Origin of the sequence: Cellulophaga baltica, from assembly GCF_018861125.1 — a bacterium.
Classification (GTDB): domain Bacteria; phylum Bacteroidota; class Bacteroidia; order Flavobacteriales; family Flavobacteriaceae; genus Cellulophaga; species Cellulophaga baltica_A.
In genome coordinates this window covers 1-57,671 of the sequence record NZ_JAHKQN010000035.1, presented here as the reverse complement: position 1 = coordinate 57,671, position 57,671 = coordinate 1, and the positions used below count along the sequence as shown (strand labels likewise).

Here is a 57,671-nt window from a genome sequence, read left to right as displayed (position 1 = left end):
CTCATGATACAGAAACTACTGAGGCAGGGTACTATGCAGTAACTTTAGATGATTATAATGTTAAAACAGAATTAACTTCAGCACCAAGAGCTGGAATTATCAAGTTTACCTACCCTGAAAGTGATAGAGCTCGTATTCAAATTGATTTATCACGTAGAGTAGGTGGTACATCAACCGAACAGTATATAAAAATCGTTAATGAAAACACTATTGAAGGTTGGATGAAATGCCCGCCTGAAGGTGGTGGTTGGGGTGCTGGAGCTGGTAATGCTGATTATGTGGTGTATTTCTACTGTCAGTTTAGCAAGCCATTAAAAGATTACGGAATTTGGAAAGCCAATATTCCTGATGTGCCAAGAAAAATGCGTTATATCAGAAGGGATAATTATCAAGATGCTGTTAAAAATGCAGAAATATTTACTGACAAAACTGAAATGCAAGGTAAGCATCTAGGATTTTACACAAATTTTGACACTAAAGAAGGTGAAGAAGTTTTATTGAAAAGTGGAATTTCATTTGTTAGTGTTGCAGGTGCTAAAGAGAATTTAGAGCATGATATTGACCATTGGGATTTTGACCAAACAAGACAAGAAGCTCGTGATAGCTGGAGCAAAGCCATTGAAAATATAACTGTTGAGGGCGGTACAGATGATGAAAAAACTATTTTTTACACCTCATTATATCACACGTTAATAGATCCCCGCGCATTTTCTGATGTAAATGGAAATTACGTTGGAGCTGATAAAAAAATACATCAAACAGATGATTTTACGTATCGCACTATTTTTAGTGGTTGGGATGTTTTTAGATCCCAATTTCCTTTACAAACAATAATAAATCCAGAGTTGGTGAACGATGAAATAAATTCATTGTTACAAATGGCCGAATTGAGTGGTAGAGAGTATTTGCCACGATGGGAAATGTTAAACTCGTACTCGGGTGTTATGTTAGGTAATCCCGCGGTATCAGTTATTAATGATGCGTACCAAAAAGGAATTCGTAATTATGATGTTGAAAAGGCATTTCAATATTCTTTAAATACTGTAAATAATACAGGCAATGGTGAGTTAGGGTATTCACATAAGCATATTTCAAAAACTTTAGAATATGCGTATTCAGATTGGGCTTTGGCTACCATGGCTAAGTCTTTAGGCAAGAATACAATTGCAACTCAGTATTTTAAGAAAAGTAAAAATTATAAGAATATCTGGAACGACGAAGTACAGTGGTTTAGAGCTAAAGATAGTACTGGTACTTGGTTAGAATGGAAAGGGAAAACAGTACATGGTCAAGGGTGTATTGAAAGTAATCCGTATCAACAGGGTTGGTTTGTTCCACATGATATTGATGGTTTAAAAGAATTAATGGGTGGTGAGGAAGCTTTTAAAAATGAATTAATTTCTTTCTTTGATAAGACGCCTGAAGATTTTCTTTGGAACAATTATTACAACCACCCGAATGAGCCTGTACACCACGTACCTTTTATGTTAAATGAAGCAGGTGTGCCGCATTTAACTCAAAAATATACACGTACTATTTGTAGTGATGCTTACGGAACTGATGCCTATGGTTTGTGTGGTAATGAAGATGTCGGGCAAATGTCTGCTTGGTATGTATTAGCATCAATTGGAATTCACCCTATAAATCCTGGAGATAATAAATATCAAATTACGAGTCCAGTATTTAATGAGGTTGAAATAAAATTAGACAACAATTACTACTCAGGAAAAACCTTCAGAATTATAGCAAAAAACAATTCTAAAGAGAATATTTATATTCAATCCATGAAACTAAATGGTAAAACTTTAGATAGGTATTGGATTACGCACAAAGAAATTACACAAGGTGGTGTTTTGGAATTTGAAATGGGAGTTACTCCTAAAATTTAAGAAAAGGTATCAACTTATAACAGTATTAAAATAAATTAAATATGAAAAAAATAACTCTAATATTTTTGTTGAGTTTGTTTTTAATTTCTTGTACGCAATCAGAAAAAAAAGAAACAATTGTAACTATGACCTCTTTATTAGATGAAATGGTAGATCGTGATGCAATTTCGAGATTTCCAAAACAAAACTTTCGCTTAAAACAAGAAAGTAGTTACAGCAGAGCTTCAAAAACCCCAAATGATACAGTAGGTTGGTTTGTAAATCAGGATTTTAACAGAAAAAATAAAGAAGAAGACCAAAATTTTATTCGAACCGAAGAAATTAATGGACAAAAAGAATGGGTATTAATGGATCATCAAGGTGCTGGAGCTATAGTACGTACTTGGATGCCTTTTTTAAATGCAAAAAAACCAAATACAACTAGTATAATTAAAATATATTTAGATGGAGCAACAGAACCAACGTTGCAAGGAAATATGTTGGGACTTTTAAACGGAACTGGTTTGTTTCCGTTTCCCTTTGCACATAAATCGTTACGATCGGCGGTATCTTTTTTTCCTATTCCTTATGCTAAAAATTGTAAGATTACAGTAACCGAAAAACCATTTTTCTATCAATTTACATATCGTGAATATGATGAAGGTACAAAAATAAAAACGTTTACTTTAGAAGATTTTAAACAGGAAAATGCGTTAATTAAAGAAGTTGGTGAAGCCTTATTAACTCCGGAAAAGATAACAGAAGGTAAGCGATTTGCATTATCAGAATCTTTAAACGCAGGTGAAGAAAAATCTATTGAATTGGCTTCAGGAACAAAAGCTGTTCAAGGATTGTCATTAAAACTTGGAAATTATAAAGATTCAACGGTTACACGATCTGTAGTTTTAAAAATGGAGTTCGATGGGAAAGAAACGGTTTGGAGTCCTATTGGCGATTTTTTTGGTAGTGGTATAGGTTTAAATCCTTTTCAAGGTTGGTACAGAACTGTTGAGAATGATGGAACAATGTCTAGCAGATGGGTAATGCCATATCAAAAAATAGGAAAAATCTCTGTTATTAATCTTGGAGATAATCCTATAGAGATCAATTTAGAAGCTGAAGTTGGCGATTATACTTGGGATGAAAACAGCATGTATTTCAATGCGGCTTGGAGAGGAGAATATCCCGTTTCTACAAGACCATTCTCTGACTGGAATTATGTAACACTAAAAGGACGAGGTGTATATGTTGGTGATGCTTTAACGATATGGAATCCTGTTAAAAAATGGTGGGGTGAAGGCGATGAAAAAATTTGGGTAGATGGAGAAGATTTTCCTTCAATTTTTGGAACTGGAACAGAAGACTATTATGGCTATTCTTGGGGCGGGGTGAGTAACGATTTTTATGAGCATCCATTCCATGCACAACCCAATTCTAATAAATATAACAAAAATAATAGAAAAACGGAAGCAGAGTTTGGAGATAGAAATACCCAAAAATATAGTACAGAAACAAGAACTCGCGCTTTAGATGTCATGCCTTTTGGCACCTCACTTCAACTTGATATGGAAATTTGGAGCTGGACTAAATGCGATATGGAGTATAGTGTAGGCGTGTATTGGTATGGAGATGCCAAAACAACATCAAACAGAACACCAAATCCGGAAACTGTAAAACAACTTATAAATACAGAAAAAAAATTAATTAACTAAGCAGTCGTATGACAACCAAAAGTCTCTCAACCTTATTAATAGCATTATTTTCAACAGTAATTTTAATGGCTCAAGATACTATTCCTTTAACAAAGGGATTAATGGTCGGGTCTACAAACCAAGCTAGACGAACTATTATTTATACAGATCCAGTTTTTTATAGTTTTATTTCTGATGATAATTACAAGCCCATAGAAAATGATGTTATTGGAGTAGGTAGAGATGGTGAAGATGAAAAATGGGAAAAAGTTGAAGCAGATGAAAAAGGTGTTTTTAAAAGCAGAAAACTTAGAGGAGGTTATTTATATGTAACCTATAATTCACCAGTTGAAGAGCTTCGAATTTTAGAAATTTCAGGACATAATGAAGTCTATGTAAATGGTGTTCCTCGCGGAGGTGATGTTTACAACAAACATTTGACATTCCATCCTATAGAATTAAAAAAAGGTGAAAATACATTTTTGGTAAAAGGAGGTCGTGGACAGGTAAACATGCAATTATTACCTGTTGTAAAGCCTATTTCTTTATTAAAAAGAGATATGACTATTCCTGATTTTTTAACTACAGAAAGCGATACAAAAATTGGTTCAATAAGATTATTGAATGCTACTAAAAGTAATTTAAAAAATCTAAAATTAGTAACTGTTTCAAACGGTAAAAAAATAGAAACCAAAGTACCGAGTATTGTTCCACTAGCAATGCGAAAAGTGGCATATAATGTTCAAGATTCATTTTCTAAGAAAGATACAGTTCGAGTAAAAGTTCAATTATTTAATGGAAATGAGCTTCTTGATGAAGCTTCAATTCTATATCATGTAAAGACTCCTACAGACAGATATTCAAGAACATTTATTTCTAAGATAGATGGAAGTGTACAGTATTATTCAGTTAAAGAGGGCGATTTAAAAACGGATGAAAAACCAGCAATGTTTTTATCGGTTCATGGCGCGAGTGTAGAAGCAAGAAACCAAGCTGCTTCTTATAAAGCTAAAGATTGGGGCCATGTAATAGCACCGACAAACCGAAGAGATTATGGTTTTAATTGGGAAGACTGGGGCCGTTGGGATGCTATGGAAGTTCAAAAAATTGCAGAAGATAAGTATGGTACAGATCCAAAACGTACATATTTAACAGGGCATTCTATGGGTGGTCATGGAACTTGGCATTTAGGGGCAACATTTCCTAACAAATGGGCGGCTATTGCACCTATTTCGGGTTGGTATTCATTGTTTTCGTATGCAGGAAAAGAGAAGGAAGAAAATGAATTGGCTGTAGATCATATGTTTACACGTTCTAACCATGCCAGTCACACTTTAGAATTATCGAGAAATTATTTGCATCACGGGGTTTATATTCAACATGGTGATGCTGATGAAACTGTACCTGTAGAGCAAGCTCGTTTTATGCGAAAGCATTTGGCAGGGTTTCATCCTGATTTCGCATATTTAGAATATGAAGATAAGAAACACTGGTTTGGTATTGATTTTCATACCATTTTCGATTATTTCAAATGGCATACTATTCCTGAAAATGATGTTGTAAAAACATTTGAGTTTAGAACAGCAAATCCAGGAATTTCTTCTGAAAGTCGTTATGTAACGCTTTATCAGCAAGAAAAATTATTTGAATTTTCAGGAGTTAAAGCAACTCAAAATATACGTACAGAAAAACAAATTAAGAAAAATGAGTTTTTAAAAACTCGGAATATTTCTATTGAAACAGAAAATCTAAGAAAGTTTAAGGTCGATTTAAAACATACAAAAACATCTGATACTTTAAATATTACGATTGATGATTCAGAATTTGAAAATTTATCAGCTAAAAAAGGAAAAGAAGCTTGGTTTGAAAAAGTAAACGAGAAATGGATTTTAACCAATGCACCAACAAATACTTTTGAGAAAAACCCAAAACGTTACGGAAATTTTAAAGAAGCATTTAAAAATAATATGCTTTTTGTTTACGGAACAAAAGGGAATGTTACTGAAAATAAATGGGCTTTTAATAAAGCACGCTTTGATGCAGAAACTTTTTATTATCGTGGCAATGGTTCTATAGATATCATTTCTGATAAAGAATTTTCACTTAAAAAATATAAAGAACGTTCGGTTATTATTTATGGGAATGCTTCAACCAATAGTGCATGGAAGTTGTTGTTAAAAGATAGTCCGGTACAAGTAAAACGAAACGAAATTAAGGTAGGAGGTGAAATTTTAAAAGGTGATAATTATGGTGTCTACTTAACGTATCCAAGAAAAGATAGTGAAGTAGCATCGGTAGCAGTGGTTACAGGAACAGGGATTAGTGGGTTTAAAACTGTAATACCTAATAAATATTTTGGATCTGGTACTGATATTCCTGACGTGATGATTTTAAATACTTCAATTTATAAAAGTGGAATAAAAGGCATTGAGGCTGTTGGATATTATGGTAATGATTGGAGTTTAGAAAATGGAGATTTAGAATGGAAAAAATAACTAAAATAAACAATAATCTTTTTAATAAAAGTGTCGTAAAGTGTTTAAGCTTTACAGTACTTATGTTTAGTTTTTTCTCTTGTAAAGAAAAATCAACAACGGTAATAAATAAAGAAAAAATACAACCCAATTTTATTTTTATAATGGTTGATGATTTGGGTAAAGAGTGGTTTCCTAGTTATGGTGCAACAGAAGTTAATACACCTAATATTGATGCTTTAGTAAAGACAAGTATAAAATTTAATAATGTGTATTCAATGCCACAGTGTACACCTAGTCGTGTGGCTTTAATTACAGGTCAATACCCATACAATAATGGGTGGGTAAACCATTATGATGTACCACGTTGGGGACATGGAGCAAACTTTGACACAGCTAAAAATCCAAGTTTTGCAAAAGCACTACACCAAGAAGGTTACAAAACTTGTATTGCAGGTAAATGGCAAATAAACGATTTTAGAATAGAACCCAATGCAATGCAAAAAGCAGGTTTTGATGAATTCTGTATGTGGACAGGTTACGAATCAGGAGTTCCTGAAAGTGATAAGCGTTATTGGGATCCTTATATTATAACTGAAGAAGGTACTAAAACTTATGAAGGTAAATTTGGGCCGGATATTTTTTCAGATTTCGTGATTGATTTTATGAATACCAATAAAGAAAATCCATTCTGTATATACTACCCAATGGTACTTACGCATTCACCATTTGTACACACACCGCTTGAGCCAGAGGCTAAAACAAAGTATGAAAAGCATTTGGCGATGGTACGTTACACTGACTATATTATTGGTGAAATTCTTGATAACTTAGAAAAATCGGGCTTATCAGATAATACATATTTAGTGTTAACCACTGATAATGGTACTTCACCATCAATTATTGGTAAAAGAAATGGAAAGTTTATAAGGGGAGGTAAAGCTTATCTTACCGAAAATGGAATTAATTCACCATTTATAGTAAAAACACCAGATAATAAACATTTTGAAACAGATGTTTTAGTTGACTTTACAGATGTGCTCCCAACGTTTTTAGATTTAGCAGGTGCAGAAAAAGAGCCAGATTTTAAACTTGATGGACATTCATTTGCAAAGGTTTTAACTGAAAAAGAAACAGAGACTGGACGTGATTTTATTTTATCAATGGGTGGTTTACCGGGGCATATTAATGAAGAAGGTTGGTTAGAAAATGCCATTCAATTTAGAGATCGGGTATTGCGTGATAAAAAATACAAAGTTTATGTTGATACCTTACAGCAGATTAGTCGCCTATATGATTTAGAGAGTGACCCCTATGAAACTAATAATTTAATTAAGGATGTTGATTTACAAGAAGTTGTAAATGGTTTTAAAACTAAAGTAGATGCACTCCCAAAATTGGATGATAACCCGAAATACAAAAAAACTAAAGGTTTACCAACAGATGTAAATCCTGAATTTTTAGATAAAGCAGTAGAGCGCTTAAAACATCGTAAAAATAATATGATGGGCTTAGCAACCGAAGAACAATTTTTAAAATTAAGTACAAAAACGGACTAACACCAAAATAACACCTTAAAAAATGAAAAATTATTTAGCCTTATTAGTAATCACATTGTTTTTAGCTTCATGCTCTGAAAAGCCTAAGCCAACTTTTAAACAAGAAGATATTTCATTATTGCCAAAACCAGTAAGTTTTGAATTAAATGAAAGTTCTTTTCAAATTGAATCTGATACTAAAGTGATAATGCAAGACGAAAGTCAGCAGAAAGCAGTAAACTATCTTTTAGGTTTATTTAATACTGCAGCTGGTTATCATTTACAAATAAAAAATGAAAAAACAGAAAATGCTATTGTTTTTGAAAATGTAGAAGGCTTGAAAGATGGTGCTTATACTTTAGAAGTTACGCCAACTTCAATATTGGTAACAGCTACAGAAGAAAATGGTTTTTTTAATGCTGTTCAAACCATACGACAATTATTGCCAGTGGCTATTGAAAGTAAAGAAAAGGTTACTGCAGATTGGTATGTACCAAGTGTTAGTATTGAAGATGAACCTCGTTTTGAATGGCGTGGTATGCATATGGATTTTAGTCGTCACTTTTTTGAAATTGATGAAGTGAAAGACTTTTTAGATCACATGGCTTTATACAAAATGAACACTTACCACATGCACTTGACAGATGATCAAGGTTGGAGAATTGAAATAAAAGAATACCCGCTTTTAACTGAAAAAGGAGCTTGGAGAATACCAAATAATCAAGACACAATTTGTAATACAAGAGCTGTAGAAAATGAATTGTACACTATTGACCAATCTAAATTTAAAGAGATTGATGGTGAACGTAAGTACGGTGGTTTCTTTACGCAAGAACAAATAAAAGAAATTGTAGCTTATGCTGATGATAGATGTATTACCGTAATACCTGAAATTGATATGCCTGGTCACTTCAAAGCAGCAATAGATAATTATCCTTTTTTATCATGTAACGGACAATCAGGTTGGGATACTGTTTTTACACACCCTGCTTGTTTAGGGAAAGATACAACTTATGAATTTATGAAAAATGTGTTAAGTGAAGTTGTTGAGTTATTCCCTTCTGAATATGTACATATTGGTGGTGATGAGGTTAATGTAGATTCGTGGAAAGTTTGTCCATCTTGTCAAAAAGTAATTAAAGAAAATAACCTTAAAGATGAGCATGAATTACAATCTTTCTTCAATAGAGATATTGAGCAATTTTTAAAATCGAAAGGAAAGAAATTCATGGGTTGGGATGAAATCGTTGAAGGAGGTTTAACTAAAGAGGCTACAATTATGTGGTGGAGAGGTTGGAGACCAGAAGCACCTAAAAAAGCAGCAGAAAATGGAAACGATTTAGTAATTACACCTACTGATGCTTACTATTTTGATTATCTTAATGAAGGAAATACTTTAGAGAAAATTTATAATTACGAGCCAATTCCTGAGAATTTTACAGAAGCTGAAGCTAGCAATGTTTTAGGTATACAAGCAAACCTTTGGTCAGAATGGATTCCGAGTTATAAAAGATTACAATACCAGGCATTCCCAAGAATGTTAGCCGTTTCTGAAAATGGATGGGTTGCTCAAGAAAGAGATTTTGAAGCATTTAATGCAAGAGTTGAAAAGCAATATGATCGATTAGATGTTTTAGATGTGTATTATTACATACCAGCGGTCAAAGGTTTAGAAAGAGATATTGCTTGTGTAGACAGTACTTTAGTAAATTTAGAATTGGCTTACCCTTTAGATGATGTTGAAATTTATTATACTCTTGACGGAAGTACACCAACAAGAGAATCACTTAAATATGAAGCTCCGTTTTCAGTAAGTGCTCCAGAAGTAATTAACGACACGCTTGAAATTAAAGCAAGATCTTACCGTGGTGAAAAGTTCAATGATTTAAAAAAGGCTAAAGTAATTCATAAAGATTTTATCAAAGCTTCAGAAAGTACACCAAAAGAAAATGGCTTAAAAAGATTTGTTTCAAAAGGGAAATTTAAAACTGTAGAAGATATGAAAACCCCAACTACAGCTAATTTTAATAAGGTTGATAGTATTGTGTTAGGTGATTTCAAAGAAGAGAAAAACTTTTCAATATCATATTCAGGGTATTTCAATGCTGAAAAAGATGGTATCTATGAGTTTGAAACTCGCTCTGATGGAGGAAACTTATTATTTATTGGAGATCAGTTGATCGTTGATAATGGCGGTTACCACGGACCTAAAAAGAAATATGGAAAAGTAGCACTAAAAAAAGGGTGGCACCCAATTACAATTCAATACAAGCCTAGTACAAATCCTCGTATGATTGATGTTTCTTTTGCATTGCAAGGTGAAGAATTGCAACCAATTAGTAGCTCGGTTACTAAGTTTTAATTTATGATATAAATAAAATATGAAAACTATGTTTGTAAAGCCTTCGATCATAGCAATAATTTTTTCATTATTCTTTGTAATTTACTCAAATGCACAAAATCCGATCTTGAATAAGGAAGATAAAGGCTTTGTTTATGCTGCAGATCCTGCTGCAGAAGTTTTTAATGATACAGTATATGTGTATTGTTCTAGAGATGTAGAAGATGCAGTTTCATATAAAACTATGAAAGATTATGTTGTTCTAGAATCTGCAGATTTAAATACGTGGATTAATCATGGAGTAGTTCTAAAACCAAGAGAGTATAGTTGGGCAAACGGTCAAATGAATGCACCTGATGTAGCTTATAAAGGTGGTTGGTATTATTTTTATTTTCCATTTGATAAAACACATATTGGGGTGTCAAAAAGTAAAACACCAATTGGTCCTTGGGAAGAAGCGGTTACTGAAAAAATAACAACAATATTTGACCCTACTGTTTTTGTTGATGATGACGGTCAAGCCTATATTTATGGAAACGATCATAAAGTAAATATTGGAGAAAAAGGAACGCACATTATGGGAGCAAAATTAAAAGATAACATGACAGAACTTGATGGACCTTGGATTAGGCTAAGTGAAGAAACAGTAAGCGAAGCAGTTCATATTTTCAAAAGAAATGAGATCTACTATTTTAGCGCTAGAGTTGGTCCTGTTACTAAATATTGGATGGCTGATAATCCTCTGCCACAATACGCAGAGTTAAAAGGCGAATTAGCCCCAAATGCACCCAATGCTCCAAATCATACGTCAGCAATTGAATTTAAAGATGAATGGTATTTCTTTTATCACAGAGGTGATGTAAATGAAGGTTCTTTTCATAAAAGATCAGCTTGTTTTGATAAAATGTCATTCAATAAAGACGGTACAATTGTACCCATAAAATATACTTTGGGAGAAAAATAAAATAATTGAAAAACAAGTTTGCTTTATGTTCTATAGAGCAAACTTGTTTTTTATTCTTTTCGTAAACAAATATTTGCTTGTAATTCAATTAGCTTAAGAAGTTTTATTCGGTTAAAAACTCACTTTAAAAAGATTCTTTTATAAAAAGTCAAAGTCCTGTTGCAATAAAAAGAAGATTTTATATTTCCATAAATTTAGTAGTTGATTATCGAAGCGCAAAAGTTATTGGTCTAAATTATGATACAAAATTCGTAAGATAACATAAGTTTATATACTTATAACTTTTACAACTATTATGGGGATGACAACCAAAAAACGTTCATTACTATTATTTTTTTCATTTTTTTTCGCTTTTGCGTTAAGGTTATTGGCTCAAAATTCTGAACCATTAATCTTAGATATGGTACATCACAACCCAGGCGAAGCACCATATAAAACAAAATATAATGACCCAGCGGTGATAAAAGAAATGGGCTATAATGGCAAGGTTTATTTTCTTTTTGAATCACCAGCATTAGCTATTAATTGGGAGTCTGTAGATAAAGATATTTTACCCAAAGGGACGGAAGATCGTAAATGGGTAGATGAAAAAGCAGCGCAAATTAAAAAAATGCATGCGGCTTGTAAAGCTGAAGATATGGCTATTTACGCCATGTCAGATTTGGTTTTATTTCCAAAACGTTTAATCGAAAAATACAAGATTGAAGATACATTTGGTAACCCTAATGATGAACTAACTAAAAAATTAGTCAGGGCTCAAATTAATGAAATGTTTGAGCAATTTCCTGATCTAGACGGATTGGTAGTTCGTATAGGAGAAACATATTTACATGATGCACCATACCACAAAGGGGCAATAGATGATAAAACAAACCCAGAGAAAACAATAATTCCTTTAATAAATATTTTAAAAGAAGAGATTTGCGAAAAAAGAGATAAGCAACTTATTTTCCGTACCTGGGGTGCTTTTGATACAAATATGGACGATTATTTGGCGGTAAGTGAAGGTGTAGAACCACATAAAAATTTAATTATTAGTATTAAACATTGTGAAGGTGATTTTCATAGAGCTAATAATTTTAGTAAAGTAATTGGTAAAGGGCGTCATAAACAAATTATTGAAGTGCAATCTGCTCGTGAATATGAAGGTAAAGGTGCATACCCAAATTATATAGCTAATGGTGTTATTAATGGTTTTGAAGAACATGCAAGAATGCCGGAAGAACAAATTAATAGTATTCAAGAATTTGTTGATACAAAACCAGAATTGTATGCAGGTGTATGGACATGGTCTCGGGGAGGCGGATGGGAAGGTCCGTATATAAAAGATGAATTATGGTGTGATCTTAATTCATGGGTTATGGCACAGTGGGGTCAAAATACAGATAAGAGTGAAGAATTTATTTTTAATAGATATGCAACTGAACGCCTACATTTAAAAGATGACGATGTTACTAAATTTAGAAAACTATGTTTACTTTCTGCTGAAGCAGTAGTTAGAGGTAGAAATTCAACATATAGAGATATGAACCCATGGTGGACAAGAGACCAAGGTATTGCTTGGCCAATGGTGGTAAAAGGTGAATTAGAACAAAAGAGAAATTTAGTTCAAAAAGACGAGTCTATTGCAAAATGGAAACAAATAGTTAAGTTGGCTAAATCTATCGATTGGGACAGTGAGGAAACTAAAAATCATGCGATTGGTTCTGCAGAGTACGGTTTAAAACTATACAAAATATATAGAACACTTGTCTATATGAAATATGCTGATGATAATGGAAACACTAAAGATGTTAAAAAGTGGATCAAAGCATATGATAAAGCTTGGGCAGATTATAATAAATTAGCAGAAAAATATAGCACAATTGCAACGTTGTACACACAAGATTATAAGAGACATATTGCAAATAATGCAGATATAAAAGTTAATAAACTTAGATAGAATTAATGAAATATTTTAGCTATTTACTGGTACTAGTATTCTTGAGTATTGTTTCTTGTAATGAGGAGAAAAAACATCAAGAGAAAGTGATTTCAAATGAAAAACTAACCAACTACGTAAATACATTTACAGGTACTGATGGTCCTGGAAATACGTATCCAGGTGCAGTAGTCCCTTTTGGTATGGTGCAACTAAGTCCTGATAACGGATTGCCAGGTTGGGATAGAATTGCAGGGTATTTTTATCCAGATTCTACAATTGCGGGTTTTAGTCATACACACCTATCAGGTACTGGTGCGGGTGATATGTACGATTTATTGGTAATGCCTTTAAATAGTAAGTTTACAGAGAGTTTAACTCCTGAGGGTAGATACAGACCTTATTCTAAATTCTCACATGATAAAGAAAAAGCTAGTCCGGGTTATTATACAGTAGATTTATTAAGTTCAGGTATCAAGGCAGAATTAACTACGACTTCTCGTGTAGGTTTTCATCAATATACATTTCCTAAAGATGAAGAAAGTAAAATTATTTTAGATTTAGGATACAGTTTAAATTGGGATAAACCAATGGAAACGGAAATCACGATTGAAGATAACCAAACAATTTCTGGCTTCAGAAAATCTAAAGGATGGGCAAACGATCAACGCGTTTATTTTGTAATGAAGTTCTCAAAACCTTTTGATAAAGCTTCATTATATAAAAACGAAAAGGAAGTTATTGATGCGTTAACGGTTAATGGACAATTTACTAGAATTGTAGCTGATTATAAAACTGAAGATAATGACAAGATACAAGTAAAAGTAGCCATGTCTTCAGCAAGTACTGAAGGTGCTCGTATAAATTTAGAAAAAGAACTATCTCACTGGGATTTTAATAAAACAGTTGAAGAGGCATCAAATACTTGGGAATCTTATCTTTCTAAAATAAAAATTGAAGGTACTAAGGCGCAAAAAGAATTGTTTTATACCAATATGTACCATGTGTTCTTAACACCTTCATTACTTAGTGATGTAGATGGTGCTTATAAAGGAGCAGATGGTGAAGTACATACTGCAGAAGGATACAATAAATACGACACATTTTCACTTTGGGATACTTTTAGAGCAACACACCCATTATATACACTTATTGCGCCAAGTGAAACGGAAGATATGTTGAAGTCATTCTTATCACATTATGACGAAACAGGTTTGTTGCCAGTGTGGTCTTTAGCTGGGAATGAAACGAATATGATGATTGGTTACCACGCCGTTCCTGTGTTGGTTGATGCTTATTTTAAAGGCATTCCTTTAGACGCTAAAAAAGCATTAGAAGCTTGTGTAGCATCTGCAACTGAAAAAGGAAGACAGATTGATACGTATATGGAATTGGGCTATGTGCCAACTGGTGGCGATCATGAAAATTGGTCAGTTTCAAAAACTTTAGAATATGCGTATAACGATTGGTGTATAGCTACATTGGCTAAAGATTTAGGGGAAACAGAAATTGCAAATACTTTTTCAAAAAGAGCAAATAACTGGAAAAATTTATACGATACATCATCTACATTTTTTAGACCAAAAAGTGATAAAGGAGTATTTAGCAGTCCGTTTAATGCGAAAAATTATACGAAAGAGTTTTGTGAAAGTAACGGTTGGCAGTATTTCTGGTTTGTACCACATGATATTGATGGTTTGGTAGAGACTTTAGGTAAAGAACAATTTACGGTAAAACTAGATTCTATGTTTACATATTACCCAGCTAAAGATGATAAACTGCCTATTTTTAGTACAGGTATGATTGGGCAATATGCACATGGTAATGAACCTAGTCATCATGTTTCGTATTTATACAACACTATTGGGCAACCATGGAAAACCCAAGAAATGGTTCGTAAAATTATAAACACTCAATACACCACTAAACCAGATGGCTATTGTGGTAATGAAGATTGCGGTCAAATGTCTGCATGGTTGGTGCTATCATCAATAGGTATTTATCCAATTAATCCTGCTGATGGTGTATACAGTATCACATCACCATATGTTAGTGAAGCAACTGTTGAGTTAGGCGATGGAAAATTGTTTAAAATAACTACAGAAAACCAATCGAAAGACAATTTTTACATTCAGAGTATTATTTTAAATGGTGAAATTTATAATGTAGATACAATTACACACCAACAAATACTTGAAGGTGGTGAATTACATTTTGTATTAGGCAACACACCTAATAAAGAATTATTTAAAAACTAAACCAAACCATACATGATAAATTTATATAAAAGCAACGTAATTAAATTCCTGTTAGGTTTATGTAGTGTTTTTATATTGTTTTCGTGTACATCTGGTTTACAGACGAGTGAGGTAGATATAATTCCGATGCCAACAGAAGTAATTCCAGGGCATGGCTATTTCGATTTGAATAGAAAAACCATTATCTCGGTTGAAAATAATGAGCAATTAAAAATTGCTAATAACTTTTTTAGCAATTTTAAAAAAGCCTCAGGTTGGACGCCACGTATTGGTATAAAATCAAGTAAAGCAACTATTGAATTTAAAACAGAAAATACAATTGAAGACGAAGGTTATGAAATTATAGTAGGCAAAACTCATGTTGATGTTAAAGCTTCATCGGGTGCTGGTTTTTTCTATGCATTACAAAGTTTTGCTCAAGTGCTACCAATAGAATTTTATGCTCAAGAAATACAAAAGAATATTGAATGGCATATTCCTGTAATTAGTATAAAAGATGCTCCAGCTTTTAAATGGCGAGGGTATATGTTAGATGTCTCGCGTCATTTTTTTGATAAAGACCAAGTGAAGGAGGTTATCGATTTTATGGCAGAAGCTAAATTAAATCGTTTTCACTGGCATTTATCTGATGATAATGGGTGGAGGGTAGAAATTAAAAAATATCCTAAGCTTACTGAAATAGGAGCGTGGCGTTTAAACAGAAATGCGAAAGACGATACAACATCTAATTGGTGGGGAAGGCCAAAGCAAAAAGAAGGACAACAAGCTACCTACGGTGGTTTTTATACTCAAGAGGATATTAAAGAAATAGTTGCTTATGCAAAAGAGCGCTATATTGAAGTTATTCCTGAACTAGATATGCCAGGCCACTCTTTAGCGGCAATTGCTTCTTATCCGGAATTATCATGTGCTGAAGGTCCTTTTTATGTAGGTACTGGTGGTGTAAATAAAAACAATACTTATTGCCCTAGTAATGAAAAAACCTATGAGTTTATAGGTGATGTGCTAAATGAAGTTTCAAGCCTATTTCCTTTTGATTATATTCATTTAGGTGGTGATGAGTGTAATACATCATCTTGGGAAAAGGATCCTAAGTGTAAAAAAATGATAAAAGATAAAAATTTTGAAAGTAGTCATGATTTACAGGGGTATTTTACAAATAGAGTTGAGAAAATTGTCAATTCTCATGATAAGAAAATGATTGGTTGGGATGAAATTCTGGAGAGTGATATCGAGCCTAGTGCAACAGTAATGTCATGGCGAGGTGAAAAAGGAGGAATTAAAGCAGCGAAAACAGGTCATGATGTGATTATGTCACCAGCAAAATATTGCTATTTAGATTTAAAACAAGGTGATGACGATTTAGAACCTAATTTAGGATATGCGTATAGTTTTTTAAAAGATACTTACAATTACAAAGTAATTTCAGATAGCCTTACGACTGAAGAAGGCGAGCATATTTTAGGACTTCAAGGTAATTTATGGACAGAATCGATTACCAACTGGGATCAACTAACATACATGACTTTTCCAAGATTGTATGCCATTGCTGAAAACGGTTGGACACAGCCGAAATCTAAAAATTGGGATTGTTTTACTGACAGGCTAATTGTGCAAAATAAACGATTAGATAAAAAAGGAGTCAATTATGCGACTAGTGCTTTTAATGTAGTTATAGATCATGAAGGGTATAAAGAGGGTAATGTTGATGTTACCTTACATACTGAAGTTAACGATTTAGATATTTATTACACTACTGATGGTAGTATTCCAACACAGAAATCTAAGAAGTACACCAACCCTTTTATTTTAACAGAAACATCGATTTTAAAAGCAAGCTCGTTTAAAGAAAAAGAACAAGTAAGTAATGTGTCTGAAAAGTACTTTCCAATACATAAAGCAGCTGGTGCAATGGTTATTGATTATTCTACCAATGTAAAAGAAACTAATATGTCTGGCTTGGTTGATTTAAATTACGGAAAATTAAATAGAGGAGATAAAAATTGGAATAAATTTCACGGAGATTTAAATGTTGATATTATCTTCCCGGAAGAACAAGAAATTAGTAGTCTAGAGATTACCAGTCTTAGGTTTACCATAGGTGGTATCTATGTTCCTGAAAATTATGAGATTTGTAGTTCAGAGGATGGTGTTAATTTTGAGAAAATTAGTGACATTAAATTATTAGGTATTAGCCATACACAGGGTCGAAACAAGATAAAAACTGTTATAGATTTTGAACCTAGAAGAGCTAAAGCAATAAAATTGAAAGCTAAAAGTGTGAATCCAATTCCTGAAGAACACCATCAAGAAGGTAAAGCATCAAAAATATTTATAGATGAAGTTGTGGTGTTTTAATACCATTAAATTCAAAAATTAAAAAAATAATAGAGTTATAACATCGAGAAATAATAATAATTTTTAAATCAATTAAACCTTAGAAAAATGGAGAGCAATTTAAAACCCAAAAGTACATTAGTCCCAATTTTAATAATAGCAGGACTATTTTTTATTTTTGGTTTTGTGACGTGGATTAACGGAGCTTTAATTCCGTTTATGAAAACGATAAATGAACTTACTGATGCGCAATCATATTTAGTAGCATCAGCGTCATACATATCATTTGTGGTAATGGCTTTGCCGGCATCGTATATTATTAGTAAAATAGGATATAAAAAAGGGATGTCATTAGGGTTAGTAATTATGGCAGTTGGTGCTTTAGTTTTTATACCTGCAGCAGAAGCTAGAACTTACTGGGTGTTTTTAACAGGTATATTTATTCAAGGTGTTGGTATGACTTTGTTACAAACAGCATCAAACCCATACATTACTATTTTAGGCCCAATAGAGAGTGCAGCAAAGCGTATTGCTATAATGGGTATTGCTAATAAAGTTGCAGGATCATTAGGTTCTATAATTTTTGGTGCATTATTGCTTTCAGGCATTGATGAGGTTAATGAGAAATTAGCAACAGTAAGTATTGATGAAAAAAATGTTTTGTTAGATGCAATGGCTGATAGTGTTTTTCTACCATATGTAGTGATGGCAATTGTATTGTTTATTTTAGGTATGTTAATCTTAAAAGCTCCACTACCAAATGTTGAAGCAACTGTAGAGGAAGAAGAAACAACTGATGTAAAAACAGCAAAAACAAGTATTTTTCAATACCCACAATTGTGGTTTGGCGTATTAGCTTTATTTGTATATGTTGGTGCTGAGGTTATTGCTGGTGATACTATTATTTCATATGGTATCTCATTAGGTTTCTCTTCAGAAGAAGCAAAATATTTTACAACCTATACTTTAATGGCAATGGTGGCAACTTATTTATTAGGTGCCTTATTAATTCCTAAAGTAATAAAACAAAGAACAGCTTTAATTGCCAGTGCTATATTAGGTATTATATTTAGTGTTTGTATACTTTCTACTAGCGGAATTACTTCTGTTATGTTTGTAGCAGCTTTAGGTGTTTCAAATGCACTTGTTTGGCCAGCAATATGGCCATTAACATTAGATGGTTTAGGTAAGTTTACTAAAACTGCATCAGCATTATTAATTATGGCTATTTCTGGTGGAGCGATTATTCCACCATTATACGGTAGAATTGTAGATGCTAACAAAGTAGAATTAATTAACAATGGAGTTGCAGAATCTGTTGCAACAGCAAGTGCAGCAACAAGCAGTTATTGGATTTTAATACCTTGTTATTCAATTATATTATTCTTTGCTGTTTGGGGATATAAAATTAAAAACTGGGGTAAATAAGAAGTCTGAGTTTATTATAGTGTAACATATAAAAGAGCCATCAAAATATATATTTTGATGGCTCTTTTAAGTCGACTAAAACTCAATTAACTACTTAAAATGTAGAAATATAAATTAGTGACTATAGTTCACTAATTTCTTTTTCAATTTCTTCTCTTTTTCTTCCAGTTTTTTCTTGAATTTTACCTATCATTTCATCAAATTTTCCTTCTGCATAGGTTACATCATCATCGGTAAGATTACCATATTTTTGTTTGAACTCACCTTTTACTTGTTTCCATTTACCTTCTAACTGTGTATTGTTCATATTTTTATTTTTTAAGATTATTATTTCTATACTTTAAAATTACTAATGATTACACGATGGTATTACTGCAATACATTTATAATTTGACGCTAAAACTATTTATCCTGTTTTTTAAAACATGTACCCTATACCAGCAGAAAAGTAAGAGGTATGTGTATCCGTATCTTTTACTAATTCAGAAAAACCATAAGTATATCTTGCTTGTATAAAAACTGATTGAGCAATTTTATACTCTAAACCAGAAGTAAGTTGAAAATCAAAATCTTCAACACCATCAACATCTATGTCATCATCTGCACCAGGGATATTAATATCTTCATTTACTTTAAAACCAAATTGAGGACCAGCTTGTATATTAAGTCCGTCTACTAAATACACTTTTAATAATACAGGTACTTGAATATAATCTAATTGATATTCAGTATCCGAACCATTCGGGTTGTCATTAATATCAAAACCTTGTCTTGAATAAAAAACCTCTGGTTGTAGAGATAATTTTTCTGTTATTGGGGCTTCAGCCAATAAACCGGCATAAAAGCTTGTTCTATGTCCAGGATCTGAAGAATCATCACCAGTTACAGTAGATAGGTTAGCACCTGCTTTAACACCTAATTGAAATTCGTCTGACCAAGACTGAGCAAATAATGATGTTCCTGCAGTCATAAATATTAATAATGCTACTACTTTTTTCATAATACTAATGTGTTTTAAAATTTAATAATTGTTTTTAATTTTCATCAAAACTAGAGTTGCGGAAGCGAAGATTTTGAAACAATCACTTTGTTTTTTGACACTAAAAAAAAGTGTTTGTTAAAGTGTTTTAACGTAAAAATGTATTTTAGTTTAAGGCATAAAAAAAGTCCTGTCTTAATTAGACAGGACTTTCATATAAAGCTATAATGCTAAATATTATTTAGAACGATCATCAAATGCATCGAATTTTAATTTTTGTCCACCAACAGATAAATCGGCCATGGCACCAGCTTTAGGCATTGTAAATACAACAACTCCCTCATTATAATTTGCATTTTTTGAAGCTCCTGATTCGACAATTACTGCTGAAGCTTCAGCAGAAAATGTTAATTCATTATCTTTAAACCTTTTTAAAGCCTCTTCAGTTTCAAAAAAGATAACTTCAGATAATGCTTGTCCACCAGCTTGTAAACCAACATCAATTTTTTTAAGATCTGCTAAACCAATTGGTTGACCATTTTGATAAACTACTCCATTACCAGATGCTCCACCTACGATTAATGCACCTTCACCAACATTAGGGAAAATTACATAGGCAGTAGAGTTATCTACAAAATTTTTTAAACCTTTGTCTGTCTGGATCATTTCTTTTTTTACTTTCTCAGCATCTTTCATAATTTTAGCTTGCTTCTCTGTTTGAGAAAATCCGCTAAATGCGGTAAATAAAATTGCTCCTAATAATATTGTTTTTAAAGTTTTCATAAGTGTTTTTGTTTAAATTATTAATACTCCAAAATTAGAAAGGATACCTGTAGCTTATTTGCTGTTACACTTAATTTCTTGATGCAAAACCAATACTAATGTTAAAATAATTTTAAAAGAATTGGAATATATTAAACAGGTAACTATTAGGTTGCGAAATCGATAGAGTTCAAAAATATTTTTTTTAGAGTAATTCTTTTTTTTATCTGAATCTAAATTTGAAACACTTAAAAAACTACACATGAAAGCTACTACAAAAGAACAATTACAAGTATTAAAAGATGAAGCTACCCAAAGAGGTAACAAAATTACAGCGTATAGAAAAACTTTAGTTTCTAATTATGATTCTTATATAAAAGCTAACGGATTAGATGAGTTAAGAGATTTGAATATTTTTATTTTAGACTGTAGTTATAGAAATAGGCATTTAATCAAGCTTATTGATAATGTTTTTAAAACAGAAAATAAAATAATGACAGAATTAGATTTAGATACCATGGTTACAGAAAACCTAAAGTGTTTAAATGACTTTCAATCTTTGAAATTAGCGATGAGTACAATCAGAACTTCAATAACTAATGCAGATACAGCATCAATATCTGTAAAACCAAAATCACAAAATAGAATTTCAAATTCTATTTAATTAATATAAATCTTCTCTCATGTTTAAAATTCAAGAAGTAGACGATTCTGCAATGTGTATTTCTCGAAAAAAATGCGGGAGAGGATTTTCTTTTTATGCTGAAGATGGTGGTAGAATTACAGATAAAAAAGCATTAAAACGTTTAAAAAACTTAGTAATTCCCCCTATGTGGTCACAAGTTTTTATTTGTGGTTTTAGTGACGGTCATATACAAGCTACTGGTCGTGATTTAAAAGGGCGTAAACAATATATTTACCACTCTGAATATGAAAAGCAACAACAAGAGGCTAAATTTAAAAAAATGCTTCATTTTGCCAATCGCTTACCAAAAATAAGAAAGAGAGCACATAAAGATTTAAAATTAAAAACTTGGAAGAAGCAAAAATTGTTAGCCTTAATAATTCTTATTCTTGATGAGTACGGAATCAGAATTGGGAATAAGCAATATCGGAATAGAAATGAAACTTTTGGACTTACCACACTCCGAAGAAAACATTTAAGTATTGATGAAGATGAACTTGTTTTTAATTATAAAGGAAAAAGTAATAAAGAGCGAGAGGTTCATATAGATGATGAAGATTTGATACCTTTTATAAAAGAGGTTGCAGGTTTACCTGGCTATGAAATATTTAGGTATAAAGATGAAAATGGTACTTTTCATGATTTAGATAGTGATGAGGTTAATAATTACATTGCTAAATATATGGGTGATGATTTTTCTAGTAAAGATTTTAGAACTTGGGCGGGTAGCAGGCTAGGAGTAGAATGCTACGAAGAAGCGATAAAAAGTAGTTTGAAAACCCAAAAAAGTAGAAAGAAATTCAGCAATATCGTTATAAAAATGGTAGCTGAAGAATTAGGGAATACGCCTACTGTATGTAAAAATTATTATGTGCACCCAGCCATATTCAATGCTATTGATACTAAAAGCATCCCTAACCCCAACCCTTATAAAAATACAAGCTCAAAATATAAATTAGCTGCTAGTGAGAAACTAGCTTATGATATTATTGAAGCTAGTTATTCTTAATACAAATTATTACGACTGCTAATAATTTTAATATACTAAAAAAAATATTCTTTAAACTCTCTTTTTGTGTATTTACCTATTATTTTTCATTAATTAAGTTGCTTTACTTTTTTTGTTAATATACTAATTGTCTTCATTTAAAAGTTTCAATATGATTAAATAATGTTAAAAATTCGACAATGACATAAATATGATTATATTTGGTAAACCAAATTGGTAAACCAGTTTTCTTGTCTTTTTAGCATATTTAATAGCCTTATTGCCATAAGTACAGGAAATGATTGGTGTCTTAATTAAAATAGTACTCAACTTAGCAAACATGAAAAAAAAATTAATCCTTTTTATCTTATCTCTTACGCTGTTTTCTTGTCAAGAAAAAACAAGTTCAGAATCGATAAATAAGGTAACAACCGAATCAGAATTAAAAGAAGCTATCGCAAAAGCAGAAGCAGGTAGTGAGATAGTAATGCAAAACGGAGTTTGGAAAGATATTCAAATTAAGTTTTTTGGTAAGGGAACGGAAGACAGGCCTATTACTTTGCGTGCTGAAACAGCAGGTAAAGTTACTATTGAAGGAGAATCTAACTTAAGTTTAGGTGGTGAATATCTTGTGGTTAAAGATTTACATTTTAAAAACGGATATACGCCAACTAAAAATGTAATTCAGTTTAAATTTAATAGTGATACGATAGCTAATAATAGCAGAATAACAAATTGTGTTATTGATGAATTTACAAAACCCAATAGAGAGGTTTCAGATCACTGGGTTGAATTCTGGGGTAGAAATAACATGCTAGATCATTGTAATATTGTTGGTAAATCTAATTTTGGTCCAACAGTTAGGGTATTCTTAAAAGGTAACGAGCACGTTAATAACCATCATCAAATTGTAAACAATCATTTTGGCCCGAGACCTCGTAAAGGTGGTCCGCATGGTGAAACTTTACAAATAGGAAGTAGTCATACTTCTATGGCACCATCATATACAAATGTATCCAATAATTATTTTGATAGATGTAATGGTGAGGTCGAAATAATTTCAAACAAATCTAATTTTAATGAATTTAGAAACAATGTCTTTTTTGAAAGTGAAGGCTCATTGGTTTTAAGACATGGTAATTATTGTACTATTGATGGTAATGTTTTTATTGGTAATGATAATTCAGAATTTATTGGTGGTATTCGTGTAATTAATACAGGGCATTGGATTACTAATAACTATTTCTATAATATTAAAGGAGATAAGTTTAGAAGTGCTTTAGCAGTGATGAACGGTATTCCTAAATCACCTTTAAACCGTTATAATCAAGTTACTGATGTTGTGGTAGCTTATAATACATATATTGATTGTAAATCACCTTTCCAGTTTGGTGTAGGTACAAATATTGATAAAAAAGACGTTTTACCAGCTTCTGAAATTCGTTCAGCAAGACCAGAGCGTATGATTGTTGCTAATAATTTAGTATACAACCACAATGCAGATAATTATCCTGTGGTAAATTATGATGATGTTGGTGGTATTAGTTTTAAAAATAACATCTTAAATAGCGAAAATAAAAGTAGCGTTACTAATGACGGACTTATTACTAAAAGTTTTGAGGTAGCTAAAATAGCTGAAAACTTCTACGCGCCTTCAAGTAATTTAGAAAGTGTTTATGAAGGTTTCGATTTTGAAACCATTACAGAAGATTATTTTGGATCTGATAGAACTAAGCAAAATAGTGTAGGTGCAATTACATTACCAACACCAGCAAATGCTACATTGTTTGATAAATCAATTTATGGTTCAGAATGGTTTTCATCTGAAGCTTCAAATTACAAAGGAGAAACACTTGAAGTTACTTCAGGTGAAGACTTAGTTAGTAAACTTAAAACAGCAAAGTCAGGAGATATTCTATCATTAAAAGCTGAAATCTATAATATTAGCGAAAGTTTACTTATTGATAAAACAATCAGTATTGTGTCGGCAGACGCAAATAAAAAAGCTGAAATTCAATTTAATACTGAAAATCCTGGTTTTGTAATGCACCCAAAAGGTATATTGAAACTTGACGGAGTTGTATTAAGAGGTGATAAAACTCAAGATGCAATTGTAACTTTAGATAAGAACATGTCTAAAGCCTTTAATCTTTTTATTAATAATACCGAAATAGCAAACTTTAAAACGGTTATAAAAGCCTACAAAGCATCATTTGCTGATACTATTTCTATATCAAATAGTGTTATCAAAAACTCATTAGAAGGTATTCTTTTAAATACAGAAACAGACTCAAAAGGTGATTATAATGCAGAGTTTGTAACAATAACAAATACTACTTTTGATAATGTTGCGGCTTCAGTTTTAAATTATTACCGTGGTGGTTATGATGAATCTACCATAGGAGGAAATTTAATACTTAAGAATAATACATTTACAAATTCTGGAAATGCAGATAAGAGTGGTTTACTAATACAAAATCACGGTATTGTAAATGTTGTTTTTGCTGATAATACTTTTAAAAATAATGCAGTAAAAGAGGTTGCTGTATTATGGGGAGAAAAAGGACAGAAACCAGAAAATAATACCGTAATTAATTCAGGAAAGATTAGAATAGAGCAAAATCTAAAACAAAAATTAATGTATTAGAATTTAGCCGTATTGAAAACTACTTTCTAGAAATATTTTAAAAGTAGTATTTAACTTCGTTTATAGGTGTTGTAAAACATTTGTAAACGAAGTTTTTTTTGAATTAATTTTTAGAGTGAAACAAATTGGTTCGCTTACAAAATCATTTTAGTTTGCTTTTAAAGCAAACTAAAACGGTATTAAAATATTTCATTTATAACTTAATATTTTAGCTTAAATAAGTCGTTTTAAAGCAATATGCTTACCATTATAAACACCTATAATTCCTTCCATTTAAAAATAAATAATTTATAGGGCGTTTTCTCAGCAAAATGCCTTTTATTTAACTTTTAACAGAATTCATTCATAGTTATTTAAAAAAACGTCATCAATTCTATGATGAACATCTAGTAGTAGTCTTTTAGCATTGCTTATTGCTGTATGCATCCATGGGACATTGTTTGTATTAGTTTTGTCAACTTTTTAAGCTTTATTATTAATCTTGGGCGTAATTTTTTTATAACTTGAATAATCATCAGACTCTGAGTTAGTACCTTCTTCAATACTTTTATCTATATCTTTATTAAGTGTTTGATATGAGAATTTTTCAATAGTTATTGTAAACAGCAAAAAAACCAGAGAAGTTAATTTCTCTGGTTTAATTTATTAAAAAAATGTCAGCCTATTTTAGGACGACTCAGATAACTATAAGCTTGTTAGATATAAATAAATTTATTTATTTATTTATTTTACCTCTTAATCACAAGATGTAGTTCTTTCAATATCACAGTAAACTCCCCACCATGGATTAAATTGTGAATCTATTGTATCGTTGCTCATTGCGAGTAAAGCCTCTACATCATCACCGTATCGCAAGTGCATATGGATAGTATCTCCATGAGGCGATCGAGAAATTACATAATTGTAGTTGATACAATCTCCCGAAAAATCCTTTACTTTTTTGAATACATCCCAAATGGAAGTTTTAGACTTTTTAGGATAAAAATGAGGATCAGGACGACTACCTATAAATTCATATCCACATTCGGCTAATTTCTTGTCCAAGTCGTTATGATCGTAAAACACCATTTTGGTGATTGACCCAGCTTTATCACTTGTTGTTAATTTAAGACGACCTGGATTTCTTGGATCGTTTTGAGATAATGAGTCACCTGGGTTAAGATGGAATTCTCCATTCATTCTTAAGTAAGTAAATGGTGGTTTGTCATTATTAGTATCGTAATGACTGTGGCCATCTCCTCGTTCATCAAAAGCATGAGTATGCACATGTCCTGTGTCTTCTGAGTTGTGAGTGTGCTTGTCGGGGTCATTCTTATGACCACAGTTTATAAATAGTACAGTGATCAAACAAAGGCTGAAAATTGCAACTCTTTTAATTATCGAATTTTTCATATTATTATTTTATTTATTTTAATCATTAAAAATTATAATTAATGCCTAACATCAAGTTTCTAGTAGGAGCTGGAGTAAACATTTGTGATCCAGGATCACCGAAAACGACTTCAGAATAAAGAGAGTCGAATACATTTCGTATTTCCAAAAAGACACGACCTTTATTAGATGACTGTTGGTTGAAATTGTAGAAGAGGAAAAAGTTAGAGATGCTATATCCTTTATAATCACCTGTATTTTCTGAATTCGTGAAGTATGGTCCCACATTTCTAAAAAGCATGCGTGATCCTAATCCGTTTTTTAAAGCATAGGATACATCGAATGTTGCTATCGATTTAGGAACGTTTGTTACTTCGTTGCCCTCCAAGCTCTCGTCAGGATTATTTTTGATTTCGGTATCTGTAAACGAGTATGTACCTCTTATCTCTAACCCCCTTATTGGAGTAACGATGACTTCAGATTCGATTCCTATTCGAGAAGTTTCTCCTATGTTTACATAGTCACCAGATCCTGAGGGGCTCTCTAATATTTCATTGGTTGTGTTTAACATCCAACCTACTACATCAACCGTTAACCAGTTTGTGCTTATATATTTAGCACCTAGTTCGTATTGCCATAGAATAGACGGGTCAAGACCACTATCGGACTCGTACTTCAATGTACTGTTTGGTAAAGTGAAACCTTGTGAGATGCTTGCTCTCAAATCTAAACCTTTGGCAATTGTTGATTTTAGTCCAATTTTTGGGCTTAGATTAGAGAGAGTGCTCATGTCGAGGATATATTGAGTTATGTCAGGGTCACTATTTGTGAAAGAACCGAAATATTGATCGTAGCGCAGTCCAACTGACATTCTTAGGTATTTGCTAAAATTAAACTCTCCTTGACCAAATGCAGAAGCCGTCTGAACATCGAATTGTCGATCTAAGTATAGATCACCTCGTACGCGATAGCTTGATTCCCAACGCTTACGATCGGTGCTTTCACTGTAGTACTCAGTACCAGCGATCCAGTCTATGTCAATTGTACCTAGGATGTTGCGTCCATTGAGATTTGCTCCAGCAGCATAGACGTTACGTGTGTTAAACCGCTCAGTTTGCCCACCAGATGTGAAGCCAAATTTTGCAAATCGCGTAAAGTCTTGCTGTACAGCATAGCCAAATACGAGCATTCTGAGGTTATCGTTGAAGTTGTGGTTGAAGTCTATTCGCTGGGCGTAAAATTCTTTGTTGCCACCATCATTCTCAGCATATTCATCTTGTTCAGTTCTGAGCTCATAATCGTCTACTTGCTCTTCTGTGATATAACCAGCAGCATCCCATACACTTGAGTGACCACGTAGTGACAGGGCAATATCCGTGTTATTGGAAATATCGAATCCCAAACGGCCTGTAATATTACCTCTTAGCTGATCAGAATTTTCCGCATAACCATTAGATTGGAATAGCTGGAAGGCCAGATTGGCATTTAGTTGTTGGCCTGTTTTTTTAAGAGGAACTTCCTTACCTAAGGCATATTGAGAATTTAAAGTATTAAAGGCTCCACCGCTAATACCAACATTTTGGTAGTTGCCACCTTTTCGGGTCTCTATAGCAAGTGTACCTCCCTGTGAAAATCTGCCGTACAACGCAGAAGATGGACCTTTGTATACTTTTACACTTTCAAGATTGAGCGGAATGAGTATATTAAGATCTGCGTAACCATCTGCGTGGCCTTCTGCTTCATTAAGCGATACACCATCGATCTGTACTCCAGCTTCACCTTCGTGACCACCACCACCGAATCCTCGTATAGAAAATTGATCAGCAACACCTCCTTGGCTATATGCCGATAGATCTACACCTGGTATTTGCTCAATAATACGGATCGGTAGATCGACATTAAGTTTCTGTATGGCTTCTTGGTTAACCTCATTCACTGTGATTGTTCGGTTATCAGGGTTTAAGGCATCACCTACGATATAGATTTCGCTAAGCTGAACATTTGTTTCCTTGAGCTTGATATCAAAATTTTTCACGTCCCCGGGATTAAGGCTTATGCGCTGCTTATATGTTTCGTAACCAATCGAGCTGATTATTAGCTTGTATTTTCCAGACGGAATATTTACTATTATAAAAGTTCCATTCGATTCAGTAATTGTACCTTTTGTGGTACCCTCGATGACTAAATTTACAGCTTCTAGGGGGTTACCAGATTCACTTAGTACACTACCTTTTATCGATGCTTTTTCTTGGCTATTTACTATGCTAAAGAAAAAGAGAAATAGACATATTAGTATATGTTTTTTAATCGTTATATTTTTCATTGTTTTTTTGTTCTTTGATGAACGTGTTTGCTCACTTTTATTAATAGACTTATTTTGATAGTCTTAACAGCTGAATATTTGTTTATAGATTTTCATAATTTAAAATATAAGCATACAGTGTTTTACACTTTTAAATTCCTATTTCATAGAATAGAAACTAGTGTATTGTATGGAGTCTCTGTCTGCCTACAATTTCATTTGCTGTAAGGCTATTTTTAGGGATACATGCAATCCAAAATCCAAAAAGAACTGAGATATAAAATTAGTAATATGAATTACAGAAATTATTTCAGTTTAATTTTAAAAATTAGGTAGCTTCAAAAGAATCATTTTTTTACTTAAAAGCAATTTTTGAACCTGATTTTAATGGATTAGCATGCAATTAAAGTTAAACCATGGTCTGGAGGAGGAGTCATAATTTCCAACAAAGGAGTTGGAGGTAATAGTAAGTTGAAGAAAGAATTGTTCTTGTCTTTTAATACACCTAAGTTCATTTTAAAAACTACTGAAGGGAAATTTTGAAGTGTTTTATTAACAGATAGTTGTAATTCTTTTTTTTGTTCAGTTAGGGAATGGCTACACTGCTCAAAAGCTATTTTAAAAAGGTCTAGGTTTAAAATAAAGTGTTCATGATCATAAATTTCTGAGTCAATGTCGTGTGTATGATAACTATATCCACTGGTAAATAGATGGTTTAAAATATGTGTAACCTCAAATACCCCTTTATTAAAATTAACGACCAAATAGATCAGTAATATCAGACCAATTAAGCATTTTTTGGTAGTATGATACATGAAACAGGGATTCAAATAAGGTTAAGTTTTAATGATAGTAAAGTTGAAATTAATTTCATTTTGTAATTTGTAAAGAAAATATTTTTCAAATAATTATTGTTTATTAGTTTTGGCTTTCCCACGACTTGAAAAACTATTTAACCATATTTATTAGACTTCCTTCGCTAACAACTCAGTAGTGAAATGAATATCCAACTTCTCGCATATTTGTTTCACATTGGCTTTTGTAAAGCTTAACTCTACTACTTTTATCTTAAATTCTAAACTATATTTTTTTTGTCTTAACGTACTTTTCAATTTAACAAAGTAGGTCAATAATACATAGAATTTTTTTTTGTACTAATTAAGTGTTATGTTAAGCTAGGTTATATTAAAAATAGGGTTAATAATATTTGTATTTATAAATTTCTTTTTTTCTTTTTTTTAATATAAAATACAGAAATAATTAATATTGTAAGGGCCACAAAACCTGAAAATAACGAATAATAAAAATAGTCCGTATTACTAGTGGTTCCTTTTAATTTTAATTTTCCTAAACTGTATTCTAAATGAGTAGAATAATTATTTTTAAAACTCAAAGGAAACATCTCAGAATAATTTCCTTCTCTAATAATTTTAAAATATGATTTATGATTAGGAATACCGTTTATTAAGCTTTTATTTGTTACAGAAATGCTCTTTATGTCTTTTGGCATATCATTTAAAAGAATTTTCACTAATGTTTCATGAGCAGGCTTTACATAACCTTCACCGAAAGTTATTTTTTTACCATTAACAATTATATCTATTTCTTGTTTTAAATGAGTTATGATCCAATTTTTAAAGTCATCTGGTGCTATATTTTCTAGACTTTCCTTATCATTGAAAGCTAGATATTCATATTGAAACGCAGCCATAGAAGCATTAATTTGAATATTCCAAACTCCTGGAGTGCTTTCAGCTAAAAAAAAAGAGGATACTTTTGAGCCATGAGCATTTAAGGAATAGAAAGACCCAAATAGGATAAAAATTATAAGAATTATTTTTTTCATATTCTAAAAATTGATTATTGAGAAAAAAAAGTGTCTATAGTTTTTATAGACACTTTTTTACATATTATGCACTAGAAAAATATAGTAATTAATCCATCACCTACCACCGCCAGTAGTTGCAGTTTGTCCGTAAAAACAAGGTAAATTTTCATTTGTTGCAGCATCAGAAATATGATAATGATATCCTAAATCATCGTCATCATGACCATTACAATCATCTAAATCTGTTAGAGTTTCATCGTGTTCATAAATTTTATAGCCATCTAATGCATAACCTATAAATCTATGATCATCATCTTCATCAAAACCGTATGTTAAACCTGTATTAGTGTGGTAATGATATCCTACAAACGGATTAATGTGCCCTCCTGCATCATCAAACGCAGCAATGGTATAATATGATATAATATCGTCAACAGGAGCCGATCCATCAAAAATAACACCATTTAATGCAATTCCTTGAGTACCTTGAATATCAGATGGTTGATCTAACTTAATAGGAGTTACTGGGAAATAATAAGCTTCTTCAATTGTTTCATCTTCAAAATATTCAGGTAGACATTCTACACATTGTGACCAATATTCTTCTTCTACTACAGCTACAGCAGCATTAATACAAAGATATCTACTATTTGTATAATTGACATTATCTCCATCAATCATAGCATCCCAGTATGCATCATCTTCATCACTATCTGAATAAAGCTCATTAACTGTAGTATCTAAAAAATCATAAGTAACTTGGTATACTTCACCATGTTCATTGTCAATCCATATACCACCTTCTTCATCAGTATCATCATCAACATCATATGCGCACCAAGGACCCATGTCATAATCAACGGGAAGAGATATTTGATTAGATGTATATACTTGATAATATTCAGTACCATCTATTTCAACTAATTGTACTTCAACATTACCTTCTGCAAACCCTAAAGTAGTTTCGTCAATATCTGTACCTTCAATAAGAACAACTTCATCTCTGTCTATAACGATATATTCTTCTTCTGTTTCAACATCGTCATCCGTACTGTCATCTGTACTGTCATCTGAACTACAAGCAAAAAGACTTACCAAGCAAAATAAGGCGAAGCTAAATCTTAATAATTTATAATCATTTTTTTTATTCATAATTTAAAATTTTTATGGTTATATTTTTAATAAGGCTAATCAACTACTTATAGTATAATAACGTCTAATTTAATTTTAAATTTTAGATGTAATTGATGTTTTCAGTAAAACAAGACAACTTTTCAGTAAACAAAAAGAATACACTTCACTTTAGGGTATAAAACGATAAAAGTATTTGAAATAGAAATGTTTAATTAAAATGTAGCTACATGACTCGCAACTAAATGGCCACTTTTTTGTTGTAAATCCAAGATTGTTTTTGTCTTAATTATTAAACACCAAAATAAGATAAAATATGTTGAAGCTGTACCTATGTTTTTTATCTCAAAGTTGTAAAATTTATAAACATTAAAAAACCATTTTCACAGCTTTTAATACAAACTAAAATAGTACTAATGTTTATCCTGTAACTTAATGTTTTCAGCTTAAATAAACCGTTATAAAGCCCTTTAAATAGTTGGTAAGTTCAGATAGTTTTTTTTGGGTTTAAAAAGCTTTTAAATGAGAGCTTTTAAGCTATGTAAAATTGTTTAGTTTGTTTATAGTTTAAGTCTTTAATAAAAATAAAGAAACTTCAGTGAAGTGAATCTAGAAAGTTCTTAAAACTGAAAAAAGCCTTTTAAATCTTATGATTTAAAAGGCTTTTGTGACCGGGCTGGGTTTTGAACCTATCTTTGTTAGCCCAGTAATATCAATGCCTCTGTAAAATTTAACCGTTAATGTTGACGAATTGTGAACCTAATATCAACTCTATTTAATAGAAAGTGAATCGTCTACTACAAATATATGAATTAATCATGAAGACTTCTTTTTATTATTATTTGCTATAAATATTTGCATTTCTAGTTTTGTAGATATTTAAAAGACCTAATGAAAAAAGTTAAACTAAAAGTAAGCTTATACCACAAAATCAGAATTTTCAACATCTAAATTCTCAGGTTTATTTAATGAACGTAAACACTTTTATAGTAAAGTTTTGAGTTGTTCAAAGGATGTAGGCTTTTGAATATAACGCCCAACACCATTTTTGAAATATCAATCTCTCGTTGATTAAAAGATGTACTATAGATCACAATGGGAATTTCAGAAAATTTCTTTTAACCACGAATGTCATGTAAACACTAATGTTTATTTTTTTATATTTTATAATTTCATACTTGTTAGTTTAAAGTCCGGTAATTTGTTGTTTTCCCAAATTGAAATAAGTCGATTTTAAAAATCAATTGTGCCTCTAAGCAATTTTTGTTTAACCCTAAATAATATTCTTTTTTAAGTTAAGATGGGATATCATCTGAAGCTCTAGGATCCGTTTTAAAAGCTAGTTTTTTTGTCCAAATGGCGTTAATACTAAAATGCTCAAATTCCTGAGTAACTTTTCCATAGCAGGCATAAACTCCAATACCATGAATAGGATATTTATCCACTACTTTAGTAAAGTGAACCACATCAAAATAATCCCCTTGTTGATCTATAAATGTACTGAAACGCATATTCTTATTATTCTTGGTCGTGTTAAACCTTGTGTTTACGAGAATACCGTATAGCAATAATTCTTTATTCTCATTTTGTAGCATGTCTTTGGCTGTTAAATTGCTTAAAATAGGTTCAGAAATTAAATCAAAATAACTATACAAAGGAAAACCTAATAGTTCTATTTGGTCATAAGCATCTTCTAACCAACTATGTTCTAATTTGGGAAGTTCAAATTGTCTGTGCTTGGGTTGAAATAAAGAAGGATTACCTGATCGTTTTTTTAATGCATTAATTTTAAAGATGGCTTGCCAGTGTAATTCATTCTTTGCTAAACCTGTAAATTTAAAAGCGCCAATTCTAATTAAAATGGCTAATTGCTCTATACTAATAATCACACGGTCTATAAAATCATCTAATGATTCGTACAATCCGTGAAGCTGTCGTTCGGTTAAAAAACGTTGTACCACCAAATTTTCTAAGTTTTTTAAATAACCAAAACCTAAATGGATATTTACACCATGTATGGTATTGTGGTGATCACTTAAATTGATGCAAGGTGCATGAATTTTGGCTCCCCACATTCGAGCTTCGTGTATGTAGTGTTCCGCACTATAAAATCCACCACCATTATTAAGTACAGCTACCATAAACTCTAAAGGGTAATAGCACTTTAAATACATGCTCTGATAACTTTCCACCGCATAAGAAGCAGAATGTCCTTTAGCAAAGGCATAGCCTGCAAAACTAGCAATCTGATCCCATACCTCTGTTGTTAAAGATTCAGGATACCCTTTTTTCTTACAATTGCTTCTAAATTTTTCTTCTACGCGTGTAAATTCTTCTCTAGACCTAAACTTACCACTCATACCACGGCGTAAAACATCTGCTTCTCCTAAATCTAACCCAGCAAACTGATTGGCTACTTTTAATACATCTTCTTGATACACCATAATACCATAGGTTTCGGGCATAATTTGTCCTAAAATAGCATTAGCTTCTTTTCTACGCTCAGGCTCTCGATGCCTGCGTATGTATTCATTTTTCATTCCGGAACTAGAAACTCCAGGGCGAATAACAGAACTAGCAGCAACCAAACCTAAATAGTCATTAACTTTAAGCTTACACATTAAACCACGCATCGCAGGAGATTCAACATAATAGGCACCAATCGCTTTTCCTCTACTTAATAAATCATTGATTTTAGCATCTTTTTTGAATGTTTCAATTTGACTGATATCTATATCAGGTACATCAGGTCTATTTTCTCTAATAATTTCTATAGCTTCTTTAATTTTAGCTAAACCACGTTGTCCTAAAATATCAAACTTAAAAACCCCTGCATCTTCGGCGATAATCATATCAAACTGTACTGTTGGAAAACCCTTGGGGGGCAAATCTGTGGCAGAATAATAATGTATAGGCTTCTCTAGAATTAAAACACCTGCCGAATGCACACTCAAATAATTAGGAAACCCTTTAATTAATGCACTGTACTTCAAAACAAGCTTTGCCATATCATCCAAATCACTGATAGCAAAATGACCTGTACAGAGCTTGTCTATTTCTTCTTTCGGAAGTCCAAATACCTTACCTAATTCACGAACTACGGCTTTATATTTAAAGGTATTATAGGTTGCTAATAATGCTGTGTTTTTGAAACGTCTGAAAATATATGCAGTGACATCTTCGCGGTCTTTCCAACTAAAATCAATATCAAAATCTGGAGGGGAAACACGATAAGGGTTTATGAATCGTTCAAAATATAAATCTAATTCAATAGGATCTACATTTGTTATTCCAATAATATACGCCACAATACTATTTGCACCACTACCACGTCCCACGTGTAAATACCCTTTAGAATTTGCGTAGTTAATGATATCATGATTGATTAAGAAATACGAAACGAAATCCATTTTTTGAATGGTTTCTAGTTCAACGGCTAAACGTTTAGTCACTGCATCGGTACGATTGGGGTATCGGTTAGGCAATCCATCTTCACAAAGCTGTTTTAAATATTTAAAATCTTCCTCTTTTGAAGAACCAAATATTTGCTGATTTTGGGAAACTCTACTTTCTCCAAAACCAAAAGTTATTTCACAGCTTGCCATTAAAGTATTAGTGTTGTCGATTATTTTCGGAAACTCTTGATAAGCTTCTAGGAGTTTGTCATTTGACAACATTTGTTCAGTTAAACTGGCTTGTTCAGTCTGTTGTAATTTGCTTAACAATGTATTGTTTGCAATAGCACGCAATAATCGGTGCGCATTAAAATCACGCTTGTTTCTAAAAGTAACAGGTTGTTGAATTACTAATTTATCGATGTATGATTTGTATTTTGAAAATGGCAAACGCCTTAAGTTGTCTACTGAAATGCCTATGTATTCATGGGATTCAAAATTCAATTTCTCTAACTGTAAAATAGTTTCAAAAGGATAAATAATAAAAGCATGTTCAAATACAGGTGCTAAAGCGGGTAATTTTATGTCTTTATGCGAATGAAAAGAAAGAAAATCATTAAGCTCTTTGAATCCTTCATTATTTTTAGCAATGCCAACATAAAGCTGTTCAGCACCATTTCTAAAATCAATCCCGATAATTGGTTTAATTCCATATTGCTTGGCTTTTCTTACAAAATTCATACAAGCAGATGTATTATTAATATCAGTTAACGCCAATGTGTTTACACCATTTATTTGCCCCATTTTCAAAAGTTCAACTTCTGAAAATGTGCCAAATCGCAAGGAATAATAAGAGTGACAATTAAGATACATATTATTGTTTTCGGTGTGCTAGTATGATAGGGGGTTCTCCACTAAATGGATTGTGAAATCGTCCTATAGTTTTTGCTCCCATGGAAGTTGCTCGCATGATACTTTTTTCTCCATATTTGTTACGAATGTGATCCATAGCATGGTATAGACTCAGCATTTCTTCCGTATCATCAAAAAGATTGATTTGATAATTTCCTGTAACGATATCACTAAATTTTACACCAACTAACCGGATTAGTAAACGACGTTCGTATAAACGCTCAAACAACTCCAATATCTTTGGAATTAATATGTGATCAGCACTCGTATAGGGGATTTTGATTTGTTTAGAATAGGTCTGAAAATCAGAATAGCGCAACCTAACAGAAATACAAGCTGTAAGTTTGTCTCCTCTACGTAATTGATATGCTAAGTTCTCAGCCATTGCAGTTATTGTAGTTCGTAGCAAGGTCATGTTAGTGGTATCCTTATCAAACGTACGTTCAGTAGATATCGATTTTCGTTCATGAAAAGGGATTAAAGGAGGACGATCAATACCATTGGCACGTCTCCAAATTGTTTGCCCATGTTTACCTAAAGCACTAACCATCATCTCTAGAGGCATTTCTTGAACAATATGTACTTTTGTAATGCCTAAATTTCGTAATGTTTGATAGGTTTTCGTACCTACAGAAGGTATTTTTTGAATAGATAGTGGAGCTAGAAATTTTTTTTCAAAACCACTATCTACTCGTATTTGATTATTAGGTTTAGCTTCACCAGTAGCAACTTTTGAAACTATTTTATTAGAAGACAAACCGAAAGAAATAGGTAGTCCTGTTTCTTTAATAATCGTATTCCTAAGTTCTGAAGCAAATTTATAAGTACCAAAAAATTTATCCATACCAGTCAGATCTGCATAAAACTCGTCAATACTCGCTTTTTCAAATACAGGTACACGTTCTTTAATAATTTCTGTAACTAATTGTGAATGTTTGGTATATGTGCTTGAGTTTCCTCTAATAACAGTCGCTTCAGGGCATAATTGGCGAGCTAATTTCATAGACATTCCAGAATGAACTCCAAACTTTCTAGTTTCATAACTACAAGCAGCAACAACCCCACGATCTCCAATACCACCTACAAGCAAAGGACGCTTTAGTAGTTTAGAATCGATAAGTCGCTCACAAGACACAAAAAAAGTATCTAAATCTAAATGTATGATTGATTCTGTTTTCATTTGGAAATAATACATTAAAATGGATTATTTCCAAAATTAGATATAATTATGATTAGTAATTGAAATTTAACAGAATTGTTATCAACAGCATTTTATTAAAGATAGTAGGTTACTAAATGATTTATTTACAGATAATTGGAGTAATATTAAAATTCTATTGAAGTTTAAAACTCTATATTAAAAGCTAAATTTTCCATTTTTTAATTATGTTCTTAACATGTTGAGAACCATTACGTGTAGAATTATTTTTTGATTTTAAAATTTCCGTAATAGGCATTATGGTTTTAGTTCTAATAATACTATCATCATAAAAACTTATATCTCGGCTAGAGCGAGCCTTACACTGGTATCCATCAAGAGGAAATTAAAATAGGCTAAATCGTTTTATTTATAAAGAAAAAACGTATTACGAAGTTTACTATCATAGTATGGAAACGGAATTTGGAAAGTCTATTATAGAAATGTATTTTTAGGTTACTTTGATCAAAGAAACCTAAGAAACTATGCACAAATTTAAAAATTAACTTAGTGTAAACAATTAATCTTTAACTTATGTACATCATGTATCTTAACGAACATGCGACCAATACCATCTGATAAATATAATGAAAGACGAACACTTTTTAAAAAATATTTTTTCCTCAGCCCACTTAAATGAAAATGAACAGGAGTTGATTATTTCAAAATTTAGACAAGTTAACTTTTCTAAGAATGACTATTTATTGGATGAAGGGAAAACAGAAAATCATTATTGGTTTATAGAGAGTGGTTTTGCTCGTTCTTATGTTGTAGATATATCGGGAAATGACATAACAACCAATTTTTATGCAGTCGGTGATATTGTTATTGATTGGACTTCATTTTTTCTTAGAAATTCTACTAGAGAAAGTATACAAGCTTTGACAGATTGTAAATGTTGGCAATTAGACTTTGATACTTTTCAACAACTCTTCCATAGTATTCAAAGTTTTAGAGAACAAGGGAGAACTACGCTGGTGAACAGTTATTTTTCATTAAAAAACCAAAGTGTATCCATGATAGCCGACAAAGCCAAAGAAAGATATAAAAGGTTAATCAAAGAAAAACCGCATATTGTTCAAAACATTTCACTAAAGCACATAGCTACATATTTAGGGGTTACCGACACCTCATTAAGCCGAATAAGAAAAGAAATTTCGGAGGAATAGCTTTTCTTGCCTTATGACAAGTTTTATTTTTTATAATGACGATAGCTTTGTCTCATCAATCATTCATAAATAAACTTTCTACAGATGAAACAATTACAAGATTATATGTTGTTATTTCGTATGCAACCCAGTAACCAAGAACGAACTCAAGAGCAACTTTTTAAAATGCAACAACAATGGGGAACTTTTATAAGCGGAATAGCATCACAAGCAAAACTCGTAAGCACTAGCCGTTTAGGGCTTCAAGGGACAACAATTAACCCTTCTATGGAAATCAAAAAAGGCATTCCTGTACCAAACAACCAAACACTTACAGGAAATATGGTGGTTAAATCTTCATCTCTAACTGAAGCATCAGAAATTGCTAAAGAATGTCCCGTATTACTAATGGGAGGATCTGTGGAAGTCAGAAACATAATTCCAATGCAATCTTAAAAAAATCATTATCATGAAGACTATTTTTGACGAAAACACAAGTACGGAATTAGTGAATAGAATAAATTCATTGCAAGTGAATTCCAAAGCTCAATGGGGTAAAATGGATGCATACCAAATGTTAAAACATTGTACAATGAGTGAACAAATGTTTCAAGGAAAGAAACACTACAAAAGGTTGTTTATTGGCAGGTTATTTGGCGGAATGGCATTGAAAAGTATCTTAAAAAATGAAAAACCAATGAAAAAAAACCAGCCAACTCATCCTGAAATGGTAATTACAGGAATAGGAACAGAAAATTTTGAAAATGAAAAAGTAAAATGGATTGAGCTTTTGCAGGCTTATTCATCTTTTTCAAACCACAATTTCGTGCATCCATTTTTTGGTAAAATGACGCAAGAACAAATCGGGAAGTATGTTTACAAACATACCGATCACCATTTAAAGCAGTTTAATAATTAACAGATGTTATCCTTTATTTTTATAACAATAACCCTTTTGTCTTTTATCCTGTTTTATTTAGGAACAAGAAGAGACAAAAGGATTTTGATTTTAAGTGTTTTATGGCTTATTATTATTGGTATTGCTTCGTACAATGAATATTTTACAGACACATTAATAAGACCACCAAGATTTTTGTTGATTCTCTTAGGTGCAGTTGTTCTCTCTATAATCTTTTATAAAATAGTTAGAAAGATTCAACTCAATTTAAAATTTTTATGTGCCGTTCATATACTTCGATTACCAATAGAACTAGTACTTTATCAGCTGTTTATAGAAAAGAAAATTCCTGTTCTAATGACCTTTAAAGGTTGGAATTTTGATATTATTATGGGTATATCAGCTATCATTATATTGCTGTACTTGTCTTTTCAAAAAAACAGATTGCCAAAATACTTTATTTTAACATGGAACATCCTCGGACTGATGTTACTTCTATTTATTGTTACTATTGCAATACTCTCATCACCATTACCTTTACAGAAATTAGCATTTAATCAACCAAACATTGCTGTATTGTATTTCCCATATGTGTACTTACCAGCTTATATAGTACCTTTGGTACTTTTATCGCATATCTTGACTTTAAGAAACTACAGAAAATGAATAATAAATACCAGAGCCAACCAAGAGATGAGGTAAAAAACAAACCAATCTTTTGTTAAATTTAGATACTGTTCCTTCTAGACTCATAGATTCTAAAACTGACTCTTTGAGCTTTTCTTATTGTATTTACTTTCTATTTATCTAGGCAATAGTGAAACGTAAGTTTCATCATACGCGTTTTTTTATTTTGCAATAGCAAAACACTGTTTTAAGTAGAAATGCGGTAAAACAAAGGAATTCTTCATTAAATTTAGAAGCTTTAATTCTAGATTCAAAAATTCTATTTTCTTCAATTGAAAAATTATTAACTCTATTGGTAAATCCAAATCTAGTTTATTCAGCTTACTTGACAATCCTAGAATATATGATTAAAGAGAGCAATTATGTCGGAAAGATTCTCGATGGAGCAAAAATAGCGCTGAAAGTTCACAAAATAAGTGAAATGCAATTCAAGATTGATTCGTAAGAACAGCCGAATGTATCACAAGGAGCTATGGTTTTTATAATTGGAGGTTTTAAAGCTTGATGCACGAAAAGAGGCAATATCCAATCGGACCTCATAGAAATTCCTTCAGGATTTGCGAAATGGTATGCTATAATTCTTTTCGTTTTAAAAATTCTGCGTACCCCATTGACTGTTTCAGGATTAGATTTGTATCGCCTAGAATGGCACTCAATAAGGTGTCGTCAAGAAAAATTTGTTCATTACCAAACCATTCAAAACAGAAAGTATAACTGATTTTATTTTTAACGGGAGTTTGTGCAAAAACTCCATTTTGAATAAAAATAGTAACTTCTGGTCTAATTTAAGCTAGGCAATGGCCGTTTTATGTAGTTGTTTTTTTGAATACGTTAAATTTGGTTTACTAATAAATTGTCTTGAAACGGTCCTAATAGCGTCATATATTAGGTTTAATAAAGACCACAGAGCCTTTAACCTAATTTTTAGCTCTTTTGGGTCAAGTATGGTCATAAGTCTTTTTAGATTATAGCAAATCATCAATAAATTAACCTCGCCTAATACATGTTGCTTCCCTTTCATTAAAGTATATGTAAATCCCCAGTGCCTTTTTAAAGTGCCAAACTGGTGTTCTGTAATTTGTTGTCGAAGTCTATAATATTCAGGATTATCATCTACCCTTTTTTTATTTTCTTCTAAGTCTTCTTGGTAAATAGAACGTTCTATAAATCGTCCATTTTTATTGGTAGTACATAAGGTTCTTAATTTGCATTCTTTGCAAGCTTGTCTATTTTTGTAATGCTTTACTTTATGGTTTGCTTTATGGTAAACTGTTCCATTTGTTGTTAGGGTTTGGTTTGCAGGGCATATATAGGTATCCTTTTGCAGAGAGTACTTAAAATCTACCATGGAAAATAGTCCGTTATCTTGCGAAGAATGTTCTTTTGGTGAGGAGTAAGGTGTTATTCCATTTTGGGTACAAATGTTTAATTGCTTTGCTGTTGTATATCCTTTGTCAGTAAGGGTTTTTAAATTTTCGATTCCCAAGAGCTGCTTTGCATCGAGAGCCATGGAAGAAAGCGCATTAGTATCATTTACCTTACCAGTGTCATTGTATACAAAGAGCTTGTGCTTAGCATCACAGCCAGCCTGTATATTGTACCCTACATTTACGATGTTACGATGGAGCACAACGGATTTAGCATCGGGATCGGTAAGACTTATTTGTGTTTCCCCACTTTGCTTTAATTGTTTTTCTATGGTACGGTATTTTTCTTTTTTCGATTTTTGGTATACTATTTTATTTTGTACCTCTTGGCAATCAAGTTCCGAATCCGCTTGGTCTAATTGTTTTTGATACTCTTTAATTTTAGTGTCAATGTAGGTAATATGTCGTTCTATTTTGTTTTGGTTAAAGTTGTTTTTAAGTGCATTTGGGGCTCTTATTTTAAAGGAGTCAATAGCAATGGTTTCTCCTTCTATAAGTTTCCAATCTTTTAAAAGCACTACAAAATATCTAAAGGCTTGCTTAAAGGCAGTAGCGTTGTTTTTTCTAAAGTAGGCGATTTTCCGAGCAGATGGACTAAGGCCTTTTAAAAGCCAAATTACTTCTAAATTTACTTTACAGGCCAATTCTAATTGTCGTGAGGATCGTATTTTGTTCTTATAACCATATAGGTAGAGTTTAAGTAAATCAGAGGAACAATATGGAGGTCTACCCTGATCGTTAAGTACCTCTTTAAATCCTAGTTCTTTAAGAGGAAGAATATCCACAAACATATCCACAACCCTTGCCCAAGAATCCATACCTAAACAAGATTCAAAATCCATCATAACTAGTTGGTTACGGTCAAAACCTTTGATAAAATCCATAAGTAATGTATTGATTAACAATACTTTAATTTACGAAATTCTAAGTTTTTTTACAAGGAAAAAGAATAGGTTTTTGCGCAGTCTGACGGTTAGTATAAATGGTCGTTTTAATGCCATTTATACATTGTTCTACACCGTTTTAATTCGTATTGTAATCTTCCAATTTGTTCAATAAACCTGTTTTCATTTCATTAATTTCTTCTTCTTTTAGCACTTTATCAAAGTGATCTACATAATTTACAACATAAACTATATAGTATTTCTTAGAACCGTCTTTTAATCTAAGTTCAACTTGATCCCATTCCTCAAATTCCTGTGAAATTAGATCAATAAATTCTTTTCTGTTTTCTTCAGAATTCAGATAATCTAAAAGTCCTTCATCTAAAAAAGCAGCACACTGTTCTTTTCCAGTTTGCCCACAACAACTAACATTTCTTGCAATGGCCAAACTGCAGGTTTCTTTACACCAACCATATTTTTCAATCAGGGCTTTAATATGCCACATTTGTTCAAATTCGTTATCTAGATCATTAGTCTTTAAAAAATCGATGTATTTAGATATCCATTTTTTGTTTTTGTTTGCGAGTGCTAGTATGGCATAAGTTCCGGCAGGAGTCCCCTGCATGTATTCCCCCATAACCCAAATTCTCGTGCCCTCTTCTCCATTATCTGTAACATCACAATAGTCAAAAATTAAGGATTGCAAACTGCTGTGTTCTGCTACTTCTTCAAAAAAAGCTTTTTCTTTAATAATTTGAGAATCACCAGACTTGTCGTTAAACTCTATTTCAAACATGATACTTTCAAGTCTATTATCATTATGATAGCTAACGTTTGTTTGCTCATCCGGGTATTCAGCTTTTATTTCTTTTATAGCCGTTATTATGGAAGTAAGTATGTGCTTTAAATCATTTTCAGTTAATTGAAAACTGTTTAAATCTTTATCAATAACAATACTTTTAGCACTTTCTTTTTCATCATAAGAACCTTTATAGCCAGAGGCTTTTATTGAAATCTTTATTTTAGTCATTTTATTTTAATTATGGAGTAGAACGTTTATGTATAAGAATAGTTGCGGGTTTGTATGCGAGGATTTTCCAAAGGAAAATCAGACGTTACAAACACGCAACGACTTTTGATTAAGCACTAAACCGCAATTATTTTTATACGGTGTTATGCGCTGGCTTTTGCTCGTTTTAATCGAGTTTCTACTATTTTTTCCAATTCATTTTGTTTAAAGTCAAACCAGTTTTGTCTATAATCCGAATTGTCAATTGAATTCTTAAAATTCTGAAATGGTTTTTTTTGTTCTAAAATATTTTCCAATTCCGCTTGAAGCTGTTTGTCCGCAATTTGGGAAATGAAATGTTCCATTATTTTAAAAGATTCGAAACTTTCTAAAACCTCAATTTTTATAAATTCTGCCTTGTTTTTATTTACTTTTTCTAATTCCACTCCAAATGCTTCACGAAACTCATCTTCGTCTGATATTTGTCCAAAATTTGGAATCGTTACAATTTCGTCCGTTTTTGGGTTATAATAACAGTCAAATCCAGAATCCAATTCCTGCGCAATTTCTTTTATTATTTTCAATTTGGAATTTTCCACATCCAACCATTTTTCATTTAGAAGCTCAATTTAATAAATACATTTTTAAATTCACATGTTCTTTTTAAAAAGCCGAAATTTTAATATGTAATGTGATTTTTGTTGGCTTGCGCATAACGGTTCGGCTCGTAGTGCGGTAGTAAGGAAACTTTTCGTTTCCGTCTGCGTACGAAGCTAAAGCTTATTGTTTAGTTTTATTTTTTCTTGTCCAAAGCTAAATCCATAAGACTTAGCGACTTCATAAATATAATCAGACCTTTCGGTTTTGCCCTAAAGTCCGCATTACGTTTAGGCATTGTTAGCCACTGGCTTTTTCCCGTAATATATTATTCCAAAACCTAAAAGGATAAGGGGTATACTTAAAATTTGCCCCATATTTAATGACATCGAATCTTCAAATACAACTTGATTTTCTTTGACAAATTCAATCATAAATCTTGCTGTAAACATTAAAATCGTAAAATTTCCGACCATAAGTCCATTTTGTCTTCTAATTTTTTTCGATTTATAAACAAACAAAAGAACCACGAAAATGAGCAAATATGCCGCAGCTTCGTAAAGTTGGGTTGGATGTCTAGGTATTAGGTCATCTCTTTCAAAGACCACACCCCAGTTACCATTCGTCGGTTTGCCGTATACCTCAGAGTTCATAAAATTCCCAATTCTAATGCTCGCAGCCATTAATCCAGACCCAAGAGCAACTCTGTCCATTATCCACAAAATATTCGTTTTGGTCTTTCTAACATAAAGGATGATTGCGATTACTATTCCAGTTAATCCGCCATGGCTTGCAAGTCCTTGAAATCCTGTAAACTTGAAGGATTCGCCTACTTTTCGGATAGGTAATAGTATTTCAAGTGGATTTTGCATGTAATATTGCGGTTCATAAAAAAAACAATGCCCAAGGCGTGCACCCAGAAGCCCTCCAATTAAAATGTACATAGTTAGCTGTTCCAAGTTTTCGAGTGGTATTTTCTCTTTTTGATAAACTTTCTTAACTACTAAATATAAAAGACCGCAACCAATTGCCCACGAAAGACTGTAATATCTAATTGGAAAAGTGTTGAATAAAGTAAAAATTTCAGGGTCAACGTTCCAATTTATTATTCCGTCTTTCATATCGGTTGGTTTTAGTTGCTGGATTTTTTTTTTAGCTTGTGGCTAACGTGATTGTGTATGATTAGTGGCGTGTTTAAGCACTTAATTTAGCAAATAAAAACCGAATAGAAAATCTGCGAAGATTTTCGTAAGTAGGCGATAACCAGCCATTAATTATACACGGTGTTACTACACGTTTACATTATATTGACAAATTAAATTTTCTTCATTTATTCATATGTACCTTTGTAACTTCCTGTTATAATTTCTCCATCTGGTCGTGTAAATTCAAAATCTAGATCTATTTCATCTATCGATATAGATTTAATATTTACAGAACTAGAAATAGCTATGTTACTAACTCTTGGGTCATTATGTCTTATAATTGTATTTCCTGCAAGAATTGAAAAATTCTCAAAATCTGCATTTTCACGTATCGAGTACTCGGGAACAGGTGTTATAGTTCCTTCTATTACGTTAGTTCCTTCAAATGCAAAATAAAAATAATTTACATCTCCCCATTTTGGAGTTGTTCTAGATGGGTTTACATTTGACAAAACTATAGAGATTTTAGAAGGTTCATTATCTATAATATTAAAGTCTTTTATAAAAGCTTTATCTACAGAATAAAATGAGCCCTTATAGTTAAATCCATTTCCAGTTTGAATTATAGGTTCAGTGTCTTTATCTTCAGAACAAGAGCTAAACAATATTGCTATTGAAAGAACTATAATTAATTTTAATTTATTCATTTGTTTTTTAATTTATTCGATTTTTGTTATAAATAATATTTTTTTAGAATTGTTTTTTAAATGATTTTATTCAATAACTATACCAGTTCTATTTTTCTTTAGATATTTTATGTGTGGTAACGGTCACGGCTATGGCAAGTAGGGCAGGCAAGGAAACTTTTCGTTTCCGTCTGGTCTGCTAGCCAGAGCTTTTTGTTTTGTAATTATCTTTTCTTTTTTAATTGCCAAATCCAAAAGATTTGGCGGACTTAGTAAATTAGCCCAAGCCTTTAAATATAGCACTTTATGCCCTATTTGCTATAGGTATTGTTGTAAGCCGTTATTTTTCGATACTAGCTAACTTTTCGATATTATTTTCTATATAATCGGCTACTTTTTTATAGACTTTCTTTTTGAATTCCTTGTCGTAATAGTAATTTTCGATTTTTGCTGAAGATTTCAATTCAGTAATTTCAGATGTTTTTACAGTTAATTCGGCCAATACAGAGTTGTAATCTGTTTCTAATTTTTCAATTCCTAATTCTTTCCATGTTTCAGTAGTCGCGACGATAAATTTTGGTCGATTAATAACAAATTGATGAACACCTCCATTATCGGTATCGCCATTAAAAGATAGAAATGCCCAAAACACTTTTTGTTGACGATTCAATTTATTCCATAATTCATCATCATCATGAATTCCACTTTTGACCATGGTCTCATCAAAGAGTTTATACATATATTCCCATAATCGATTGTCATATAAGTCAAATTCGTTCCAATCATATTTAGATTTAACGGAATCCACCCAATCCTGACTTACCTTAATTGACACTAGAAGTTTGTCTTGGTTTCCATCATTTAAGGAGTACAATTTACTTGGCATTTTTGATTCTTTATTTTCCTAAGAATATACCTATATTGGAAGGTTTCTCATAATGTCTTACAACGGTAAGTATATGAAAAGTAGGCGATTTCGAAGCACGAAACTTTCGGTTAAACACGTAGTTTGATACGAGCTAAAAGCCTTGAATTTATTACTGTTTCGCCTATTTTTTATATACATTGTTGTAAGCCGTTTTTTTCTATCTGAATTGTTTTGGTTTCGTATTTTTACTAGCGTTTTCAGCTATTTCAATAATTCTTTTTTGTTTCAGGTCTTTTGGCAAGCACAATCCAAATTAATAGAATTTTCTTTGCTGATTTACTCAAACTCTCATAATATTCCAGAGAACCCTCTCTTGCTTTAAATTCTTTTTTCAAATTTTCAGGAATAATAAGTGCTTCTACTTCGTCTAGTTTAAACCAAGAACCATTTTCTTTTGCAATCTTAATAGATTTATATCCAGCTTTTTGGATAAGTTTTTTTGAAGTTAAATACTCCACTTTATCCTTATTTATCTTAGACCAAATACTGTTAGGTTTTCTTTTGCTAAAATATTGTATGTATCTTTCTGCATCTATTGTCTTTTTAGTACTGTCTATCCATCCAAAACAAAGTGCTTCATCAACTGCTTCACTCCAACTAATAGTGGCGACTTTTGTTGATTTTTTATAAAAAACAAGCCAAACAGACTGTTTCAACTGATGATTTTTAACCAACCAGTTTCTCCAATCTGTTTGACTTTTAGGATAATATGTTTCTATTTCTTCTTTAGGCATTCTGTTGTTCTAACCACTTTAAAATAGCTTGATTAGTTTCTTCTGGTTTTTCTTGTTGAATGCAATGACCGCAATTTAAACTAACGACTTCTGCATTAGGAACGAAATCTGTTAGGTTCTCAGATTTAGGAATCATATCCTGTTCGCCATATATCATAAGTGTAGGGTGTTGAATAATTGGATTTACATCTGCCAATAAATGCCAATTTCGGTCAAGGTTTCTATACCAATTTATACCTCCTGTAAATCCTGATTTTTCAAAAGCAGAAACATAAACAGCCAATTCACTTTCGCTCATTATTGGTTCTCCGAGTGGTTTTTCTGCTCTTGCAAGATTAATCATCATCATTCCTAGTTCAGGCATTGCAGGTGGTACGTTCTTACGAAATAAGTTGCGAAGGAATTGTGATGTGTTTTTATCTAATATTGCATCTGCAACTCCTATCTGTCGATTAAAGTGAACAAAATAATTATCTGGTCCAAATATTTCTTCCATAAACTCTATCCAAGGTTTTTCTCCTCTTTGCATATATGGTAAAGCCAAATTTATTATTTTATTTACTTTCTCAGGATGTAATAAAGCTAGACTCCAAACAATATTAGCACCCCAATCGTGACCTATAAAAGTAGCATCTTTATATCCGTAGTAATCTAGAAGAGAAACCAAGTCACCTGTTAAATGTTCAATGCCGTATTCTGTTATTTCAGTTGGACAAGATGATTTTCCATAACCTCTTTGATTTGGAACAATAACGTGATATCCAGCTTTTACAAGTTCTGGAATTTGGAAACGCCAAGAAAACGCATTTTCTGGAAATCCGTGACAAAGTACAATAGGTTTACCTTTATTCTCTTTACCTGCTTCAAATACTTCAAGTTCAATACCATTGACTATAATCATAGTAGATTTTGGAAACTCGATTGAATTAATACTTTCGTTCATTTTTGTTGTCATTTTTTTGTTTTAAAATAATTATACTACAAAAGTAAATTGGGTCGATGACAACCTTATGGCAAGGGGCAAAAAGAGTTATTGATATTTGTCAAAATATTCTTGTAAAGTCATATTATGAGGTTCGAAATTTTCTGTTAGAATTTCTATTTTTTGAATTCTGTCTGGTCGAAAAAACCTAAACTCGTTACGCAAACGACAAAATGCAACTAAATACCAATTTTCAGAATTTAATACGGCAAATGGTTCTATTAATCTGATTGATGGAGAATTTTCTTTATTAATATATTCTATCTTAACAAGGTTGTAATTAGTCAATGCGCTTTGTAAATCAGAAAGGTTATTACTATTCCTTTCCCGATTTATATTTTGGTCATAGCGTGTACGTTCAAGAAGTGTATTGGCTTTATCTTTTGTTGTATATTTTAGAATTGATTTAATTTTATCTATTGCTTCAGTATAGTCTTTAACAAAAGATGCGTCCTTACTATTTAGTACTAATTGTTCTGCAAGTATTAAAGCATTAGCCTGTTTTTCGGTAAACATAACAGGAGGTATTTTATATCCGTCCATTAATGTATAACCTTTTCCTTCTTCTGTTAATACAGGAACACCAGATTGTTCCAGTGCCTTTATATCTCTGTAAATAGTTCTTTTACTAATATTAAATTTATTAGCTAACTCCAAAGCAGTTACAATTCGTTTAGTCTGTAATTGAATTAAGATTGCGGTTAATCTTGATAATCTATTTGTTTCGGAATAATCCATTTTTCAATGTAGTTACTGTTCTTTTTAAATGGCTTACGGTTTTGTGTATGGTTAGTTGCGTGTGTAAGCAACTAATTTAGCAAATAAATCACAGATAGAATATTCCGATGGAATGTTCGTAAGACGGCAGTGAACCAAGCAATTAATTATACACGGTGTTGTAAAACGTTTTTATTCCTTTCTTACAACCTCACTTTTCACAGGTTCTCCTCTTTCTATGAATACATCATCCGCATAATAATTTAAAAATTGCATTGGAAGACCAATTCCTTCAAGATATCCAGATTTATTTTGTAAATGATAATGTAAATGTGGACCACCAGAGTTTCCGCTATTTCCGGCTTTGCCGACTTCTTGTCCTTTAACAACTATATCTCCAACGGAAACCATTATTGTACCTTTTTTAAAATGCGCCATAAGAGAATATTCTCCATTTAAATGGTCTATAATAATATAGTTACCTGCTTTTGTGTTTTCATCAATATCACTATTAACACTTCCAGGTATAGTATTATCAATAATATCATTTTCTAAAGCTATTATTTTTCCATAACCAGGTGAATTTAATCGTTTACCAAAGCAGTAATAATCTTCATTACTGGTTCCATCTCCAATAAAAGAGATGCCATTTAATTTTTGAACACAATCTATAGCATATCTCTGATTACGATTTGAAAAATGATTGTTCTGCAAGCCTGTCCTTCCACCTTGATTTATATGCCATTCAGCATCATCTTCAAATGGTAATTCTAATACTGTTATTGTTTGATAATTTAGAAAAATATCTTCGTCTAATTCTCCTACATTACCAATTAACTCATCAGCACAAGAAGTTGCTATAAAAATAAAAGAAGATAAAAATACATGTTTTATTAATTTTGTAAGTTTCATAATTAAGTTAAAATTTATAGATTATTCCAAGGTTTATTTGATGTTGCAATTCTCTATAAGCGCTAGGAATTTGAAGTCTATTGTACATAAAGTCGTAGGTTATTTTTAAGTCAAAATATTTTGAAAGTACATAACCATACTTAAAGTTCCACTTCACACTTTGATAGCGCTTGAAGGACTCAACAGATCCACCGTTATTTGTCATTCTAACCAATACAAACGGAATTGTCAATTTTGAAGAGAGATACTGTTTTTCATTTAATTGATAACCAAAAAGACTTGCAAAACCAAATTCTTGATGTATAGCAAAATAATCAGTTTTATTATATAGAAAAGTAAGATTTGAAAGTGATTGCAACCCTAAATGGATAGAAAATGCGTTTTTATTATGAATCTGCTTTAAGTAAGAAAAACTTAAATCTGCTTTAAGGTGATGCGCATTTAGGCTTGGTATGTTTTTACTTTTTAAGGCTGTTCTGTCAAAAAAGTCTAATTCTATTTCAAAAATGTTTTGTTTTTTACTCGTTCGTTCATAGTTTAATTTATAAATTATGTCTTTATAATCATAGCGTGATATTGGGGCAAATTCTAAATTTTTTAATGAACCTGAATTGTAACCTATAGAAAATTCAAGTTGATTCTTTTTTTTTGTTGTTTGGGAATATCCGATTGTAAAAAATATTATTAAAATAGCTGTGGTTAAAGTTTTTTTTATTTTCATTTATAATTTCTAAAATTTTAACCCTAATTGTAAGTCGAAAGGAAATCCTATCGTGAAATTTCCAGTAAAATTGTTTTTAAATCCATATTCCGTACCTGTCGATATATAGAACTTTGAAGGCTGTTCAATATTTAAGTCTGGAAAATTTTTATATATAACTTTTCTTGATTGTACACTAAAAATGTAGACCATTTATTTGAGATGTTGTGTTTTATCAAAATCGGAACTTCTAAAGTAACGAAATCAAGATTTTTTCTAACTGAAAGACCAATTTGAAGAGTTAAATTGTTTAATAGAGAGATGTTATTAAAAACACTAACTTTGAACAGATTATCTTTAATTTCAAATTGCGATTCTTCTTGAGATGAAGCAATGGTTGTATATAAACATAGAAATATTATTAAGTTTTTCATAGTATTATTTATTTGACGAGTCAAAATGTTTTACAACCAAGGATATCATACTAAAAGGAATAAGTAATAATCGAATTAAATTCATATACAGTAGTCCAAATTTGGTTATAAATTATTTTAATTATGGCTCGAAACTAAATGAAGTAAACATATTAAAAGTCCCAATACCTTAAAACAATACAAATCCGTACTTATTTATGCGCTTTACGGTATGCATTTGGTGTCATTCCTGTTGCTTTCTTAAATGCATTGTAAAATGTTGTCTTCGAAGTAAACCCCGATTCTAATCCTATTGCTAAAAGACTGTAATTTTTAAATTCAGAATCTAAAATCATTTCCTTAACTGCTTCTACACGATAGTAATTTATATAATTTGCGAAATTTTTTCCTGTAATTGTATTTACCAATTTAGAAACATAACCTGAACTTATTCCTAATTTTTCAGCAACTTTTTCCCTATTTAATGTACTGTCTCTATAAATTTGATGATTTTTACAAAGTGCTTCAAGTTTTATGTAATAAAGATTCTCTGTTGTAGGTGGTTCTAAATTATTTGAATAATTCACTTTTTTAAGATTAGTATCTATAGATAGGTCATTATCGCTGAATGAAATCTTGTGAGTTAATAATTTATTGATACCTTCTTTATCTTTCGCTAATCTATATTTAAATAGACCAAAATATGCTGTCCAATGGATTACGAATGTTCCAAATAAGGCAAGAAGTTTCATAAAAGATGAAACGTCATATTCAAAAAATAAACCAAGAATAATTGCTAATACCCAAGAAAGCAATAATACAGAAACCAACGTCCATAAAATTGTAATCCATTTTTTTTCTTGCGTGTTGTTCGAAAATTTAATGAAACTATATGTATAGATTAAAATACCAATTATAAATGGTGGAACTATAAAAATTCCTATAAGTCTTAAAATTCCTATTACTCTATAAACTGAATTTGGAATATCATAAACACCAGCAATAGTATCAAGGTCACTAAAAATATTGATGAAGGCATAATATATAAAAGGGACAAATAACCATCGGGTTTTTTTAGAATGTCGTATAGGATGATTTACTTGGTGCACAGTAAATAGAAAAATAAAAACTGGAAAAATAAAACCCCATTCTATATTATCAATAAAACGTAGCAAGGGTATAGTGTTATATATATCTACTATTTCGAAAACAAGATTTAATAAAAGAAGCGATAGTGTAAATATGGCGTAGGCTAAATATTTATTTGCATTGCTTTTAAATAAGGACGATTTTAAAATAATTATTCCTAATACTATTCCCTGAAAAATCGCAATATTGAGAAGTGTTATATAAATCAATTACTAATTGTTTGAAAATATTATCTTTTATCTTAAATGAATCAAATCTGCTGATAAAATGGAAATAAATATACTTCTTGTAGAATATAAATTATGAAAATATATCTTAAATGTTTGTTACAAATGTTTTACAACGGTTAATGTAAAATGCGTTTTAATGCATTTTTACATAGTGTTGTAAGCTTTTTATTCACTAATATCAACCACTTGATTAGGAGTGATAGTATTATTTGTTTTCATTATGTTAATATCCAATTTGAAATACGCTTGATGTTGATCGAAATCATCATTGACGTCTTTAACTCCTACTTCAATTTTATAACTACCAGAGTCGATCGATTCAGTAAATTTTAGTGGCCAACCATACTGTTGAAAATCACCTTGTTTGCGACTACATATCATCGTGAATTCAGCATGAGACAAAATGAGTAATTTGTCATTGGAATCAAATGCTAAATACTGAGAGATGATTTTATCGTAATGAGTGTGATCCAGAGTTGATTCAAATCGTGTTACTACCTTGACGTCATCACCTTCAGTTGTTGTTAATGCAATTAAAGAATTAGAGTTAGAAAGCTGAGAAAACCCACTTGGAAAATCATAATTAAACTCTTCATTTTTGTATTTATGTTTTAATGATTCTGAAGAGGCAATTATTATAACTCCTTCAGTAATGATTTTAAACTCTTTTTGCATGCTATGATGAATTACCAATATCTTTCTATTTTATCTGAAATAGGGAGAATACACTTACCTTTGAAAGTGAAATGTTCAAAGTCATCAGAAGGTTCTCCTTTAAATTCAACGTCTATTTGCTGATCATTTAATTTCTTGATGTGAATATCACAATCTTTGATCATTTGGTGACTTTGATGATAAAAGCCTGTTCGATAATTAATATCCCATTCTTTTCCAGCCTTTTCTTTGTCTAGAATATGTAGTTTGGAAGTTTCCCCAATTTCTAATAGAGAATTATGAGTTGTTAAAATTTCTAACGTTGGACCCCAAACAATATCTTTTTGTCCGTCAGGCATCATTATTTCGTATTCAGCTCTTATCCAAAAATTAACTATGAATGAATCGTCATTTTTAGTAAAAGAAAACCTTCCTTTACCTATTCTATAATCTTCCACTTTATCGGAATACACTAAAAATATCTGACCTATAGAATCCATTTTTTTATTTATTGCATACAACGGTCTTGTATATGGCTCGTAGCGTGCAAAAAGGTACTATTTTTTCGGTTAAGCACAAGCCGAATTTTTTAATTTTCTTTTTATCTTATTTTCTCAAAAAGCCAAATTAAAAAATTTGGTGGACTTGCAAATAAGCCTTAACTTAGTTGAAGCAATTAACTAGCTATGAGGTATATACGTTGTTAGCAACTGCCCTTTTTGTTCAATTTGTCTAATGTTTTTTCTATTAGTTCCATTCTCTTTTTTATTTTTTCGGATGCAGAGTCCAAAGTATAACCTTCGTCCAAAAGTTCCTTGATAAGCAACATTTTTTTTATGTTCTTATAGTCGTATTTTCTGTTTTTACCTTCTTTTTCGGGCAGACTTTCAATAATTTGCTTTTCTTCCCAATATCGTATCTGTCTTGTTGGAATATCTGTTATTTGAGATACTTCTCCAATACCAACTACTAATTTTTCCAAGAAGTCAAAGTCAAACGATAAATCTACTTTCTGTTTCATTTTGTAACTTATTTACAATAATTGTTGCAAATATAGAAAATATGTTGTTGTTTTGCAATTGTAAATAATTTACAATGTTTGTAAATACAAAACAAATTAGATGAAAAATTTATTATTAATACCAATAATTATGATGATGATATCAAAAACAACAGCACAAGAAGTTTCTACAGATGAAACAAATGCCAAAAGTAAATCGGCATTGTTGTTAATCGAAACACAAAACGAATGGATGCACGCAGACGGAAAACTACGCAAGGCATTATTAGAGGATGAAGAAATGATGTTAAATTCAATTTTCAACATTGAAAAATCATTGGAATTCGCACGTAAAGAAGGTATTCCTGTTATTTATGTTCGTTTGCAATTTGAAAAAGGATATCCAGAATTAGCCAATGGCAAAAGCGGATTGAGAAAGGCAATTCCAAATGCTGGAACATTTCCCAAAAATGGTTTTGGTGCGGAATTTTATAAAACGGTAGAACCGTTGGAAGATGAATTTATTGTATCTGGTAGAATGGGTGCAAGTGGTTTCGCAGGTTCAAATTTGGATGCTTATTTGCGAAATAATAAAATCGAAAATCTTTATCTGACTGGTTATGCAACTCACGTTTGTGTCGAAAGTACTTTGCGTGAAGCTCACGATATTGGTTATAATACTTTTGTGATTTCTGATGCGACTTCTGCTTTTAATCGAATACAGCAAGATTATTTTTTAAGTGAAATTGTTCATCATTTTGGCGAACATTTAACTACCGAAGAATTTGTAAAATGAGAAAGGAATTAAAATCTACATTTCGGTTTGTGATGTTAATTGCCACTCCTCTTTGTTTGGTAAATGGGTTGATTTTTAGTTTAGGTTCGCAGGATTTAATTCAGTCTTGGTTCAATCGGTTTGGTTTTACGTTCCTCGTGACTTTTCCTCAAGCAATTTTATACGTTTCCGCTGTCAAATGGTTTGATAAAAGGAATAAAGTTTGAGTTTAACCAAATTTTTGTTGGAATTACAGATGTTTTTTTAAGGTTGTTGCTAACGTTGCGTGTATTTTTAGTGCGGGAATAGAAAATCAGAGATTTTCAATTTAGCACTTAGTTAAAGCATTTTGTTTGCTTTTATCTTGTTTTAATCAAAAATCAAATCAAAATGATTTGACGGACTTAGTAAAAATACACAACCTTTTGAATTAAACACTAAACCCCGCATTAAATATACATATTGTTGTGTGTAGTTATAGATTATTCCTTTTTGTTTTTATAACATCTGCAAGGCCATTTAAATTTTCAGTCAGTTGCCAAGCTGTTTCAGTATATAAATAAACGTCAGAGTCTAATAAATTTTCACTTTCTAAAATTGTCTCTTCAATTGAGTCTGAAAAAAGAGCATAAATATTATGAGTTATATAATTTCGAAGCTTACAAATGTGGTCAAAAACCTGGTTTTCATTTTCCGATAATAATTTGTTTTCATTAGCAAGTCTAATAAGTCTGCCAAGTGTTGCTTTTTTATAATTTCCTTTCACTTTATTTTTAGTTAAAAACATAATAAATTCAACTTCTAATCTTCCAGATGCTAAGGCTATTTTTCCTAATTCTGAAGTGAATTTTTCAGACTTGTTTAGTAAGTCATAAAACTCTAGTCCTTTACTCGGTTTTCCTTCATACATAGATTTTCTTATTATAATTTAGTTTTTTTCTCAACTATTATTTTCTTTAATCAAACTTTTTTAATCAGTGTTTTCTACTTTCAGAATTTCACATTAAATATAATTTTAAGTTCTTGATTAGAGCATTTTATTTTGTTATGTCACGTCCTAAAATACGGCTACAGATTAATATTAGTTTTAAGCGGCATATTGATGCACGTAATTAGGTGTTTTATAATCTAAATATAAATGTAATCTTTTTGAGTTGTATAATTTGATTGCATTTTTGGCTGCTTTTTTAGCATGGACCACACTGGTAAATGTTTGATCAAGATAGAATTCATCTTTTAGAATACCATTGACCCTTTCGGCAAGGGCGTTTTCATAGCAATGATTTTCTTCTGTCATACTGATTTTAATTTTCTTTCTTTTTGGTATTTGGGTATAGACGTTAATGCAATATTGAATACCTCTGCCCGAGTGATGAATAAGGTGATCAATGTTCTTAGCATTGTAAATAGCCTTATTTAAAGCTCTGACACACCCTTTTAGCTCTAGGCTATCACTTAGGTCGTATCCAACGATTTTACGGGAATACATGTCTGTAATCAATGCTAGGTAACAGAATCCTTTTATGGTTCTGATATAGGTAATATCGGATGCCCAAACCTGATTAGGTCTATTGATTCTCAAGTCTTTTATAATATTACCATACTTGTAAAACCGGTGATATGAATTGGTGGTTCTAGAGGAGTACTTCTTTCTTCTAATGAGCAATCGATTTTCTCTTAAGATACGGAACAGCTGGTCTCTACCTACTTTAAGGTGGTACTTATGAAACTCATCTTTTAATGATCTCATGAGTTTTCTGGTACCTTCTCGAGGTAGTGTTCTTCTGCTTTTTCGAACAAGTTCGAGTACATCTTGTTCTATCTGTTTTTTGATAACAAAACGTTTTTGGAATTTGTAATAGGCATCTCTTTTCAGATCAAAGGCATTACAGATAGTACCAATCGAATACAGTCTTTCATTACGGTTTATCGGTGCTACTTTCATCATGGCTTTATGTTTAAGTTTTTTTTTTAATTCTTCAACATCTCTATAGCCCAGGTTTTCGGCGGCTACCTCAAGATAGCTGTCGGTCACCAGTTTGTCTAGGTCCTTTTTAATAAGAAGGTCCTTAAGTTGTTTCAGCTCTTTTTGAAGGGCTTTGATACGGGAAAGTTCATCGTCTGTTTGCACGGTTACACGGGTGTTCATTAAATCTTTACGATCATACTTTTTGATCCATACATTTATAGTACTGGATTGTATACCGTAAGTTAATGCAATTTGTCTTTTGGAATGGTTTCCTTTGGTAAGTTCTGCCAAGACTTTGAGCTTAAAGCTCTCACTATAGCGTTTTATATATCCATCATTTTTATACATATACTTGAAGTGTTTTGTATACATATTTCAGGACGGGTCATAATTATTGGCAACGTTTCGGCTATTGTTAGTGCGGGAATTAAAAATACTGAATTTCCGATTAAGCACTGAGCCAAAACTTTTTATTTTGTTTTACTTTTTTTGTTCTAAAGCCAAATCAAAAGATTTGGCGGACTTGGTTTATAAGCTTTGAACTTTGGGTTAAGTACCAAAACCCGTATTAATTATAGCCATTGTTGTGCATAGTGCTTTTTTCTGTTTTTTTAAAGAATGATATTAAATCTAAAGCTAAAAGCTCTGGTTGTTCCATTGCTCCAAAATGACCACCTTTTGGCATTTCTGTCCAATGAACAATATTAAATCCTTTTTCGATATATTTTCTAGGAGGAACAGGTATTTCTTTTGGGAATTTAGCAAAACCTACAGGGGTTTCTATAAAATCATCTTTTGCGAAAACAAGAGGACTTAGACTTATTTCGTGATAGATTTTCATAGAAGAGTAGATTGTTTTCGTAAACCAATAAAGGCTAACATTAGCAAGTAATTCATCTTTGGAAAAGCAGTTTTCAATGTTTCCTTTGTTGTCGCTCCACGAATTGAATTTCTCAATAATCCAAGCACAAAGTCCAATTGGCGAATCATTTAATCCATAAGCCAGAGA

The 57,671-nt window shown here is 31.7% G+C and carries 45 protein-coding genes and 2 pseudogenes (1 of these 47 running past the window's edge); 18 read left to right on the top strand and 29 right to left on the bottom strand.

Annotated features, from left to right (window positions below):
* The 10 genes from KO500_RS16175 to KO500_RS16130 all read left to right on the top strand — a co-directional run.
* Positions 1-1,889 carry the 3' portion of a GH92 family glycosyl hydrolase gene (locus KO500_RS16175; RefSeq protein ID WP_215957600.1) on the top strand. It extends 463 nt beyond the left edge of the window, so 1,889 of the gene's 2,352 nt are visible here — the last part of the coding sequence; the start codon falls outside the window, past its left edge; it ends in the stop codon at positions 1,887-1,889.
* 41 nt (positions 1,890-1,930) lie between these two features.
* Positions 1,931-3,580 (top strand): glycoside hydrolase family 172 protein, encoded by a 1,650-nt coding sequence (locus KO500_RS16170; RefSeq protein WP_215957599.1) that lies wholly within the window; start codon positions 1,931-1,933, stop codon positions 3,578-3,580.
* 8 nt (positions 3,581-3,588) lie between these two features.
* A complete protein-coding gene (locus KO500_RS16165) occupies positions 3,589-6,054 on the top strand; it encodes an alpha/beta hydrolase-fold protein (RefSeq protein WP_215957598.1) in 2,466 nt (821 codons plus the stop codon).
* A gap of 62 nt (positions 6,055-6,116) precedes the next feature.
* Positions 6,117-7,592 carry a sulfatase-like hydrolase/transferase gene (locus KO500_RS16160; RefSeq protein WP_215957597.1) on the top strand — a complete coding sequence of 492 codons (1,476 nt, stop codon included), beginning with the start codon at positions 6,117-6,119 and terminating at the stop codon, positions 7,590-7,592.
* A gap of 22 nt (positions 7,593-7,614) precedes the next feature.
* On the top strand, positions 7,615-9,933 hold the full coding sequence (locus tag KO500_RS16155) for a family 20 glycosylhydrolase (protein WP_215957596.1): 2,319 nt from the start codon (positions 7,615-7,617) through the stop codon (positions 9,931-9,933).
* A gap of 19 nt (positions 9,934-9,952) precedes the next feature.
* Positions 9,953-10,876: a family 43 glycosylhydrolase gene (locus tag KO500_RS16150; RefSeq protein ID WP_215957595.1), complete on the top strand. Its 924-nt coding sequence runs from the start codon at positions 9,953-9,955 to the stop codon at positions 10,874-10,876.
* Between the two features lie 301 nt (positions 10,877-11,177).
* A complete protein-coding gene (locus tag KO500_RS16145) occupies positions 11,178-12,818 on the top strand; it encodes a hypothetical protein (RefSeq protein WP_215957594.1) in 1,641 nt (546 codons plus the stop codon).
* Positions 12,819-12,823: 5 nt separating this feature from the next.
* On the top strand, positions 12,824-15,055 hold the full coding sequence (locus tag KO500_RS16140) for a GH92 family glycosyl hydrolase (protein ID WP_215957593.1): 2,232 nt from the start codon (positions 12,824-12,826) through the stop codon (positions 15,053-15,055).
* A 12-nt stretch (positions 15,056-15,067) separates the two neighbouring features.
* Positions 15,068-17,413, top strand: a complete 2,346-nt coding sequence (locus KO500_RS16135) for a beta-N-acetylhexosaminidase (RefSeq protein ID WP_215957592.1) — start codon at positions 15,068-15,070, stop codon at positions 17,411-17,413.
* 87 nt (positions 17,414-17,500) lie between these two features.
* Positions 17,501-18,820 (top strand): sugar MFS transporter, encoded by a 1,320-nt coding sequence (locus KO500_RS16130; protein WP_215957591.1) that lies wholly within the window; start codon positions 17,501-17,503, stop codon positions 18,818-18,820.
* A 121-nt stretch (positions 18,821-18,941) separates the two neighbouring features.
* Here the strand turns inward: KO500_RS16130 and KO500_RS16125 are convergent, their stop codons facing one another.
* From KO500_RS16125 to KO500_RS16115, 3 genes are all read right to left on the bottom strand, one after another.
* Complete coding sequence (locus KO500_RS16125; protein ID WP_215957590.1) at positions 18,942-19,127, bottom strand: CsbD family protein; 186 nt, start codon at positions 19,125-19,127, stop codon at positions 18,942-18,944.
* Between the two features lie 111 nt (positions 19,128-19,238).
* The gene (locus KO500_RS16120; RefSeq protein WP_215957589.1) at positions 19,239-19,820 is read right to left on the bottom strand and encodes a porin family protein; all 582 of its coding nucleotides are present in this window, start codon (positions 19,818-19,820) and stop codon (positions 19,239-19,241) included.
* Between the two features lie 216 nt (positions 19,821-20,036).
* The gene (locus KO500_RS16115; RefSeq protein WP_215957588.1) at positions 20,037-20,582 is read right to left on the bottom strand and encodes a YSC84-related protein; all 546 of its coding nucleotides are present in this window, start codon (positions 20,580-20,582) and stop codon (positions 20,037-20,039) included.
* Positions 20,583-20,823: 241 nt separating this feature from the next.
* Here KO500_RS16115 and KO500_RS16110 point away from each other — a divergent pair, with 241 nt between their 5' ends.
* The 3 genes from KO500_RS16110 (at position 20,824) to KO500_RS16100 (ending at position 24,881) form a co-directional block, all read left to right on the top strand.
* The gene (locus KO500_RS16110) at positions 20,824-21,225 is read left to right on the top strand and encodes a hypothetical protein (RefSeq protein WP_215957587.1); all 402 of its coding nucleotides are present in this window, start codon (positions 20,824-20,826) and stop codon (positions 21,223-21,225) included.
* 19 nt (positions 21,226-21,244) lie between these two features.
* Complete coding sequence (locus KO500_RS16105; RefSeq protein ID WP_252732591.1) at positions 21,245-22,255, top strand: DNA topoisomerase IB; 1,011 nt, start codon at positions 21,245-21,247, stop codon at positions 22,253-22,255.
* Between the two features lie 319 nt (positions 22,256-22,574).
* Positions 22,575-24,881 (top strand): chondroitinase-B domain-containing protein, encoded by a 2,307-nt coding sequence (locus KO500_RS16100; protein ID WP_215957586.1) that lies wholly within the window; start codon positions 22,575-22,577, stop codon positions 24,879-24,881.
* A gap of 332 nt (positions 24,882-25,213) precedes the next feature.
* On the opposite strand, the pseudogene KO500_RS17440 reads toward KO500_RS16100, so the two are convergent.
* The 8 genes and pseudogenes from KO500_RS17440 to dinB all read right to left on the bottom strand — a co-directional run.
* Positions 25,214-25,316 (bottom strand): annotated as a pseudogene (locus tag KO500_RS17440) (IS1595 family transposase); the annotation flags it as partial.
* A gap of 300 nt (positions 25,317-25,616) precedes the next feature.
* Positions 25,617-26,273 (bottom strand): hypothetical protein, encoded by a 657-nt coding sequence (locus KO500_RS16095; protein WP_215957585.1) that lies wholly within the window; start codon positions 26,271-26,273, stop codon positions 25,617-25,619.
* Positions 26,274-26,298: 25 nt separating this feature from the next.
* Positions 26,299-28,575, bottom strand: coding sequence for a TonB-dependent receptor (locus tag KO500_RS16090; RefSeq protein ID WP_215957584.1), 2,277 nt, complete (start codon positions 28,573-28,575; stop codon positions 26,299-26,301).
* Positions 28,576-28,946: 371 nt separating this feature from the next.
* Entirely contained in the window at positions 28,947-29,369 is a 423-nt protein-coding gene (locus tag KO500_RS16085; RefSeq protein ID WP_215957583.1) for a hypothetical protein, read from the bottom strand.
* A 398-nt stretch (positions 29,370-29,767) separates the two neighbouring features.
* The gene (locus KO500_RS16080; protein WP_215957582.1) at positions 29,768-30,400 is read right to left on the bottom strand and encodes a hypothetical protein; all 633 of its coding nucleotides are present in this window, start codon (positions 30,398-30,400) and stop codon (positions 29,768-29,770) included.
* 96 nt (positions 30,401-30,496) lie between these two features.
* Positions 30,497-31,534: a YHYH protein gene (locus KO500_RS16075; RefSeq protein ID WP_215957581.1), complete on the bottom strand. Its 1,038-nt coding sequence runs from the start codon at positions 31,532-31,534 to the stop codon at positions 30,497-30,499.
* A gap of 1,274 nt (positions 31,535-32,808) precedes the next feature.
* Positions 32,809-35,781 carry a DNA polymerase III subunit alpha gene (locus KO500_RS16070; protein ID WP_215957580.1) on the bottom strand — a complete coding sequence of 991 codons (2,973 nt, stop codon included), beginning with the start codon at positions 35,779-35,781 and terminating at the stop codon, positions 32,809-32,811.
* 1 nt (position 35,782) lies between these two features.
* Positions 35,783-37,000, bottom strand: coding sequence for a DNA polymerase IV (dinB, locus tag KO500_RS16065; RefSeq protein ID WP_215957579.1), 1,218 nt, complete (start codon positions 36,998-37,000; stop codon positions 35,783-35,785).
* Positions 37,001-37,605: 605 nt separating this feature from the next.
* Here dinB and KO500_RS16060 point away from each other — a divergent pair.
* The 4 genes from KO500_RS16060 (at position 37,606) to KO500_RS16045 (ending at position 39,730) form a co-directional block, all read left to right on the top strand.
* Entirely contained in the window at positions 37,606-38,187 is a 582-nt protein-coding gene (locus KO500_RS16060; RefSeq protein WP_215957578.1) for a Crp/Fnr family transcriptional regulator, read from the top strand.
* An 84-nt stretch (positions 38,188-38,271) separates the two neighbouring features.
* A complete protein-coding gene (locus KO500_RS16055) occupies positions 38,272-38,622 on the top strand; it encodes a hypothetical protein (RefSeq protein WP_215957577.1) in 351 nt (116 codons plus the stop codon).
* Positions 38,623-38,635: 13 nt separating this feature from the next.
* Positions 38,636-39,085 (top strand): DUF1569 domain-containing protein, encoded by a 450-nt coding sequence (locus KO500_RS16050; RefSeq protein ID WP_215957576.1) that lies wholly within the window; start codon positions 38,636-38,638, stop codon positions 39,083-39,085.
* Between the two features lie 3 nt (positions 39,086-39,088).
* Entirely contained in the window at positions 39,089-39,730 is a 642-nt protein-coding gene (locus KO500_RS16045) for a hypothetical protein (RefSeq protein ID WP_215957575.1), read from the top strand.
* Positions 39,731-40,541: 811 nt separating this feature from the next.
* Here the strand turns inward: KO500_RS16045 and KO500_RS16040 are convergent.
* The 15 genes from KO500_RS16040 to KO500_RS15970 all read right to left on the bottom strand — a co-directional run bounded on the left by KO500_RS16040 (position 40,542) and on the right by KO500_RS15970 (position 53,939).
* The gene (locus KO500_RS16040) at positions 40,542-42,062 is read right to left on the bottom strand and encodes an IS1182 family transposase (protein WP_215957574.1); all 1,521 of its coding nucleotides are present in this window, start codon (positions 42,060-42,062) and stop codon (positions 40,542-40,544) included.
* Between the two features lie 139 nt (positions 42,063-42,201).
* The gene (locus KO500_RS16035) at positions 42,202-43,092 is read right to left on the bottom strand and encodes a hypothetical protein (protein ID WP_215957573.1); all 891 of its coding nucleotides are present in this window, start codon (positions 43,090-43,092) and stop codon (positions 42,202-42,204) included.
* A 143-nt stretch (positions 43,093-43,235) separates the two neighbouring features.
* Complete coding sequence (locus tag KO500_RS16030; protein ID WP_215957710.1) at positions 43,236-43,670, bottom strand: UPF0158 family protein; 435 nt, start codon at positions 43,668-43,670, stop codon at positions 43,236-43,238.
* Between the two features lie 288 nt (positions 43,671-43,958).
* Entirely contained in the window at positions 43,959-44,789 is an 831-nt protein-coding gene (lgt, locus tag KO500_RS16025) for a prolipoprotein diacylglyceryl transferase (RefSeq protein WP_215957572.1), read from the bottom strand.
* A gap of 209 nt (positions 44,790-44,998) precedes the next feature.
* Positions 44,999-45,520: a hypothetical protein gene (locus KO500_RS16020; RefSeq protein WP_215957571.1), complete on the bottom strand. Its 522-nt coding sequence runs from the start codon at positions 45,518-45,520 to the stop codon at positions 44,999-45,001.
* A 319-nt stretch (positions 45,521-45,839) separates the two neighbouring features.
* Positions 45,840-46,385: a DMP19 family protein gene (locus KO500_RS16015; RefSeq protein ID WP_215957570.1), complete on the bottom strand. Its 546-nt coding sequence runs from the start codon at positions 46,383-46,385 to the stop codon at positions 45,840-45,842.
* 248 nt (positions 46,386-46,633) lie between these two features.
* On the bottom strand, positions 46,634-47,161 hold the full coding sequence (locus KO500_RS16010) for a YdeI/OmpD-associated family protein (protein WP_354668447.1): 528 nt from the start codon (positions 47,159-47,161) through the stop codon (positions 46,634-46,636).
* Positions 47,154-48,116, bottom strand: coding sequence for an alpha/beta fold hydrolase (locus KO500_RS16005; RefSeq protein ID WP_215957569.1), 963 nt, complete (start codon positions 48,114-48,116; stop codon positions 47,154-47,156). The genes KO500_RS16010 and KO500_RS16005 overlap by 8 nt, the downstream gene beginning before the upstream one ends.
* A 75-nt stretch (positions 48,117-48,191) precedes the next feature.
* The gene (locus KO500_RS16000) at positions 48,192-48,881 is read right to left on the bottom strand and encodes a helix-turn-helix transcriptional regulator (RefSeq protein ID WP_215957568.1); all 690 of its coding nucleotides are present in this window, start codon (positions 48,879-48,881) and stop codon (positions 48,192-48,194) included.
* A 171-nt stretch (positions 48,882-49,052) separates the two neighbouring features.
* Complete coding sequence (locus tag KO500_RS15995) at positions 49,053-49,772, bottom strand: M23 family metallopeptidase (RefSeq protein ID WP_215957567.1); 720 nt, start codon at positions 49,770-49,772, stop codon at positions 49,053-49,055.
* Positions 49,773-49,779: 7 nt separating this feature from the next.
* Complete coding sequence (locus KO500_RS15990) at positions 49,780-50,493, bottom strand: hypothetical protein (RefSeq protein WP_215957566.1); 714 nt, start codon at positions 50,491-50,493, stop codon at positions 49,780-49,782.
* A 604-nt stretch (positions 50,494-51,097) separates the two neighbouring features.
* The gene (locus tag KO500_RS15985; RefSeq protein WP_252732587.1) at positions 51,098-52,060 is read right to left on the bottom strand and encodes a helix-turn-helix domain-containing protein; all 963 of its coding nucleotides are present in this window, start codon (positions 52,058-52,060) and stop codon (positions 51,098-51,100) included.
* 369 nt (positions 52,061-52,429) lie between these two features.
* Entirely contained in the window at positions 52,430-52,939 is a 510-nt protein-coding gene (locus tag KO500_RS15980; RefSeq protein ID WP_215957565.1) for a hypothetical protein, read from the bottom strand.
* 11 nt (positions 52,940-52,950) lie between these two features.
* A complete protein-coding gene (locus KO500_RS15975) occupies positions 52,951-53,418 on the bottom strand; it encodes a hypothetical protein (RefSeq protein ID WP_215957564.1) in 468 nt (155 codons plus the stop codon).
* Positions 53,419-53,621: 203 nt separating this feature from the next.
* Positions 53,622-53,939, bottom strand: coding sequence for a MerR family transcriptional regulator (locus KO500_RS15970; RefSeq protein WP_215957563.1), 318 nt, complete (start codon positions 53,937-53,939; stop codon positions 53,622-53,624).
* Between the two features lie 100 nt (positions 53,940-54,039).
* On the opposite strand from KO500_RS15970, the gene KO500_RS15965 reads away from it, so the two are divergent.
* On the top strand, positions 54,040-54,714 hold the full coding sequence (locus tag KO500_RS15965; RefSeq protein WP_252732584.1) for a cysteine hydrolase: 675 nt from the start codon (positions 54,040-54,042) through the stop codon (positions 54,712-54,714).
* A 454-nt stretch (positions 54,715-55,168) separates the two neighbouring features.
* Here KO500_RS15965 and KO500_RS15960 read toward each other — a convergent pair whose 3' ends face one another.
* The 3 genes and pseudogenes from KO500_RS15960 to KO500_RS15950 all read right to left on the bottom strand — a co-directional run.
* Complete coding sequence (locus KO500_RS15960; RefSeq protein ID WP_215957562.1) at positions 55,169-55,603, bottom strand: hypothetical protein; 435 nt, start codon at positions 55,601-55,603, stop codon at positions 55,169-55,171.
* A gap of 177 nt (positions 55,604-55,780) precedes the next feature.
* A complete protein-coding gene (locus KO500_RS15955) occupies positions 55,781-57,010 on the bottom strand; it encodes an IS3 family transposase (RefSeq protein ID WP_215957561.1) in 1,230 nt (409 codons plus the stop codon).
* A 220-nt stretch (positions 57,011-57,230) separates the two neighbouring features.
* Positions 57,231-57,671: pseudogene (locus KO500_RS15950) on the bottom strand (epoxide hydrolase); the annotation flags it as partial.

Bases quoted from the DNA above. Each gene is read 5' to 3' on its own strand.
- KO500_RS15990 (WP_215957566.1), bottom strand. From the start codon at position 50,493: ATGAAAATAAAAAAAACTTTAACCACAGCTATTTTAATAATATTTTTT.
- KO500_RS15960 (WP_215957562.1), bottom strand. From the start codon at position 55,603: ATGTATGAAGGAAAACCGAGTAAAGGACTAGAGTTTTATGACTTACTA.
- KO500_RS15970 (WP_215957563.1), bottom strand. From the start codon at position 53,939: ATGAAACAGAAAGTAGATTTATCGTTTGACTTTGACTTCTTGGAAAAA.
- KO500_RS16125 (WP_215957590.1), bottom strand. From the start codon at position 19,127: ATGAACAATACACAGTTAGAAGGTAAATGGAAACAAGTAAAAGGTGAG.
- KO500_RS16135 (WP_215957592.1), top strand. From the start codon at position 15,068: ATGATAAATTTATATAAAAGCAACGTAATTAAATTCCTGTTAGGTTTA.
- KO500_RS15980 (WP_215957565.1), bottom strand. From the start codon at position 52,939: ATGCAAAAAGAGTTTAAAATCATTACTGAAGGAGTTATAATAATTGCC.
- KO500_RS16075 (WP_215957581.1), bottom strand. From the start codon at position 31,534: ATGAATAAAAAAAATGATTATAAATTATTAAGATTTAGCTTCGCCTTA.
- lgt (WP_215957572.1), bottom strand. From the start codon at position 44,789: ATGAAAGACGGAATAATAAATTGGAACGTTGACCCTGAAATTTTTACT.
- KO500_RS16140 (WP_215957593.1), top strand. From the start codon at position 12,824: ATGAAATATTTTAGCTATTTACTGGTACTAGTATTCTTGAGTATTGTT.
- KO500_RS16070 (WP_215957580.1), bottom strand. From the start codon at position 35,781: ATGTATCTTAATTGTCACTCTTATTATTCCTTGCGATTTGGCACATTT.
- KO500_RS16080 (WP_215957582.1), bottom strand. From the start codon at position 30,400: ATGAAAAAAATAATTCTTATAATTTTTATCCTATTTGGGTCTTTCTAT.
- KO500_RS15955 (WP_215957561.1), bottom strand. From the start codon at position 57,010: ATGTATAAAAATGATGGATATATAAAACGCTATAGTGAGAGCTTTAAG.
- KO500_RS16145 (WP_215957594.1), top strand. From the start codon at position 11,178: ATGACAACCAAAAAACGTTCATTACTATTATTTTTTTCATTTTTTTTC.
- KO500_RS16165 (WP_215957598.1), top strand. From the start codon at position 3,589: ATGACAACCAAAAGTCTCTCAACCTTATTAATAGCATTATTTTCAACA.
- KO500_RS16155 (WP_215957596.1), top strand. From the start codon at position 7,615: ATGAAAAATTATTTAGCCTTATTAGTAATCACATTGTTTTTAGCTTCA.
- KO500_RS16040 (WP_215957574.1), bottom strand. From the start codon at position 42,062: ATGGATTTTATCAAAGGTTTTGACCGTAACCAACTAGTTATGATGGAT.
- KO500_RS16105 (WP_252732591.1), top strand. From the start codon at position 21,245: ATGTTTAAAATTCAAGAAGTAGACGATTCTGCAATGTGTATTTCTCGA.
- KO500_RS16020 (WP_215957571.1), bottom strand. From the start codon at position 45,520: ATGAATAAATTAAAATTAATTATAGTTCTTTCAATAGCAATATTGTTT.
- KO500_RS15965 (WP_252732584.1), top strand. From the start codon at position 54,040: ATGAAAAATTTATTATTAATACCAATAATTATGATGATGATATCAAAA.
- KO500_RS16000 (WP_215957568.1), bottom strand. From the start codon at position 48,881: ATGGATTATTCCGAAACAAATAGATTATCAAGATTAACCGCAATCTTA.
- KO500_RS16100 (WP_215957586.1), top strand. From the start codon at position 22,575: ATGAAAAAAAAATTAATCCTTTTTATCTTATCTCTTACGCTGTTTTCT.
- KO500_RS16130 (WP_215957591.1), top strand. From the start codon at position 17,501: ATGGAGAGCAATTTAAAACCCAAAAGTACATTAGTCCCAATTTTAATA.
- KO500_RS16095 (WP_215957585.1), bottom strand. From the start codon at position 26,273: ATGAAAAATTCGATAATTAAAAGAGTTGCAATTTTCAGCCTTTGTTTG.
- KO500_RS16055 (WP_215957577.1), top strand. From the start codon at position 38,272: ATGAAACAATTACAAGATTATATGTTGTTATTTCGTATGCAACCCAGT.
- KO500_RS16015 (WP_215957570.1), bottom strand. From the start codon at position 46,385: ATGCCAAGTAAATTGTACTCCTTAAATGATGGAAACCAAGACAAACTT.
- KO500_RS16045 (WP_215957575.1), top strand. From the start codon at position 39,089: ATGTTATCCTTTATTTTTATAACAATAACCCTTTTGTCTTTTATCCTG.
- KO500_RS16160 (WP_215957597.1), top strand. From the start codon at position 6,117: ATGTTTAGTTTTTTCTCTTGTAAAGAAAAATCAACAACGGTAATAAAT.
- KO500_RS16170 (WP_215957599.1), top strand. From the start codon at position 1,931: ATGAAAAAAATAACTCTAATATTTTTGTTGAGTTTGTTTTTAATTTCT.
- KO500_RS16110 (WP_215957587.1), top strand. From the start codon at position 20,824: ATGAAAGCTACTACAAAAGAACAATTACAAGTATTAAAAGATGAAGCT.
- KO500_RS16085 (WP_215957583.1), bottom strand. From the start codon at position 29,369: ATGTATCATACTACCAAAAAATGCTTAATTGGTCTGATATTACTGATC.
- KO500_RS16060 (WP_215957578.1), top strand. From the start codon at position 37,606: ATGAAAGACGAACACTTTTTAAAAAATATTTTTTCCTCAGCCCACTTA.
- KO500_RS16010 (WP_354668447.1), bottom strand. From the start codon at position 47,161: ATGCCTAAAGAAGAAATAGAAACATATTATCCTAAAAGTCAAACAGAT.
- KO500_RS16005 (WP_215957569.1), bottom strand. From the start codon at position 48,116: ATGACAACAAAAATGAACGAAAGTATTAATTCAATCGAGTTTCCAAAA.
- dinB (WP_215957579.1), bottom strand. From the start codon at position 37,000: ATGAAAACAGAATCAATCATACATTTAGATTTAGATACTTTTTTTGTG.
- KO500_RS16115 (WP_215957588.1), bottom strand. From the start codon at position 20,582: ATGAAAACTTTAAAAACAATATTATTAGGAGCAATTTTATTTACCGCA.
- KO500_RS15975 (WP_215957564.1), bottom strand. From the start codon at position 53,418: ATGGATTCTATAGGTCAGATATTTTTAGTGTATTCCGATAAAGTGGAA.
- KO500_RS16090 (WP_215957584.1), bottom strand. From the start codon at position 28,575: ATGAAAAATATAACGATTAAAAAACATATACTAATATGTCTATTTCTC.
- KO500_RS16050 (WP_215957576.1), top strand. From the start codon at position 38,636: ATGAAGACTATTTTTGACGAAAACACAAGTACGGAATTAGTGAATAGA.
- KO500_RS16120 (WP_215957589.1), bottom strand. From the start codon at position 19,820: ATGAAAAAAGTAGTAGCATTATTAATATTTATGACTGCAGGAACATCA.
- KO500_RS16035 (WP_215957573.1), bottom strand. From the start codon at position 43,092: ATGACTAAAATAAAGATTTCAATAAAAGCCTCTGGCTATAAAGGTTCT.
- KO500_RS15995 (WP_215957567.1), bottom strand. From the start codon at position 49,772: ATGAAACTTACAAAATTAATAAAACATGTATTTTTATCTTCTTTTATT.
- KO500_RS16150 (WP_215957595.1), top strand. From the start codon at position 9,953: ATGAAAACTATGTTTGTAAAGCCTTCGATCATAGCAATAATTTTTTCA.